The 57,428-nt window shown below is 57.5% G+C and carries 53 protein-coding genes (2 of these 53 cut by a window edge); 13 read left to right on the top strand and 40 right to left on the bottom strand.

Annotated elements, in window-relative coordinates; translation table 11 throughout:
* Both pbpC and ACMWL8_RS18405 read right to left on the bottom strand, forming a co-directional pair.
* Window positions 1-1,868, bottom strand: the 5' portion of a protein-coding gene (gene pbpC, locus ACMWL8_RS18400; protein ID WP_045260185.1) for a peptidoglycan glycosyltransferase PbpC. It extends 460 nt beyond the left edge of the window; the window shows 1,868 of its 2,328 coding nt (coding positions 1-1,868); it begins with the start codon at window positions 1,866-1,868; its stop codon lies beyond the left edge, outside the window.
* A gap of 1 nt (window position 1,869) precedes the next feature.
* Window positions 1,870-6,822: an alpha-2-macroglobulin family protein gene (locus ACMWL8_RS18405; protein ID WP_045260184.1), complete on the bottom strand. Its 4,953-nt coding sequence runs from the start codon at window positions 6,820-6,822 to the stop codon at window positions 1,870-1,872.
* Between the two features lie 287 nt (window positions 6,823-7,109).
* Here ACMWL8_RS18405 and ACMWL8_RS18410 point away from each other — a divergent pair, with 287 nt between their 5' ends.
* The 4 genes from ACMWL8_RS18410 to ACMWL8_RS18425 all read left to right on the top strand — a co-directional run bounded on the left by ACMWL8_RS18410 (window position 7,110) and on the right by ACMWL8_RS18425 (window position 11,740).
* Window positions 7,110-8,654, top strand: coding sequence for a PTS transporter subunit EIIC (locus tag ACMWL8_RS18410; RefSeq protein WP_041908714.1), 1,545 nt, complete (start codon window positions 7,110-7,112; stop codon window positions 8,652-8,654).
* A 12-nt stretch (window positions 8,655-8,666) separates the two neighbouring features.
* Window positions 8,667-10,034 carry a 6-phospho-alpha-glucosidase gene (locus tag ACMWL8_RS18415; RefSeq protein WP_045260183.1) on the top strand — a complete coding sequence of 456 codons (1,368 nt, stop codon included), beginning with the start codon at window positions 8,667-8,669 and terminating at the stop codon, window positions 10,032-10,034.
* A gap of 90 nt (window positions 10,035-10,124) precedes the next feature.
* Window positions 10,125-10,970, top strand: a complete 846-nt coding sequence (sseA, locus tag ACMWL8_RS18420) for a 3-mercaptopyruvate sulfurtransferase (RefSeq protein WP_028014070.1) — start codon at window positions 10,125-10,127, stop codon at window positions 10,968-10,970.
* Window positions 10,970-11,740, top strand: a complete 771-nt coding sequence (locus ACMWL8_RS18425) for a MurR/RpiR family transcriptional regulator (protein ID WP_028014071.1) — start codon at window positions 10,970-10,972, stop codon at window positions 11,738-11,740. Before sseA ends, ACMWL8_RS18425 begins: the two co-directional genes overlap by 1 nt.
* Before the next feature lie 17 nt (window positions 11,741-11,757).
* Here the strand turns inward: ACMWL8_RS18425 and sseB are convergent, their stop codons facing one another.
* The 11 genes from sseB to trmJ form a co-directional block, all read right to left on the bottom strand.
* Window positions 11,758-12,534: an enhanced serine sensitivity protein SseB gene (gene sseB / locus ACMWL8_RS18430; RefSeq protein WP_045260181.1), complete on the bottom strand. Its 777-nt coding sequence runs from the start codon at window positions 12,532-12,534 to the stop codon at window positions 11,758-11,760.
* A 96-nt stretch (window positions 12,535-12,630) separates the two neighbouring features.
* The gene (pepB, locus tag ACMWL8_RS18435) at window positions 12,631-13,917 is read right to left on the bottom strand and encodes an aminopeptidase PepB (RefSeq protein WP_045260180.1); all 1,287 of its coding nucleotides are present in this window, start codon (window positions 13,915-13,917) and stop codon (window positions 12,631-12,633) included.
* 53 nt (window positions 13,918-13,970) lie between these two features.
* A complete protein-coding gene (gene iscX / locus ACMWL8_RS18440; RefSeq protein WP_003860650.1) occupies window positions 13,971-14,171 on the bottom strand; it encodes a Fe-S cluster assembly protein IscX in 201 nt (66 codons plus the stop codon).
* A 1-nt stretch (window position 14,172) separates the two neighbouring features.
* Entirely contained in the window at window positions 14,173-14,508 is a 336-nt protein-coding gene (fdx, locus tag ACMWL8_RS18445) for an ISC system 2Fe-2S type ferredoxin (RefSeq protein ID WP_003860652.1), read from the bottom strand.
* 1 nt (window position 14,509) lies between these two features.
* Window positions 14,510-16,360, bottom strand: coding sequence for a Fe-S protein assembly chaperone HscA (gene hscA / locus ACMWL8_RS18450; protein ID WP_045260179.1), 1,851 nt, complete (start codon window positions 16,358-16,360; stop codon window positions 14,510-14,512).
* Between the two features lie 14 nt (window positions 16,361-16,374).
* Entirely contained in the window at window positions 16,375-16,890 is a 516-nt protein-coding gene (gene hscB / locus ACMWL8_RS18455) for a co-chaperone HscB (protein ID WP_045260178.1), read from the bottom strand.
* A 76-nt stretch (window positions 16,891-16,966) separates the two neighbouring features.
* The gene (gene iscA / locus ACMWL8_RS18460) at window positions 16,967-17,290 is read right to left on the bottom strand and encodes an iron-sulfur cluster assembly protein IscA (protein ID WP_003860659.1); all 324 of its coding nucleotides are present in this window, start codon (window positions 17,288-17,290) and stop codon (window positions 16,967-16,969) included.
* A 13-nt stretch (window positions 17,291-17,303) separates the two neighbouring features.
* Window positions 17,304-17,690: a Fe-S cluster assembly scaffold IscU gene (iscU, locus tag ACMWL8_RS18465; RefSeq protein ID WP_003860661.1), complete on the bottom strand. Its 387-nt coding sequence runs from the start codon at window positions 17,688-17,690 to the stop codon at window positions 17,304-17,306.
* A 24-nt stretch (window positions 17,691-17,714) separates the two neighbouring features.
* A complete protein-coding gene (iscS, locus tag ACMWL8_RS18470) occupies window positions 17,715-18,929 on the bottom strand; it encodes a cysteine desulfurase (protein ID WP_003860663.1) in 1,215 nt (404 codons plus the stop codon).
* A 117-nt stretch (window positions 18,930-19,046) separates the two neighbouring features.
* Entirely contained in the window at window positions 19,047-19,538 is a 492-nt protein-coding gene (iscR, locus tag ACMWL8_RS18475; RefSeq protein ID WP_008502158.1) for a Fe-S cluster assembly transcriptional regulator IscR, read from the bottom strand.
* A 216-nt stretch (window positions 19,539-19,754) separates the two neighbouring features.
* Window positions 19,755-20,480 (bottom strand): tRNA (cytosine(32)/uridine(32)-2'-O)-methyltransferase TrmJ, encoded by a 726-nt coding sequence (gene trmJ / locus ACMWL8_RS18480; RefSeq protein ID WP_028014076.1) that lies wholly within the window; start codon window positions 20,478-20,480, stop codon window positions 19,755-19,757.
* 132 nt (window positions 20,481-20,612) lie between these two features.
* Here trmJ and suhB point away from each other — a divergent pair, with 132 nt between their 5' ends.
* Window positions 20,613-21,416 (top strand): inositol-1-monophosphatase, encoded by an 804-nt coding sequence (gene suhB / locus ACMWL8_RS18485; protein WP_028014077.1) that lies wholly within the window; start codon window positions 20,613-20,615, stop codon window positions 21,414-21,416.
* A gap of 5 nt (window positions 21,417-21,421) precedes the next feature.
* Here suhB and ACMWL8_RS18490 read toward each other — a convergent pair whose 3' ends face one another.
* Window positions 21,422-22,414, bottom strand: a complete 993-nt coding sequence (locus ACMWL8_RS18490; protein ID WP_045260177.1) for a nickel/cobalt transporter — start codon at window positions 22,412-22,414, stop codon at window positions 21,422-21,424.
* The gene (locus ACMWL8_RS18495; RefSeq protein ID WP_045260176.1) at window positions 22,405-23,043 is read right to left on the bottom strand and encodes a DUF1007 family protein; all 639 of its coding nucleotides are present in this window, start codon (window positions 23,041-23,043) and stop codon (window positions 22,405-22,407) included. The genes ACMWL8_RS18490 and ACMWL8_RS18495 overlap by 10 nt, the downstream gene beginning before the upstream one ends.
* Window positions 23,044-23,168: 125 nt before the next feature.
* Here ACMWL8_RS18495 and csiE point away from each other — a divergent pair, with 125 nt between their 5' ends.
* Window positions 23,169-24,446, top strand: coding sequence for a stationary phase inducible protein CsiE (gene csiE, locus ACMWL8_RS18500; protein WP_045260175.1), 1,278 nt, complete (start codon window positions 23,169-23,171; stop codon window positions 24,444-24,446).
* Here csiE and ACMWL8_RS18505 read toward each other — a convergent pair whose 3' ends face one another.
* Window positions 24,447-25,586: a 3-phenylpropionate MFS transporter gene (locus ACMWL8_RS18505; RefSeq protein ID WP_028014081.1), complete on the bottom strand. Its 1,140-nt coding sequence runs from the start codon at window positions 25,584-25,586 to the stop codon at window positions 24,447-24,449. It abuts the gene before it with no gap.
* Window positions 25,587-25,758: 172 nt separating this feature from the next.
* Between ACMWL8_RS18505 and ACMWL8_RS18510 the strand changes: the two genes are divergently transcribed.
* Window positions 25,759-26,181, top strand: coding sequence for a DoxX family protein (locus ACMWL8_RS18510; RefSeq protein WP_028014082.1), 423 nt, complete (start codon window positions 25,759-25,761; stop codon window positions 26,179-26,181).
* Window positions 26,182-26,235: 54 nt separating this feature from the next.
* On the opposite strand, the gene glyA is transcribed toward ACMWL8_RS18510, so the two are convergent.
* Window positions 26,236-27,489 carry a serine hydroxymethyltransferase gene (gene glyA / locus ACMWL8_RS18515; protein ID WP_025757663.1) on the bottom strand — a complete coding sequence of 418 codons (1,254 nt, stop codon included), beginning with the start codon at window positions 27,487-27,489 and terminating at the stop codon, window positions 26,236-26,238.
* Between the two features lie 303 nt (window positions 27,490-27,792).
* Here glyA and hmpA point away from each other — a divergent pair, with 303 nt between their 5' ends.
* The gene (gene hmpA / locus ACMWL8_RS18520; RefSeq protein WP_045260174.1) at window positions 27,793-28,983 is read left to right on the top strand and encodes an NO-inducible flavohemoprotein; all 1,191 of its coding nucleotides are present in this window, start codon (window positions 27,793-27,795) and stop codon (window positions 28,981-28,983) included.
* 51 nt (window positions 28,984-29,034) lie between these two features.
* Here hmpA and glnB read toward each other — a convergent pair whose 3' ends face one another.
* From glnB to purL, 5 genes are all read right to left on the bottom strand, one after another.
* Window positions 29,035-29,373 (bottom strand): nitrogen regulatory protein P-II, encoded by a 339-nt coding sequence (gene glnB / locus ACMWL8_RS18525; protein ID WP_003860685.1) that lies wholly within the window; start codon window positions 29,371-29,373, stop codon window positions 29,035-29,037.
* A 65-nt stretch (window positions 29,374-29,438) separates the two neighbouring features.
* Window positions 29,439-30,776: a two-component system response regulator GlrR gene (gene glrR / locus ACMWL8_RS18530; protein WP_028014084.1), complete on the bottom strand. Its 1,338-nt coding sequence runs from the start codon at window positions 30,774-30,776 to the stop codon at window positions 29,439-29,441.
* Window positions 30,763-31,500 (bottom strand): two-component system QseEF-associated lipoprotein QseG, encoded by a 738-nt coding sequence (gene qseG, locus ACMWL8_RS18535; RefSeq protein WP_028014085.1) that lies wholly within the window; start codon window positions 31,498-31,500, stop codon window positions 30,763-30,765. Before qseG ends, glrR begins: the two co-directional genes overlap by 14 nt.
* A gap of 4 nt (window positions 31,501-31,504) precedes the next feature.
* Window positions 31,505-32,929, bottom strand: coding sequence for a two component system sensor histidine kinase QseE/GlrK (qseE, locus tag ACMWL8_RS18540; protein WP_041908685.1), 1,425 nt, complete (start codon window positions 32,927-32,929; stop codon window positions 31,505-31,507).
* Window positions 32,930-33,462: 533 nt separating this feature from the next.
* Window positions 33,463-37,350 carry a phosphoribosylformylglycinamidine synthase gene (purL, locus tag ACMWL8_RS18545; RefSeq protein WP_241276719.1) on the bottom strand — a complete coding sequence of 1,296 codons (3,888 nt, stop codon included), beginning with the start codon at window positions 37,348-37,350 and terminating at the stop codon, window positions 33,463-33,465.
* A 267-nt stretch (window positions 37,351-37,617) separates the two neighbouring features.
* Here purL and mltF point away from each other — a divergent pair, with 267 nt between their 5' ends.
* Window positions 37,618-39,168, top strand: a complete 1,551-nt coding sequence (gene mltF / locus ACMWL8_RS18550; protein WP_028014088.1) for a membrane-bound lytic murein transglycosylase MltF — start codon at window positions 37,618-37,620, stop codon at window positions 39,166-39,168.
* Here mltF and tadA read toward each other — a convergent pair.
* The 4 genes from tadA to murQ are packed head-to-tail and all read right to left on the bottom strand — an operon-like array spanning window position 39,056 to window position 42,525.
* Window positions 39,056-39,595: a tRNA adenosine(34) deaminase TadA gene (gene tadA / locus ACMWL8_RS18555; RefSeq protein WP_032644904.1), complete on the bottom strand. Its 540-nt coding sequence runs from the start codon at window positions 39,593-39,595 to the stop codon at window positions 39,056-39,058. The two genes, mltF and tadA, sit on opposite strands and share 113 nt — an antisense overlap.
* Window positions 39,596-39,619: 24 nt before the next feature.
* On the bottom strand, window positions 39,620-40,255 hold the full coding sequence (gene yfhb / locus ACMWL8_RS18560) for a phosphatidylglycerophosphatase C (protein WP_045260171.1): 636 nt from the start codon (window positions 40,253-40,255) through the stop codon (window positions 39,620-39,622).
* A 3-nt stretch (window positions 40,256-40,258) separates the two neighbouring features.
* Window positions 40,259-41,620, bottom strand: a complete 1,362-nt coding sequence (locus tag ACMWL8_RS18565) for a PTS transporter subunit EIIC (RefSeq protein ID WP_045260170.1) — start codon at window positions 41,618-41,620, stop codon at window positions 40,259-40,261.
* Between the two features lie 11 nt (window positions 41,621-41,631).
* Window positions 41,632-42,525, bottom strand: coding sequence for an N-acetylmuramic acid 6-phosphate etherase (gene murQ, locus ACMWL8_RS18570; protein WP_041908675.1), 894 nt, complete (start codon window positions 42,523-42,525; stop codon window positions 41,632-41,634).
* Between the two features lie 118 nt (window positions 42,526-42,643).
* Here murQ and ACMWL8_RS18575 point away from each other — a divergent pair, with 118 nt between their 5' ends.
* Both ACMWL8_RS18575 and ACMWL8_RS18580 read left to right on the top strand, forming a co-directional pair.
* The gene (locus ACMWL8_RS18575; RefSeq protein ID WP_028014092.1) at window positions 42,644-43,492 is read left to right on the top strand and encodes a MurR/RpiR family transcriptional regulator; all 849 of its coding nucleotides are present in this window, start codon (window positions 42,644-42,646) and stop codon (window positions 43,490-43,492) included.
* A gap of 46 nt (window positions 43,493-43,538) precedes the next feature.
* The gene (locus ACMWL8_RS18580) at window positions 43,539-43,799 is read left to right on the top strand and encodes a YfhL family 4Fe-4S dicluster ferredoxin (RefSeq protein ID WP_028014093.1); all 261 of its coding nucleotides are present in this window, start codon (window positions 43,539-43,541) and stop codon (window positions 43,797-43,799) included.
* Here the strand turns inward: ACMWL8_RS18580 and acpS are convergent.
* The 12 genes from acpS to rseD all read right to left on the bottom strand — a co-directional run bounded on the left by acpS (window position 43,796) and on the right by rseD (window position 53,211).
* On the bottom strand, window positions 43,796-44,176 hold the full coding sequence (gene acpS / locus ACMWL8_RS18585; protein ID WP_023294331.1) for a holo-ACP synthase: 381 nt from the start codon (window positions 44,174-44,176) through the stop codon (window positions 43,796-43,798). The two genes, ACMWL8_RS18580 and acpS, sit on opposite strands and share 4 nt — an antisense overlap.
* Window positions 44,176-44,907: a pyridoxine 5'-phosphate synthase gene (pdxJ, locus tag ACMWL8_RS18590; protein WP_045260169.1), complete on the bottom strand. Its 732-nt coding sequence runs from the start codon at window positions 44,905-44,907 to the stop codon at window positions 44,176-44,178. The genes acpS and pdxJ overlap by 1 nt, the downstream gene beginning before the upstream one ends.
* A gap of 33 nt (window positions 44,908-44,940) precedes the next feature.
* Entirely contained in the window at window positions 44,941-45,648 is a 708-nt protein-coding gene (recO, locus tag ACMWL8_RS18595; RefSeq protein WP_028014096.1) for a DNA repair protein RecO, read from the bottom strand.
* An 18-nt stretch (window positions 45,649-45,666) separates the two neighbouring features.
* The gene (gene era / locus ACMWL8_RS18600) at window positions 45,667-46,572 is read right to left on the bottom strand and encodes a GTPase Era (RefSeq protein ID WP_028014097.1); all 906 of its coding nucleotides are present in this window, start codon (window positions 46,570-46,572) and stop codon (window positions 45,667-45,669) included.
* On the bottom strand, window positions 46,569-47,249 hold the full coding sequence (gene rnc / locus ACMWL8_RS18605; RefSeq protein WP_003860711.1) for a ribonuclease III: 681 nt from the start codon (window positions 47,247-47,249) through the stop codon (window positions 46,569-46,571). The genes era and rnc overlap by 4 nt, the downstream gene beginning before the upstream one ends.
* Window positions 47,250-47,471: 222 nt before the next feature.
* Window positions 47,472-48,446, bottom strand: coding sequence for a signal peptidase I (gene lepB, locus ACMWL8_RS18610; RefSeq protein WP_045260168.1), 975 nt, complete (start codon window positions 48,444-48,446; stop codon window positions 47,472-47,474).
* Between the two features lie 16 nt (window positions 48,447-48,462).
* Complete coding sequence (lepA, locus tag ACMWL8_RS18615; protein WP_028014099.1) at window positions 48,463-50,262, bottom strand: translation elongation factor 4; 1,800 nt, start codon at window positions 50,260-50,262, stop codon at window positions 48,463-48,465.
* A 185-nt stretch (window positions 50,263-50,447) separates the two neighbouring features.
* Entirely contained in the window at window positions 50,448-50,924 is a 477-nt protein-coding gene (rseC, locus tag ACMWL8_RS18620; RefSeq protein ID WP_045260167.1) for a SoxR-reducing system protein RseC, read from the bottom strand.
* Window positions 50,921-51,874 (bottom strand): sigma-E factor regulatory protein RseB, encoded by a 954-nt coding sequence (gene rseB / locus ACMWL8_RS18625; protein WP_045260166.1) that lies wholly within the window; start codon window positions 51,872-51,874, stop codon window positions 50,921-50,923. Before rseB ends, rseC begins: the two co-directional genes overlap by 4 nt.
* Entirely contained in the window at window positions 51,874-52,524 is a 651-nt protein-coding gene (gene rseA / locus ACMWL8_RS18630) for an anti-sigma-E factor RseA (protein ID WP_014832926.1), read from the bottom strand. The genes rseB and rseA overlap by 1 nt, the downstream gene beginning before the upstream one ends.
* A 31-nt stretch (window positions 52,525-52,555) precedes the next feature.
* Entirely contained in the window at window positions 52,556-53,131 is a 576-nt protein-coding gene (gene rpoE, locus ACMWL8_RS18635) for an RNA polymerase sigma factor RpoE (protein WP_028014102.1), read from the bottom strand.
* Window positions 53,128-53,211: a rpoE leader peptide RseD gene (gene rseD, locus ACMWL8_RS18640; RefSeq protein WP_231940818.1), complete on the bottom strand. Its 84-nt coding sequence runs from the start codon at window positions 53,209-53,211 to the stop codon at window positions 53,128-53,130. Before rseD ends, rpoE begins: the two co-directional genes overlap by 4 nt.
* Before the next feature lie 343 nt (window positions 53,212-53,554).
* Between rseD and nadB the strand changes: the two genes are divergently transcribed.
* Entirely contained in the window at window positions 53,555-55,174 is a 1,620-nt protein-coding gene (nadB, locus tag ACMWL8_RS18645; RefSeq protein ID WP_045260165.1) for an L-aspartate oxidase, read from the top strand.
* Here nadB and trmN read toward each other — a convergent pair.
* Window positions 55,159-55,896 carry a tRNA(1)(Val) (adenine(37)-N(6))-methyltransferase TrmN gene (gene trmN, locus ACMWL8_RS18650; RefSeq protein ID WP_414751608.1) on the bottom strand — a complete coding sequence of 246 codons (738 nt, stop codon included), beginning with the start codon at window positions 55,894-55,896 and terminating at the stop codon, window positions 55,159-55,161. The two genes, nadB and trmN, sit on opposite strands and share 16 nt — an antisense overlap.
* Before the next feature lie 132 nt (window positions 55,897-56,028).
* Between trmN and srmB the strand changes: the two genes are divergently transcribed.
* Window positions 56,029-57,357 carry an ATP-dependent RNA helicase SrmB gene (srmB, locus tag ACMWL8_RS18655; RefSeq protein WP_041908660.1) on the top strand — a complete coding sequence of 443 codons (1,329 nt, stop codon included), beginning with the start codon at window positions 56,029-56,031 and terminating at the stop codon, window positions 57,355-57,357.
* A 53-nt stretch (window positions 57,358-57,410) separates the two neighbouring features.
* On the opposite strand, the gene grcA is transcribed toward srmB, so the two are convergent.
* On the bottom strand, window positions 57,411-57,428 hold the end of the coding sequence (gene grcA / locus ACMWL8_RS18660) for an autonomous glycyl radical cofactor GrcA (protein ID WP_006176733.1). 366 nt of this gene lie beyond the right edge of the window; only the last 18 of its 384 coding nucleotides appear in the window; its start codon lies off the right edge, out of view; it ends in the stop codon at window positions 57,411-57,413.

Here is a 57,428-nt window from a genome sequence, read left to right on the forward strand (position 1 = left end):
AGCAGCAGCGTGGGTGGTTCACTCCCTTCCAGCAGCCAGGTCGAAAGACGACGCCGACAGTTTTCACTGCCTTCCGGCAGCGACTGGCCGCCCGGCCAGCAGATCACACCCCGCCCAACGCTTTCCGGGCGCGGATCGCGCGGCAGGCGGGCCTCGTCTATTGTCGAGCGTGACTGAAGCAGGTTATTCACCTGGTTTAATAGCGGAACCGCGCTGGCAAAACCAAACTGCCCCGCTACCGGCGTGCCGTCAGGTCGTCCGGTCCATATGCCGATGACGTAACGGGCATTCAGACCGATGGCCCAGGCATCGCGGTAGCCATAGCTGGTGCCCGTTTTCCACGCCAGCGGCGCAATTTGAGGCAGCGCACTGTCCGGCAGCGGCTGCGCTTCATTCGCCAGAATACGGCGAATAATCCACGCCGAACCTGGCGATAACAGCGGGCGTTCAGTTAGCGGGTCGCCCGGCTGTAAGCGCAGCCGGCCCGCCTTGCCATGCCTTGCAAAGGCGCTGTACGCGGCGGCGATATCCGCCAGCCTCGCGCCTGCGCCACCCAGGATCAGCGACAGATTCGGCTGCGCTCCGGCAGGCAGGATCAGCGGCAGGCCTGCGTTACTCAGCATCCCGGCAAACCGTTTGGGACCGTAGGCTTCCAGCACCTGGACGGCTGGCAGGTTGAGCGAGCGCACCAGCGCTTCACTCATGCTGACCGGCCCGTGGAACCCGCTGTCAAAATTTCCTGGGCGATAATCACCGGTTTTTCTGGGCACGTCCTGAAGCAGCGAGGCGGGATGGATCAGGCCATCGTCCAGCGCCATACCGTAAATAAAGGGTTTTAACACCGATCCCGGCGATCGGATCGCGTTGACCATATCCACGTGGCTAAAACGACTGTCATCGTTGATATCCACCGATCCCACCCAGCCGCGCACCTTCATGTCGGTATGATCGACCACGATCATCGCCAGCGAACTGCGTGCCGGCAGGCGGGATTTCCAGTTCATCGCCAGCTCTTCCAGCTGCCGTTGCAGTCCGGCATCCAGCGTAGTGACAATTTTTGTGTCGCGGCTTTTGCCGAGCATCATGCGTGCAAAGAGCGGCGCCAGCTGCGGCATCTGCCGGGGAGCCAGCCATACCGGCTCTTCACGGGACTCTTTCACCTGCTTTGCTGACCAGACGCCCTGAATCATCATGCGATCGAGCACTTTGTTGCGTGCCGCTTCGGCCCGCTCGGGCCAGCGATCCGGGCGCAGACGGCTGGGTGCCTGCGGCAGTACCGCCAGCAACGCCGCGTCGGAGTAGCTCAGCTGCGACGGGGGTTTCCCAAGGTAGGTCCAGCTTGCTGCTCCCACGCCCTGCAGCGTGCCGCCAAACGGAGCACGATTGAGATAGAGCGTAAGAATGTCACGCTTAGAGAGGTGCCATTCCAGCTGCATCGCCCGCCAGAGCTGGCGAATTTTGCCGCCAAAGGTGCGCGGATGCGGATCCAGCAGGCGTGCCACCTGCATGGTAAGCGTGCTTCCTCCCGAAACCACTCTTCCGGAACTGAGATCCTGCCAGGCGGCGCGCAGGACAGAGAGCGGGTTTACGCCCGGATGCTCCCAGAACCAGCGATCTTCGTACTGGATCAGAGCCTCAAGATAACGGGGAGAAACCTCTTCAATGGTCACCGGGTAGCGCCAGATGCCTTCGCTGTCGGCAAAACGCCAGAGCGGCGCGCCCTTCTCGTCCACCACAACTCGTGCGGGGTTAACCTCTTTCAGAGGCAGCGGCCACAGGCGGTCGGCGGCGACAATCAGCCCCCCTAAAACGAGAAGCGCTCCCGCCAGCCAAAGCCAGCGGGAGCGTGTCAGACGCGCTATCAACATATTACGGAACAACAATCAGCGGGCCGCTGGCCGCACCCGTTGCCCGCCACTGCGGAACGTACATAGACTCCACCATCGGAACCGGCACCTGGTAGGTGCCCGGCGTTACGGCACGGGCCAGATAAACCAGCGTAACCGGCTGACCTTCGTTTACCGGCACGGCGGCCACAAAGCGGTCGTCGCGGAACTCCATGTGCTGAATGTCCGCCTGCTGCATCTGGCTGAGCAGGTTCTGCACTTCGCTGCCGCTGTCCTGCAGGCTTGCGCTGCTGCTCGCCAGGTTCTGGTTTTCCAGCTCCAGACCAGCCGGGAGGAGATCCACAACCAGCGCATCTGGCACGTTCTGGCTGGCTTTCACTTCAAGCCAGACCAGCACCAGCTCACCGCTTTTCAGCGAAGAGAGCGATTTGCTGCTGCCATCGGTTGCCAGGATATGACGTTCAACCTGCAGCACGTTGGAACTCGGCTGAGGCGCATATTCCGGATAGCCGGTGCTGTCCAGACGTACCCACAGCGGTGCCGTGCCGGTATTGGTTACCTGAAGCGCACCAAGCTTGTCGCCGCTTACGTTTTGTACCTGCGCCTTATCGCCGCCTGATGCGGTATCAGACAACGTGGTTTTCGCCTGCCATGCGCCTGACAGGGTTTGCAGCGAACGTCCGGCCAGGAACAGCGCATTGCTCTCCTGGGTGGATAGCCAGCGCTGGCTGAATGCCTGTTCAGAAAGAGCATTCAGCAGCGTATTTTGCGCATCCGGCAGCAATTTATACTCCTCCAGAAGGGAGAGCATCAGCGCGTTATCGCGAAGCGGGCTGCCGTAATCGGCCATCCATGTATTTCTGTCGTTACGCGGCGTTTTGAGCGCCAGATCCAGCGCCTGCTGGCTGCGCGGCGCATCGCCCATCAGTTTGAGCGCCATGCCCAGCTGCATCAGCGGCAGCCCGGAAGCCGCCTGCCCGTGGCGCTCCCAGATTTCACGCAGCGCGCCCAGCGGGGCTTTTTGCTGACGCGCCAGCACCAGCGAGGCATACGCCTGCACGGCAAATTTGCTGGCCTTGGCGTCGTCGCTGTAGCGGATAGACATCATGCCCGGATCCTGCAGGTAGCGCAGCAGACGGTTGTTGGCGTTGTTCACCGCATCGGCAGGTACGCTATAACCCTGCTCGCCCGCGCGCACCAGGAAGTCAGTCACATAGGCGGTCAGCCAGTACTCTTCAGGGCCATTTTTATCCCACAAGGCAAAACCGCCATCATCACGCTGCATCTGCAGCAGACGGGAGATCCCAATATCAATGGCAGCACGGCGCTGGTCATCGGTATCTCCTTTTATACCCAGCGCGGTAAGCTGCGCGGCGTTGGTATAGAGTGACGGGAACAGGCCGCTGGTGGTCTGCTCCAGGCAGCCATACGGATACGCCTGCAGTTCACGAATATAGCGCGCCAGGTTGAGCGGTGGTTTGCCGCTCAGCAGCAGTTGCCCCTGCAGGGTGGCAGGAGAGAAACCGTTGCTGTGCTGCGCCGGTGCGGTCCAGGACTCGCCGGGGTTCAGCATGGCACCGGTATTGACCGTCTGCGCCGGGAATGCCGGACGTACGCCAATTTTCCAGCTCTTCTGCTGCGGGGCAAAGGTTTCGCCCGGAAGCTCCAGGCCGGTAACCAGCGCCGTCACCTCACCGTCGCCATAACCCTCCAGCGCACGCACCGGAATAAACAGGGTACTGCGCGCGCCCGGCGGCAACTGAACCGGCTGCGGCTGTGCACGTTCCATTGACAGTTTGCCTGTCGCGCTCAGGGCGACGTTCAGCGATTGCGGTTTGTCGGTCAGGTTAGTGAGATCCAGCGTCAGCCGTGAGGTATCTCCACTTGCCAGGAAGCGCGGAGTATTAAGCTCGGTAATAACCGGCGCGGCCACCACAACCTTGCTTTCGCTGCTGCCGAAATCATCTTCCGTCCACGCCTGCGCCATCAGACGCAGTTCGCCGTTGAAATCACCAATCGGCAGCGTAACGGTGCCTTCTCCATTGGCATCCAGCGTAACCGGCTGAGCCTGCTGGGCAATAATGGTGACGTGGTTCACCGGCGGTTTACCGCCGCGCTTGAGTTCATCGCCGTCACCACCGAAACGCAGCGCGGCCATGCGGCCCTGCCCTTCAATGACCTGGCCGTAGATATCATAGATATCGGCGCCGTAACGCTTCTGGCCGAAGAAGGCCTGCCATGGATCTGGCGTAACGTAATCGGTAATGTTCAGCACGCCGCTGTCCACCGCCGACACCAGCACGTTCACTTTCTGCGGAACCGCCCCCTCTTTTACGCTGGCTTTCACTTTCACAGAGAGCGTCTGGTTTGGACGCATTTTCTGCGGGTTATCCAGCGCTATGTTCAGGCGGCGATTTTCGTCGCCCATCGGCAGATGCAGCAGACCAACCGCGCGCTTCGGCGTGGCGGATTTGGATTTATCGCCAGGACGCACCACCAGCGTACTGAGATAGAGATCGTGACGTTTCCAGGCTTTATCCACCGGAATGGAAAGATCGAGCCCGTTTGCCGGTACGTCGATCTCTTTCCACCACAGCGGCCCTTCGCTGGACTCGATCATCGCATAGCCCTTGCCTGCGGCTGGCGCTGCAATGTGCAGCTGGATGGTATCGCCTGGCTGATAGGCCGGTTTATCCAGTTTCAGGGTCACGCGGTCAGGGCGCACCGCACCCGTGCCGTCGCTGTTATCCTGCCAGCTGTAACCTGCCCAGAAGCGCACGCTGCTGACCACATCATCAGGCGCTTTCACTTCCAGACGGTATGAGCCCCACTCCACCGGGAAGGTGACTTTGCCGGTTTCATCGGCCTTAAGGCTAAGCTCCTGCTCGCCCTCAATCAGATCTTTTTGATCAAACTGAGACTGCCAGCCTTCGCTCTCGGACCAGTTCCAGAAATAGTCACGGCGTTCACGGATCAGGCGTACCTGTAAGCCGGATACCGCTTTTTTCGCGCCGCTGGCATCGGCATAGACGATGTCAAAGCTGGCGTTGCCGTTCTCGTCGACAATCGGTTGGTTGACGGTGGTATCGGTACGGTAGTCGTAGACCGCCTTACTGGCGAACTGCGGACGGATACCGGGAAGTTGCGCCGCCGGCCAGATAGCCTGCTCCGCGCGGCGCGTCACCGGACGACCGCCTGATTCCAGAAGGCTCGCCTGCAGGATCAGCTGCAGAGGAGAGTGTACCTCTTTCCACTGGCTTTCGATGGTGACCTGCCCGTGCCCCTGCTCATCCAGCGTAAGCTGCACTTCATCCAGACTGCGGCTCAGGTTTTCTTCCGCAATATCACCAAACTGGAAGCCGGGCAGCGCAGCAACGGCCTCACGCAGCGGACGCAGGAAAAGCTGGCCCTGAAGAGAATTGCCGTTGGCCGGAGCGCCATACAGGTAATAGCCCACGATGTTGAAGTCCACCTCATCCTGTGGGGAAACCGGTGCTTTTTGTCCCGTCAGATTGAGCGCCATACGCTCGGGCATAAAATCTTCGACGTGGAAATCCCACAGGCGCTGCTGGTTATCACCGATATTCGCGCGAATATGCCACATGCCGGTCTGCGCGCCGCTATCCAGCGGGTAGTTGAAGCGGTAGAGGCCGTTCTCAGGCTGAACAACGATCGTGCGTGCCACCTGGCCGTCCGGGCGCAGCACGTCAAGCTTCACGGGCTGATCGGGAAGCGGTTTTCCGTCGCTGTCGCGCAGCAGGCCGTTAAGGATCACCGTTTCACCCGGACGATAGAGATCGCGTGGGCCAAACATAAAGAATTGCTTGCTGAAGCCGGGGCTACCGGCGATGTCGAACTCTGCCAGGTCGAGCGCTGGGAGCTTGAGATCGAGCAGCGTAGTCTGGCCGTCTTTGCTGGCGAGGATCAGCGCGGCTTCTTTGTCTGTTTCAAGCTTCGCATGGCCGTCGGCGTCGCTGCTGGCTTCGGCGAGCGTCTGACCTTTGTCATTGAGCAGCGTGACGGTGACGCCGGACTGCGCCGCACCGTTTTCCAGGCTCTGGGTGAAAATGTCCAGCCGGTTATGATAGCGGTGAGCAGACAAACCGATATCGCTCAGGGTGAAGAGCGTTGCGGCATTGCTGTAGTTGTAGTGCCCTGCCTGGTTCATGACGGCGATATAAACGCCGGACTGCTGAAGCGGCTTGATATCTTTAAGCGGCAGGAGCAGTTTTTCACGCGTGTTGCGCGCCGGGTTGAGGTCAAAACGACCGGTATAGACCAGTTCCGCCATCTTCAGCAGATTGTCAGATTCCCAGTTGGTCAGCGAGTTGCGGTACTCCCACTGGCTGACAAACGAGGCCAGCGATTCCGGCTTCACGCGGTAGAAATTGACGTCCACATTGTTGACGTTAAGCGCCATCACCGGCAGCCCTTCCACCACTTTGCCCGGCAGCAGCGAGCCGCGGCTGGCGAAACCGACCGACGGCTCTATATCTCGCGTGGTCAGGGCTTTTTCATAATCAATGCCAAAGGTCGCTTTGTTCAGCGCCACCAGGCCACGATCCACAGTGATAACCAGATTACGGTTTGGCTCCAGATGGCGCAGGCGAAGCTCTTTCAGGTTAGGCGCAAGTTCCCACGCCCCGTCAACTTTGCCGCTTTTCTTATCCACGACGTGAACCGTCTTCGCGAAATCCTGTTCCGGATCCAGCGGGACAGAGAAGGTCAGCACCAGCGTAGCGGCGCCGTCCAGTTGCACTTCAGACGCATCAAGCAGAGTCAGCGCTTTTCCCTGACTCTGGGCGGCCATTTTAGCCAGCTTTTCAGCGTCGGGCTTTTCCGCGGCTTTCGGTGTTGATGCGGTGGATGCTGCGGGAGCCGCAGCCTGAGGTTTATCGTCGCTGTTATCACAGCCGACAAGCGTAAAGGTGGTGAGCAGCGCGAGAGAGATCGCGGCTAAGCGAAACGGTTTCATCCTGTGTCCCTGGCCTGAGGGGGCCTGTTGGTCGTCGTCCGGATAAGTATTATCCGCAAGTTTCGTTAATACAAAAAGTCCAATTTAAGAATCTGGAAAGCGCCTCGCAGAATGGCATCACGCCGCTACACCGGGATGGAACCGCGATCACAGCGCATAACGTCATATGTTACCTTTTACGTCATTTGTTTTTAAAACAAGAAGATAGCTGGATATGTTCGCTCAGAGCCTGCTAGTTTTATGACCATGACGCACCCCGAGTGCGCGGTTCAAAAAGAGAGAAAGCCATGAAACGAGCCGTGAACGCCCTACAAAATTTCGGAAAATCATTATACGGACCGGTACTTATCTTACCGATTGTCGGTCTGTTTATCGCCTTTGGCAATGTGCTGGGCAACGGTAACCTGGCCGAATACCTGCCGTTCCTTGGCCATCCGCTTATCCAGAGTATCGGCCAGCTGATCGCCAAATCTGCCGTGTCGGTGCTGGTCAACCTGGCGCTGGTGTTTGCCGTCGGGATCCCGATTGGTCTGGCGACGCGCGATAAAGGCTACGCGGCGCTGATTGGTCTGGTGACTTTCGTGGTGTTTATCAACGCCATGAACGTGACGCTGCAGCTGCAGGGCGAGCTGGCCCCTGCTGAGCAGATGAAAGCCGCCGGACAAAGCATGGTGCTGGGCGTTCAGGTGCTGGAGATGGGCGTTTTCGCCGGGATCCTGACCGGGGCGCTCTCCGGTTACCTGTATAACAAATACTCCGGCGTACAGTTTAACGGCGCGATGGCAATTTACTCCGGCCACTGTTTTGTGGCGATTGTCATGTTGCCCGTCTCTATGCTGCTCGGCGTGGTAATGAGCGAACTCTGGCCGTTTGCCCAGCATGGGATTAGCGCGCTGGCGCTGGCAATTAAAGGCTCTGGCCCGTTCGGGGTGGCTATCTACGGTTTCCTTGAGCGCATTCTGGTGCCGACCGGCCTGCACCATCTGGTTTATACGCCGTTCCTGTATACCGAACTGGGGGGCACGCAGGAGGTGTGCGGCACGGCTTACCAGGGGGCGCGCAATATCTACTTCGCCGAGATGGCCTGCCCGGACGTGAAGCAGCTCAGCAGCACGGTAGTGTGGGACGCGCGCGGCATCAGCAAGATGTTCGGCCTGCCCGCCGCCGCGCTGGCGATGTACATGACTGCGAAGCCGGAGCGTAAAGCCGTTGCGAAAGCCATTTTGATCCCGGCGGCGCTGACCTCGCTGCTGGTCGGCGTAACCGAACCGATTGAATTCTCCTTCCTGTTCGTCGCCCCGCTACTGTTCGTGGTGCATGCGGTCCTGACCGGTATTGGCATGATGCTGTTCTCGCTGCTGGGCGTTCATGCCATCGGCGCCAACGGGATTATCGATTTCATTCTCTACAACCTGCCGCTCGGCACCGAGAAATCCAACTGGCCGATGTACATCGTGGTTGGGCTGATCATGTTTGCCCTCTACTTCGTGGTGTTCCGCTTCCTGATCCTGCGTTTCAACATGAAAACGCCGGGCCGTGAGGATGAAGATCAGGAGACACGCCTCTACAGCAAGCAGGAGTACCAGGCGAAAGGCAATAACGACGGGCTGGGCGAGTCCATCGTGGTGGGCTTGGGCGGCCGGGAAAATATTGAGGTTGTGGATAACTGCTACACCCGCTTACGCGTCACGGTGAAGGATGTTGCCATCATCGACGAGCCGCGCCTGAAGGCGACCGGCGCGAAAGGGGTTATCAAACAAGGTAACAACGTTCAGGTGGTCTACGGGCTGCACGTCAAAAAAATGCGAGAAGCCGTTGAGACGTTTCTCTGAAAGGAGCTAAAGATGTTTACACCCCCATTCATTCTGTCGATTGCCGGCGGCGGCAGCACTTACACGCCGGGTATTGTGAAAAGCCTGATGGTGCGCCTGCAGGATTTCCCGCTGGCCGAAATCCGCCTCTATGACATCGACGAGGCGCGTCAGAACACCATTGCGCCGGTGGTTGAGAAAGTGATTCGCGACCACAGCCAGAGCATCAAATTTACCGTCACCAGTGACCCGGAAGTGGCCTTCAGCGGCGCGCATTTCGTTTTCGCCCAGATGCGCGTCGGCCAGTACAAAATGCGTGAGCAGGATGAGAAGATCCCGCTGCGTCACGGCGTGGTTGGCCAGGAGACCTGCGGCCCCGGCGGGCTGGCCTACGGACTGCGCACGATCCTGCCGATGGTCGAGCTTATCGATCTGGTGGATCGCTACGCGCATGAGAAAGCCTGGATCGTGAACTACTCCAACCCGGCGGCGATCGTCGCGGAGGGCGTGCGACGCCTGCGACCAAATGCTCGCGTGCTGAACATCTGCGATATGCCGGTCGCGGCGATGCGTAATATGGGGGCCATTCTGGGTGTCGATCGTCGCAAACTGGAGGTGGACTACTTTGGCCTGAACCACTTCGGCTGGTTTACCCGCGTGCTGGTGGACGGCGAGGACAAATTACCGGAGCTGCGTAAACATATCGCGAAGTTTGGCCTGCTGACGGAAGATGCGGCCAAAACCGATCCGCAGCACTCGGATCCTTCGTGGGTTAAAACCTGGCGCAACATCAAGCCGATTATGGATAACTTCCCGGAGTTCCTGCCGAACCCGTACCTGCAGTACTACCTGATGCCGAACCAGATTGTGGAGCATCAGAACCCGGACTATACCCGCGCCAACGAAGTGATGAACGGGCGTGAGAAAAAGCTGTTCGCCGCCGCCGAAGAGTACAAGCACACCGGGATTTTACCGGATGCCTTCCACGTGGGCGTTCACGGCGAGTTTATCGTCGATGTCGCCTGCTCGCTGGCCTTTAACCTGCGCCAACGCCATCTGGTAATGGTGGAGAACCGCGGGGCGATTACCAACCTGCCTTATGATGCGGTGGTGGAAGTACCCGCCTATATCACCTCCGAAGGGCCGGAGCCTGTGCGCGTGGGGCTGGTACCGCTGTTCCACCAGACCCTGCTGCAACAGCAGCTGGCGTCTGAACAGCTGCTGGTAGAGGCGACCATCGAAGGCAGCTATGAGAAAGCGCTTCAGGCGTTCACCCTCAACCGCACCGTGCCCACTATGGAGCACGCAAAAGCGATTCTGGATGAGATGATAGAAGCCAACCGCGACTACTGGCCTGCGCTGCAAAAAGCCTGGCAGGACAGCGAAACGGTGAAAAAATAGGGGCTTGCTCGCGAGTTGAACGTGGTTTGCTTGTCGGTGTCAGAAAAAACACCGACAATCCTTTTTTACGGAAAAGAATGGAGGCAACCCATGTCCACCTCATATTTTGTCGCCGCCGACTGGCTGATTGAGCACGGCGACGATCCGGAAGTCCAGATTATTGACGCGCGTATGGCCCCGCCGGGCCAGGAACATCGTGACGTTCCCGGTGAATACCGCGCCGGGCATCTGCCTGGCGCGGTATTTTTTGATATCGAAGCCCTCTCCGATCATACCTCTCCCCTGCCGCACATGCTGCCGCGCCCGGAAGCGTTTTCCGTGGCGATGCGCGAGCTGGGCGTCAGCAAAGACAAACATCTTGTTGTTTACGATGAAGGCAATCTGTTCTCCGCGCCGCGCGCATGGTGGATGCTGAAACAGTTTGGCGTGGAAAAAGTCTCGATTCTGGCGGGCGGTCTGGCGGGCTGGAAGCGTGACGAGCTGCCGCTCCAGCAGGGCGACGTGACGCTGCCGGAAGGCGAGTTCGACGCGACGTTCGACGCTAACGTGGTGAAGCGCCTGACCGACGTACTGGTTGCGAGCCATGAAAAGACGGCGCAAATCGTCGATGCGCGCCCTGCACCACGCTTTAACGCTGAAGCGGATGAACCACGTCCAGGGCTGAGACGAGGCCATATTCCAGGTGCGCTGAACGTGCCGTGGGGCGACCTGGTGTTTGAGGGCGAGCTGAAAACTACCGACGAGCTGCGTGCCATTTTTGACCGCGCGGGCGTGGATTTACATCGCCCGATTATTGCCAGCTGCGGCTCCGGCGTGACGGCCTGCGTGGTGATCCTGGCACTCGCCACCCTCGGCGTCAACGACGTTACGCTCTACGACGGCGCCTGGAGCGAATGGGGGGCGCGTGACGATCTGCCAGTTGAACCGGCGAAATAATGGATAACCGCCTGGCCACGCTGTTAACGCGCGGGGCGTCGCTGACCCGCGCGGAGTATCGCGTCCTCGCCCACCTGACGGAGCATCCGCTGCTGGTGGGCAACATCACGGTGCGCGAGCTGGCGCAGGCGACGTTTGTTTCTACCGCCACCATCATGCGGCTGTGTCAGAAGCTGGGGTTTAGCGGCTTTAGCGAGTTTATCTGGCACTGCAAGCAGCTGCTCTCCGACACGCCGCATATTGCCGCTCAGGCGCAATCCCTTCCTGAGCTCCCGGCGCTGTTTAATCAGTTTATCGCTAACTATCAGCACACCTTCCAGTGGATCACGCAGGAGAAGCGCCAGCAGTTCGCCGACCTGCTGCGGCAGAAAGAGAGCTTTTTTCTCTACGGGGCCGGGTTTTCCTATCTCTTTGCCGAATACCTGACCAAGAAGCTGCAGGTGTTGGGCAAAACGGCGTTCATCTCCGGGCCGGGGGACAGCCGAAACATTTTTCTCAGCAACGCTGCGCGTTATCAGGTATTTATTGCCGTCTCCCGCAGCGGCGAAACGGAACAGGTGCTGGATAAGGCGCGGATTGCCAAAAACGTCGGCATGACGGTCGTCGCCTTTACCCGCGCCTCGGCCAATACGCTGGCGGGTATGGCGGACGTGCACTTTGCGCTGTATGACGAAGCGGTGCACTTCGCCGCCGAAGCCGCGGGCGTGACGTCGTTTGAGTCGAATCTGGTGCTGCTGATGGATTTACTGCTGCTGGAGGCAACGGGGTGACATTCACCCCGCCGTAATCAGATGATGCGGTTGGTCTTGAGATCGCGCAGGAAGCCGCCCCAGCGACGCTCATAGAACGGCGTGATGTGCTCGGTAATAAAATGGCTGATGCCCTTCTCACCGTTTTTCACCTGACAGATATCGATCGGCTCATCGCCCGGCAGCGTGTCGGTGGCCACGCTTCCCGCCGCCTGAATGATGTCGTCGATATCGCCGTCGGCTTCAATCCCAATCAGCAGAACAGGCTTTTCGTCAGCGCTCTCTTTGATAGAGCAGAGGAACGCGCGTCTTACCGGTTTCAGAGTTTTGAACAGCGTGGTCAGCGAATCGATCATCTGCGCAGGCGGCTCGGCCACCTCAGACAGCAGCAGCGTTTCGCCCCCTTCCAGCACCTCCTGGGTGCTAAGCGGGTTACCCTCTTCACCAATCAGGTGGCTGATCTCGCGCGGGGTAAACTCTTTCCCGGTTGGCAGCTTAGCGTTAAGGAACAGCGTCTGGCCCAGCGTCATTTCGAACAGCGTGCGCACCGGCATCACCACGAACGCCTGTTCATCTTCTACCGCTTCCTGCAACGCTTCCAATGAAGTAAAGAACGGGATAACCGACGTGCCGTCATCTTTCTCCCAATGCAGCAGATCCAGCGCGCTGTCTTCGACAACCTGCTCACCTTCCGCCGCGGTGCCCGGCACCCAGACGGTGGATTCCAGCAGCGTGCGGAAAAATGCCGGACGATGGGCTGGCTCGGTCGCCGCCTGTTCCAGCAGGGTTTCTAATTCGTTTTTGGTATCTGACATAGTTTGGCTACTTCAATAAACGCCGGGTGGCGCTTTGCTTACCCGGCCTACAAAACCACAGGCCCGTGCAAGCGCAGCGCCGCCGGGCAAAAAAGATCACTCAGCCGTCAGCAGGTTCGCCACGGTACGCACGCCCAGACCGGTCGCACCCGCGGACCACTGCTCAACTGCCGCCTTACGGTAGGTTGCGGAGCAGTCGATGTGCAGCCAGCCTTCATGATAGTTCTCAACGAAGTGCGACAGGAAGCCTGCTGCGGTACTTGCCCCCGCCGGGTACGCCGCGCTCGCGGTGTTATTCAGCTCGGCAAAGTTAGACGGCAGCTGGCTGCGGTGGAACTCGGCCAGCGGCAGACGCCAGAACGGTTCGTTTTCCGCAGCCGCGCTTGCCAGCAGGCGAGCGGCCAGCTTGTCGTCAAAGCTGAACAGCGCGTGGTAGTCGTTGCCCAGGGCGGTTTTCGCCGCGCCGGTCAGGGTCGCCATGTCGATAATCAGCTCTGGCTTCTGGGCAGAGGCGTCGATCAGGCCATCGGCCAGCACCAGACGGCCTTCGGCATCGGTGTTCATCACTTCGACATTTTTACCGTTGCGGTAGCGAATGATGTCGCCCAGCTTGAAGGCGTTGCCGCTCACCATGTTATCCGCGCAGCACAGGTAGAGCTTCACGCGCTTGTTCAGACCGCGGGTGATGGCGAACGCCAGCGCGCCGGTGATGGTTGCCGCGCCGCCCATGTCGGACTTCATGGAATCCATGAACGCGCTCTGCTTCAGGCTGTAGCCGCCGGTGTCGAAGGTGATACCTTTACCGACCAGGCAGGCAAAGACAGGCGCTTCTTTATCGCCGGTTGGGTTGTAATCCAGCGCCAGCAGGACCGGAGGACGTTCGGAGCCGCGGCCCACGGTGTGGATGCCCATGTAGTTCTGCTCGCGCAGATCTTCACCTTTGGTGATGCGGTAGGACATGTTATCCCCCGCCACGCCGCACAGCAGGTCAACCGCACGCTGCGCCAGTTGCTCAGGGCCTAACTCCTCCGCCGGGGCGTTAATGGTGTCGCGCACCCAGTCGATAATTTGCAGGCGGCTTTCCAGCTCTTTTTGACCGGCTTCGTCGAGGTTCGCCCACTCAATTTTACGGGTGCCTTTCGGGCCTTTGTAGCCCGCCCAGAATGCCCAGCTGCGGTCGGTATCCCAACCTTCGCCTTCCAGCGAGACATGCTTAATGCCCAGGCCGTCAATTTTACGCGCGGCGCGCTGGATCAGACCTAAATCATCTTTGCCCGTCAGGTGCAGGGTGATACCGTCGTTGTTGATGCTGTAGCTGGCTTTCTCGCCCCAGCGCGCGTCGGCGGGCTGCGTAGAGAGCGTAATTTTCATCGCTTCGGTCATTTTATTTATCCTTATTAGCAAACGGGCCGCCTGAAGGCAGCCCGTTAAGTGATTTACTCTGCTTCATCTAACCAGACTAACAGAATCGCCTCCAGAATTTTTTCATTGGATGCGTTTGGATCGTCGTCGAAATCCTCTAAATCGCAGATCCACTGGTGCATGTCGGTGAATCGTACGGTTTTGGGATCGAGATCCGGGTTCGCGTCGTAGAGCGCTTCGCCGATTTCACGGCTGTCTGTCCACTTCAGTCCCATATTAATGCTCGCGTGCGTGGTTGATGGTGTAGCGTGGGAATTCCACGACCAGATCTTCATCGGTCACCGCGGCCTGGCAGCTCAGGCGGCTGTCTGGCTCCAGACCCCATGCTTTATCCAGCATGTCGTCTTCGTCTTCGGTGCTCTCGGCGAGAGAGTCAAAACCTTCACGCACGATGCAGTGGCAGGTGGTGCAGGCACAGGATTTTTCACAGGCGTGTTCCACTTCGATACCTGCACGCAGGGCAACATCGAGAATGGTTTCACCGGTCTTCGCTTCCAGAACAGCGCCATCCGGACAGAGGTCCGCATGAGGCAAAATAACAATCTTTGGCATATTAAACCTCGTCCACGGACTGGCCTTTCAGCGCGACGCGGACAGATTTGTCCATGCGGCGAGCAGCGAAGTCCTGGGTTTGTTTATCAACGTTTTTAATGGCTTCTTCTATTGCGTCAGCGTCATTGCCTTCGGCGACTGCGCGTAAGCGCGCGGCAGCCTCGTCAATCACCTGACGCTCGGCGGCGCTTAACAGCGCGGCATCGGCAGCGAGCGCCCCGTTCAGACTTTCCAGCACACGTGCGGCTTCAACTTTCTGTTCAGCCAGCATACGCGCCTTCACATCCTGCTCGGCGTAGCTCATTGAATCCTGGATCATGGAGGCGATTTCGCCATCGGTCAGGCCGTAGGACGGCTTCACCTGGATGGACGACTCCACGCCGGTCGATTTTTCCATCGCCGTGACGCTCAGCAGGCCGTCCGCATCAACCTGGAAGGTCACGCGAATATGCGCCCCGCCAGCTGGCAGCGCCGGGATGCCGCGCAGCGCAAAGCGCGCCAGAGAGCGGCAGTCCTGCACCAGTTCGCGCTCGCCCTGCATCACGTGGATGGACATCGCGGTCTGGCCGTCCTTGAAGGTGGTGAACTCCTGCGCACGCGCCACCGGAATGGTGGTGTTACGCGGGATCACTTTCTCCACCAGGCCGCCCATGGTTTCTAAACCGAGAGACAGCGGGATGACGTCCAGCAGCAGCATTTCGCTGTCCGGCTTGTTGCCAACCAGAATATCGGCCTGGATAGCGGCGCCGACGGCAACCACTTTGTCCGGGTCGATGGAGGTCAGCGGCGTGCGGCCAAAGAATTCGCCCACGCGCTCGCGCACCAGCGGCACGCGCGTTGAGCCGCCCACCATGACCACCTCCAGCACCTCGTCAGCCTCCACGCCCGCATCTTTCAATGCGCGACGGCAGGCCAGCAGGGTGCGTTTAACCAGAGGCGCAATCAGCTCGCTGAACTGGTCGCGGGTGATTTCACCCTGCCAGCCTGCGACATTAACGCTGACCGACTGCGCATCGCTCAGCGCAATCTTGGCGTCGATGGCCGCATCCAGCAGTTCGCGCTGAACGCGCGCATCGCTGCGGTCGCTGATGCCAGCCTGATCGCGGATGTAGTCCGCCAGCAGATGGTCGAAATCATCGCCGCCGAGCGCGGAATCCCCGCCGGTCGCCAGCACTTCAAACACGCCGCGGCTCAGGCGCAGGATAGAAATATCAAAGGTACCGCCGCCGAGGTCGTAAACCGCAATCACCCCTTCCTGACCGGAGTCGAGGCCGTAGGCAATCGCCGCCGCCGTCGGTTCGTTCAGCAGGCGCAGCACGTGCAGGCCCGCCAGACGCGCGGCGTCTTTGGTGCCCTGACGCTGTGCGTCGTCAAAATAGGCCGGAACGGTGATCACTACGCCGTCCAGATCGCCGCCGAGCGTCGCCGTCGCGCGCGCCGCCAGCGCTTTGAGGATGTCAGCAGACACGCGAATTGGGTTCAGTAAACCGGCCGCCGTGGCAATCATCGGCAGACCGTTTTCACTGGCCTGAAGCTGATACGGCAGGTGCGGGTAGCGGGTCTGGATATCGGCCAGCGAGCGGCCCATCATGCGCTTTACGGAGCTGATGGTGTTGGCCGGATCGCGCGCGGCGTTGGCGCGGGCGTCATAGCCGACCGCGTGACCCTGCTGCTGGTAGTGGACCACGGAAGGCAGCAGATGGCGGCCCTGCTCGTCGGCCAGCGTTTCCGCCTGGCCGCTGCGCACGGTCGCCACGAGGGAATTGGTGGTGCCCAGGTCAATACCGACCGCCAGACGACGCTGGTGCGGTGCGGCGCTTAAGCCAGGCTCACTAATTTGTAATAAGGCCATAATTGCTTCCGAAATTAAAAATCGAGCAGCTTTTCTTCGAGTTGTTCAGCGCTGCTTCGCAGTTTATCGAGAAAACGGAGTTTGCGCACAGTGTCTGCCGCCACGTCCCAGGTCTCGTTGTTCAGTTGCTCCACCATCTGCTGATGGCGGGTATCGAACATGCCCTTCACGCGCGTGATAAAACGTTCCAGACGCGCTTCGTCTTTGGCCTGTTCAATCTCATCCAGCTCTTCGCGCAGCTCCAGCTGTTCCATCAGAAACGCGGTGTCGCGCACAGTGTGCTGTTCGCTCGCCAGATCAAAGCCGTGGAGCGAGAGCAGATATTCTGCACGCGCCAGCGGATGGCGCAGCGTCTGCCAGGCCTGATTGATGGTCGCGGAGTGCGATACCGCAGCCAGTTGCTCTGCCTGCGTCCCGCTGGCGAATTTATCCGGATGATACTGACGCTGCAGATCCTGAAAACGGACCGTCAGTGCCTGAAGATCGATCGGGTATTGAGCGGGTAGTCCGAAGAGAGTGAAGTAATCCATAACAATCTCAGGGGTAGCCTGTTAGAACAAACCCCACGCGCAGCAAAGCCACGGTGGGGTTTCGGATGACGCGCGGTTAAACGTGGAAGCTTTCGCCGCAACCACACTCGTCTTTGACGTTCGGGTTCGTGAATTTGAAACCTTCGTTCAGGCCTTCTTTTACGAAGTCCAGCTGAGTGCCGTTGAGAAATTGCAGGCTTTTGCCATCGACCACCACCTTCACGCCCTTGTCTTCAAACACGGTATCATCAGACGCCGGCTCGTCAACAAACTCCAGTACGTAAGCCATACCAGAACAGCCGGAGGTACGTACGCCCAGTCGCAGGCCAAAGCCTTTACCACGGTTCGCCAGAAAAGAGCTTACTCGCGCGGCAGCGCTGTCGCTAAGGGTAATCGACATACTCAAACCTCAATTATTTTGCTTCACGTTTGCTTTTGTAATCCGCAATGGCGGCTTTGATCGCGTCTTCTGCCAGAATTGAACAGTGAATTTTCACCGGCGGCAGTTCGAGTTCTTCAGCAATATCCGTGTTCTTAATTGCCTGTGCTTCGTCCAGAGACTTGCCCTTCACCCACTCGGTGACCAGGGAGCTGGACGCAATTGCAGAACCGCAGCCGTAGGTCTTGAAGCGCGCGTCTTCAATGATACCTTCATTGTTGACTTTAATCTGCAACTTCATCACGTCGCCACACGCCGGCGCACCAACCATGCCGCTACCGACAGATTCATCGCTGTTGTCAAAAGAGCCAACGTTGCGCGGGTTCTCGTAATGATCGATAACTTTTTCGCTGTATGCCATGATTGAATTCTCCTTATATACCGATTAGTGATGTGACCATTCAATGCTGTTCAGATCCACGCCCTGCTTGAACATTTCCCACAGTGGAGAAAGGTCGCGCAGACGGCCAATGGAGTTACGAACCAGCTTGATGGTGTAGTCAATCTCTTCTTCGGTAGTGAAACGACCTAAAGAGAAACGGATAGAGCTGTGTGCCAGCTCGTCAGTCATACCCAGCGCGCGCAGCACGTAGGATGGCTCCAGGCTTGCAGACGTACAGGCAGAACCGGAAGAAACGGCCAGGTCTTTCAGCGCCATGATCAGCGATTCGCCTTCAACATAGTTGAAGCTGACGTTGAGGATATTCGGCGCGCCCTGCTCGAGATCGCCGTTCAGATACACTTCTTCCATATCTTTCACGCCGTCCCACAGACGGTTACGCAGCGTGCGCAGGCGCGCCATCTCGGTTTCCATCTCTTCTTTCGCAATGCGGTACGCTTCGCCCATGCCCACGATCTGGTGAACAGGCAGCGTACCGGAACGCATGCCGCGCTCGTGACCGCCGCCGTGCATCTGTGCTTCGATGCGGATACGTGGCTTACGACGAACGTACAGTGCGCCGATCCCTTTCGGGCCATAGATTTTGTGGCCGGAGAAGGACATCAGATCTACTTTCAACTGGCTCAGGTCGATAGGCAGTTTGCCCACGCTCTGGGTCGCGTCCACGTGGTAGATGATACCACGCGCGCGGCACATTTCGCCGATGGTGGCGATGTCCTGAACGACGCCGATTTCGTTGTTAACGTGCATGATGGAGACCAGGATGGTGTCGTCACGCATCGCCGCTTCGAGCTCTTTCAGGTCAATAATACCGTTGCTCTGCGGAGCCAGATAGGTCACTTCGAACCCTTCACGCTCCAGCTGGCGGCAGGTGTCCAGCACGGCTTTGTGTTCGGTTTTGCTGGTGATGATGTGCTTGCCTTTTTTCTGATAAAAGTTGGCTGCACCTTTGATCGCCAGGTTGTCGGATTCGGTCGCACCGGAGGTGAAAACAATCTCACGCGGGTCGGCACCCACCAGGTCAGCAATCTGATTACGGGCGATATCCACCGCCTCTTCAGCATGCCAGCCAAAACGGTGTGAACGGGAAGCTGGGTTACCAAAGTTTCCGTCCAGGGTCAGACACTGCATCATTTTCTCGGCAACACGCGGGTCCACCGGCGTGGTTGCGGAGTAGTCGAGATAAATCGGTAATTTCATTGCTCTATAAACTCCGTACATCGCTTCAATGCAAGGAATCAGGCAACCGGCTGGATGTACGACCGAGTACGCGGGGTGTGACCACCCCGGCCTGATTCTGAAATACTTATCGTTTTATTACGCGCGTAATTTGACGTCGATAGCGTCCTGCGCGCGGGTGCTGCGTTGTGAATCATGGCTGTGCTGACGACCTGATACGTCCAGAACTTCCTGGTTATTGACCAGTTCACCGAGGGTGATGTTGTTCAGGAAGCCGGTCAGACGGTCGCTCAGATCGCGCCACAGCGCGTGGGTCAGGCACTTATCGCCGCCCTGGCAGCCGCCTTTACCCTGGCAACGGGTTGCGTCAACGGATTCATCCACCGCGCTAATCACTTCACCAACCGCAATACTGCCCGCGTCTTTACCCAGCAGATAACCGCCGCCCGGGCCACGAACGCTGGACACCAGTCCATTTTTACGCAGTCTGGAGAACAGCTGTTCCAGGTAAGAGAGGGAGATCCCTTGTCGTTCAGAAATATCAGCCAACGGAACCGGGCCCGCTTCGGAGTTGAGCGCAACGTCCAGCATCGCGGTCACGGCATAACGCCCTTTAGATGTCAGTCTCATGTCTTACTTAACCTCAAACTCGCCCCTGCCCGGGGTTTTTTATTGTAAAATGGGGGTATTGCATAGCAGGGCCAAGTCTGACATTCCTGACTAAAATGGTCAACTATTTACTTGACTGTTTTAGTCAGGTATTTAACCTTTTGTGCCTTCATAATATAGGTGCGGCCTGATGCCCTCACCCCAACCCTCTCCCACGGGGAGAGGGGGAAATCGGCACTACTCTTTATTCTTCTGCTCAATCGACGCCAGAATTCCGCGCAGGATGTTCAGCTCCTGGCTTTCCGGACGCGCGCGGGTAAACATGCGGCGCAGCTTATTCATCACCTGGCCAGGGTGGCCTTCACGGATGAAGCCGGTAGCGAGCAGCGTCTGCTCCAGGTGACCGTAGAAACGCTCAAGGTCGTCCACCAGCGGGTAGGCCGTCTCTTCTTTCGGTTCTGCCTGCTTCTCCTGCGTCGCCAGCCATGCCATGCGCACTTCGTAGGCGATTACCTGCACCGCCATTGCCAGGTTCAGCGAGCTGTATTCTGGGTTGGCGGCAATCGCTACGTGGTAGTGGCACTTCTGCAGTTCGTCGTTGGTCAGGCCAACGCGCTCGCGGCCAAACACCAGCGCAACCGGTGCCTGCTCTGCTTCTGAGACGCTTTTCAGGCCGCATTCACGCGGATCCAGCATCGGCCACGGCAGCGTGCGTGAGCGCGCGCTGGTGCCGACAACGAGGCTGCAGCCGGCCAGCGCTTCGTCGAGGGTATCAACGATCTGCGCATTACCGATCACGTCGCTGGCCCCGGCCGCCAGGGCAATAGCCTGAGAGTCTGGTTTCACCAGCGGATTAACCAGCCACAGGTTCGTTAAGCCCATGGTTTTCATAGCGCGGGCAACGGAGCCCATGTTGCCGGTGTGCGATGTTTCGACCAGCACGATTCGAATGTTTTGCAGCATAATTTTTAGATGTCTGGATTCAGTGTCTGAAGAATATTCGGGCATATTATCATAAACGGGAGACATAATCCGATCCCGCTGCTATACTCTGCGCCGATTTTCCTGTTCTTTAACATCCAGTGAGAGAGACCGATGCATCCGATGCTGACCATCGCCGTGCGCGCAGCGCGCAAGGCGGGTAATGTAATTGCCAAACACTACGAAACGCCAGACTCCGTAGAAACCAGCCAGAAAGGCAGCAATGATTTCGTGACTAACGTCGATAAAGCCGCAGAAGCGATTATTATCGAAACGATCCGCAAATCTTACCCGCAGCACACCATCATCACCGAAGAAAGCGGTGAACATGAAGGTACCGATCAGGATGTTCAATGGGTTATCGATCCGCTGGATGGCACCACCAACTTCGTTAAACGCCTGCCACACTTCTCTGTGTCAATCGCAGTTCGCATTAAAGGCCGTACTGAAGTCGCCGTTGTTTACGATCCAATGCGTAACGAACTGTTCACCGCGACCCGCGGTCAGGGCGCACAGCTGAACGGCTACCGTCTGCGCTGCAGCAACGCACGCGACCTGGACGGCACCATCCTGGCGACCGGCTTCCCGTTCAAGGCGAAGCAGCACGCAACCACCTATATGAATATCCTGGGCAAGCTGTTCACCGAATGCGCGGACTTCCGTCGCACCGGCTCTGCTGCGCTGGATCTGGCCTACGTGGCAACCGGCCGCGTTGACGGTTACTTCGAACTGTCACTGAAGCCGTGGGACTTCGCTGCGGGCGAGCTGATCGCACGTGAAGCAGGCGCGATTGTTTGCGACTTCACCGGCGGCCACAACTACATGACCACCGGCAACATCGTTGCGGGTAACCCACGCGTTGTTAAAGCCATGCTGGCCAACATGCGTGACGAGCTGAGCGATGCGCTGAAGCGTTAATCTCCTCATCTCAGCCCTCTCCCCATAGGGGAGAGGGTGTTAAACGGCGCCGCGCTCATCCACATCGTTACCGCCGCCACCAGCAGAATCACTCCCCCCGCCAGCGCGAGCGTTGTCCATCCTACCTGTCGCCACAGTACTGGCGTTTTATTGCCACTGAGTTTTACCGCAAGCTGACGGAAGCTGTGAACCAGCAACGCCAAAGACGAAATGGTGAGAGAGGTTCCTGCCGCCATTGCCAGCGCCGAGAGCATGCCCCAGCCGAACACGCCAATCACTTTACTGAACAGCAGCACCATGATTGCCCCCGAGCACGGGCGCATCCCCATAGAGAGAACTATCATCAGCCGCGCGCGCCAGTCGTCACCGCTCTGTAATTGTTCCTGCGTCGGCAGATGCTGATGCCCGCAGCCGCAGTGTTCATCATGAACGTGGTGCGGCGTAAAGGTTTTGAATTTGGGCTTTTGCAGCAGCGCGCGCAGCTTTTTCAGCGCCCGCCAGCAGAGGATCAGCCCCAGCACACCGACCAGCGCATAGCTGCTCTTCTCCAGCCAGAAGCTGCTCAGGTGCAGCTGGCGCGCGGGAAGCTGTAATAGCGAAAGCACAACCACCACCAGCGCAATCGCCACGCCCCCCTGAAGCAGCGAAGAGGCCAGCGTCAGGCCAATGCTTGATTTCAGCTTCGACGGATGGGTGGCAAGCCAGGTGGTGATGACGATTTTGCCGTGCCCCGGCCCCAGCGCGTGCAGCACGCCATAGATAAAGCTGAACGCCAGCAGGGAACCGCCCGCTTTGGTCGGGTTCTCCGCCACCGCCTTCAGCAGTCCGCTCATCTGCTGGTTGACCTCACGCTGCCAGATGATGCTTTTCATCATCACCTGCGGCCAGGCCTGCCACAGCCAGAGCGAACCGCAAACGGCGAGCAGTAGAAAAAGCGCCAGCGGCCAGAGGTGCAGCCAGCGGCGCGGCTTTCGTACCGGAGAGGAGATCACTGACATTGTAACGTTACCTTCTGCGCAAACTGTTTACCCAGTTCCATGTCCTCCGGTGGGGCATCCTCTTTATCAAGAGAGACAGCAAAATTCAGCGTCTCTTCGCTGGGCTTCGGGGTGTAAACCGTAATGTTGCAGGTTTTTTGCAACGACGCAGGAAGCTGCACGTCGCTGTCCTCGGCGTAGCTCATATCGACGTAGTACGTTGGGTCAAAGGTGGAAAACGTATAGGTTTGTCCTGCCAGCGACTGCGGGTGCGCCAGTGGGAGCACGAACGTCAGCACCGCCTGATGTCCGTCGCGGGACATGCCGTATTCTGTCGGGCGATTGAGGAACTTCACCTTTTGTCCGTTATGCCAAAACTCGGTGAAGTAGTGCTGCCCGAGCACGTTGGCCATCACTTCTGCCGCCAGCTTTTTCCAGATTTCGTCGCCGGGCTTCGCGTTACCCGCATCATAAAGCAGATCCGCCGAGGTGATTTCATCCATCGTCCAGCGCATTTTCAGGCCGCTCAGCTGCGTGCCGTCGGTGACCAGCTCGGTTTTCAGGCTGATAAAACTGTGAGGATGTGCGCTGGCGGTAAAGGTGATAACCGCCAAAAATAACGCCATCGCATTTTGTTTAACTGTCTGCATCAATTCCTCACGTCAAAAATTCTGTGATGTTCCCCAGCAATCCTGAGTGAAAGGCCTGCCGGCGCGCTTTTCAGCGCCCATCCTTTAGCTATTCTTATCAAACATTCACACTGGATACCCGACAGATGATGACGACGCTTGAAATTCCATCTGTGCTTTCCAGTTCGCAGCGCCGCTGCCAGGTGCTTTTGATGCTTTACCTGCCCGATGCTGCCGTCACCGCACAGAGCATAATCGCTGCCAACGGCGTGGACGAGGTCATGGCACGGCAAGATATAGCCGAGACGCGCGATGAAATCCAGCGCTATCACCGGCTGGATATCGTCACGCACCATGACGGTAGCTACCGAATTGAAGGCACTGCCCTGAATCAGCGTTTATGTCTGCTGCACTGGCTGCGCAGGGCGCTCCGCCTTTGTCCGCAGTTTGTCTCGCACCAGTTTACCCCAGCCTTAAAAACCGCGCTTAAACAGCACGGCATCGCGCGGCCGCTCTACGACGATGCTAACCTGCGGGCGCTGATCGGCTTCTGCTCACGCAAGCTGCAGCGTCAGTTTGAATGCCGGGACGTCCAGTTCTTACAGCTCTACTTGCAATACTGCCTCATCCAGCACCACTTAGGGAATACGCCGCAGTTTTCCCATGCGCAGCGCAGCTGGACCCAGTCGCGGGGAGAGTATTTTACGGCGCAGGAGATTGTTCGTCACTGGAAGCGGCGCGTGCCGCAGGGCGCGCACGTGGACGAGCAGCTGTTTCTGGCGCTGCTGTTTATGATGCTCCGCACGCCCGATCCGGTGCTTGATAAACACCAGCAGGATCAGCGCCTGCGCCGCGCCATTGTGCGCATGGTGGCCCGTTTCCGCTCGCAAACCGGGATGAACTTCAGCGATGAGCAGGGGCTGACCGATCAGTTGTATATCCATCTGGCTCAGGCGCTGGACCGCTCGCTGTTTGAGATCGGCATCGACAATAGCCTGCCCGAGGAAATTCACCGTCTCTATCCCCGGCTGTTACGCACCACCAAAGAGGCACTCTTTGAGCTGGAAGCCGAATTTGGGCTGCGGTTCTCCGATGAAGAGATGGCGCTGGTAGCGGTTATTTTCGGCGCCTGGCTGATGCAGGAGACCGATCTGCATGAAAAACAGGTAGTGCTGCTGACCGGGGAGGATAAATCCTGTGAGGAGGTGATTGAACAGCAGCTGCGCGAATTAACCCTGCTGCCGCTCAACATTCGCTATCTGACGCTGCAGGCGTTCCAGAAAGAGGGGGCACCGCGCGAAGCCGCGCTGGTTATCACCCCCTATCCTACCGTGCTGCCGCTGTTCTCGCCGCCGCTGATCCACGCGGTTGAATCACTTAACACGCAGCAGCAGGAACATATTCGCGCCATGCTGGAATCGTAGCTACGCCCGTGCGGCCACTTTCGGTCGAACAAACATCGCCGGGAGCGCCACCAGCGCCATGACCCAGAACACGCCGTGTCCCAGATGCTGATACAGAAAGCCCGCAAAGACCGTCATCACCGCAATGCTGCCGCCCATCGCCACCGCAGAGTAGACCGCCTGCAGACGGATCACGTCCCCGCCCTCGCGCGCCGCGATATAGCGCATCGCCGCCAGGTGGCACACGGTGAAGGTGCCGCAGTGAAGGATCTGCGCCATGATCAGCCACGGCAGTTCGGTCGTCCAGCCCATAATCCCCCAGCGCGCCACGCCGCAGACCGCGGAAAGCAGCAGCAGATCGCGCGCGCCGAAGCGGCGGAACAGCTTTTTGCTCAGGGCGAAAATAATGACTTCTGCCACCACCCCCAGCGACCACAGGTAACCGACAGCAGAGGCCGAGTAGCCCGCCCCCTGCCAGTAGATGGCGCTGAAGCCATAGTACGCCGCATGCGCCCCCTGAAGCAGACAGACGCACGCCAGAAAACGCCAGCTCTGGGCCACCAGGCTCCGCCAGGCGGGCCAGCCGGCGCTCTCCTGATGGCGACTCTCCCCTTGCGGCATCACCGACGGGCGCAGCAGCATGCCCAGCAGCATCGAGGCAATACCGATACTCAGCAGCGCCAGAATCGCGCGGTAGTCGTAAAGGCTGACCAGTTTCCCCACCAGCGCAGAGCCGATCACGAAGGCAATCGATCCCCAGAGGCGCACGCGACCATAGTCCATGGTGATCTGCTTTTGCCAGGTGTTCGCCAGCGCATCCGTCAGGGGTACCAGCGGGGAGAAGAACAGATTAAAGCCAACCATCACCACCATCAGCCAGGCAAACTGGTGGCTGACCCAGAAGCAGGCCGCGAAGACCAGCGTCAGCAGGGCCAGAATGCGCACCGCTTTAATCAGTAAGGAGGGATCGCTGACGCGGGGGGCAATCAGCAAGCTTCCGAGGAAACGCGCCACCAGCCCCGCGCCCAGCAGAATGCCGATGGTTTCTGGCGTCAAACCAATTCCCTTGAGCCAGACGCTCCAGAAAGGCAGAAAAATACCGTAGCTAAAGAAGTAGGTGAAGTAGCTGAGCGCCAGCCAGCGCGTGGAATGCAAGACCATGAATCCCTCCCGAAATGGAGGCGATAGTCTGGCGTTTATCCTGCACTTTAGCAAGTCGTTAGCGCGCTATAAATTAACGATAAATTAACGTCCTGGACAGCCGGTCGGCGTATGGCGTGAGCGGCAAAATTGTATTACGTTTAAAAGACATCGCCTGAAGAGGTCGTTTGCCATGAACAGCTTACGTTATTTCGATTTCGGCTCCTCACGCTCCTTCCTGCTATTGATTGCCCGTATTGCCATCGTTGTCCTGTTTATTATTTTTGGCTATCCCAAGCTGACGGGGTTTAGCGGCACCGTTCAGTATATGACGTCGCTCGGCGCCCCCATGCCGATGCTGGCGGCCATTATCGCCGTAGTAATGGAGGTTCCCGCCGCTATCCTGATCGTGCTCGGCTTTTTCACCCGCCCCCTCGCGGTGCTCTTTGTCTTCTATACGCTGGGCACGGCGATTATCGGTCACCACTACTGGGATATGACCGGAGATGCGGTTGTGCCGAATATGATTAATTTCTACAAGAACGTCAGTATTGCTGGCGCGTTTATTTTGCTGGCGATTGTGGGACCGGGGGCCATTTCCCTGGACCGGCGTTAAGCCATAAAAAAAGGCCGCAAGCGCGGCCTTTTTTATTTCTGCAAAGCAGAGGAATTATGCGTATACCGGGAAGCGTGCGCAGATATCCAGAACTTTACCTTTGACGCGCTCGATAACCGCTTCGTCATTGATGTTGTCCAGAACGTCACACATCCAGCCAGCCAGCTCTTTCACTTCCGCTTCTTTAAAGCCGCGACGCGTCACGGCCGGAGAACCGATACGGATACCGGAGGTCACGAACGGGCTCTTCGGATCGTTTGGCACGCTGTTTTTGTTCACGGTGATGTTGGCGCGGCCCAGGGCAGCGTCAGCTTCTTTACCGGTCAGGTTCTTATCAACCAGGTCCAGCAGGAACAGGTGGTTTTCAGTCCCGCCGGATACCACTTTGTAGCCACGGTTCAGGAACACTTCCACCATCGCTTTGGCGTTCTTAGCAACCTGCTGCTGATACACCTTGAACTCTGGCTCCATCGCTTCTTTCAGCGCGACCGCTTTTGCGGCGATAACGTGCATCAGCGGGCCGCCCTGCGCGCTTGGGAACACGGCAGAGTTCAGTTTTTTGTACAGCTCTTCGTCACCGCCTTTCGCCAGGATCAGGCCACCGCGTGGACCCGCCAGGGTTTTGTGAGTAGTGGTGGTCACAACGTGAGCGTGAGGAACCGGGTTCGGGTAAACGCCTGCGGCGATAAGGCCCGCAACGTGCGCCATGTCAACGAACAGGTACGCGCCGATGCTGTCTGCGATTTCACGCATTTTTGCCCAGTCAACGATACCGGAGTAAGCAGAGAAGCCACCGATGATCATCTTCGGCTTGTGCTCTTTAGCCTGCTTCGCCATGTCTTCGTAGTCAATTTTACCGGACTCATCAATACCGTAAGGAATGATGTTGTACAGTTTGCCGGAGAAGTTAACCGGGGAGCCGTGAGTCAGGTGGCCGCCCTGCGCCAGGTTCATACCCAGAACGGTATCGCCCGGCTGCAGCAGCGCGGTGTAAACAGCGAAGTTAGCCTGAGAGCCGGAGTGCGGCTGGACGTTCGCGTAGTCAGCGCCGAAGAGTGCTTTCGCACGGTCGATAGCCAGCTGCTCAACGATATCAACGTATTCGCAACCGCCATAGTAGCGCTTGCCCGGGTAACCTTCAGCGTATTTGTTGGTCAGCTGAGAGCCCTGCGCCTGCATTACGCGCGGGCTGGTGTAGTTTTCGGAGGCGATCAGTTCGATGTGCTCTTCCTGACGTACTTTTTCCTGCTCCATAGCCTGCCACAGTTCGGCATCATAATCGGCAATGTTCATTTCACGCTTTAACATCCGCATCTCCTGACTCAGCTAACAAGTAAATTTTGGCCTGAAAAGGCAGTCCTGTTGGACGACGGGCAACAGTATAACTGAATAGTTCTGTGATAACAGGTCTTGACAAACGATTTTACGCAAACGTTTTCCTTCACGCCACGCAAGGGTTTGAGGAATAAAGATCTCACTATTTCCAGCGGATTTCTTTTCAGGTTTGTGATGCGTATTTTTCATCTTGCAAAGAACCATTTACAAAGCATGGGTATTTTTTATAAGATGCATTTAAAATACATCATTAAGTAATACCAGAAGGAAGCTGCCATGCTTGACGCTCAAACCATCGCTACCGTTAAATCCACCATTCCCCTGCTGGTGGAAACCGGCCCTAAACTTACCGCCCATTTCTACGATCGCATGTTCACGCACAATCCGGAGCTCAAAGAGATTTTCAATATGAGCAACCAGCGTAACGGCGATCAGCGTGAAGCGCTTTTCAACGCCATCGCGGCCTACGCCAGTAATATCGAAAACCTGGCGGCGTTGCTGCCTGCGGTGGAAAAAATCGCGCAGAAGCACACCAGCTTCCAGATCCAACCCGAGCAGTACAACATCGTCGGCACTCACCTGCTGGCAACGCTGGACGAAATGTTCAGCCCGGGCCAGGAGGTGCTGGACGCCTGGGGTAAAGCCTACGGCGTGCTGGCAAACGTGTTTATCAACCGTGAAGCGCAGATCTACAGCGAAAACGCCAGCAAGAACGGCGGCTGGGAAGGAACGCGCGCCTTCCGTATCGTCGAGAAAACGCCGCGCAGCGCGCTTATCACCAGTTTTGAATTTGAGCCGGTTGACGGCCAGCCGGTGGCCGATTACCAGCCGGGCCAGTATCTGGGCGTATGGCTGAAGCCTGAAGGCTTCCCGCACCAGGAGATCCGCCAGTACTCTCTGACCCGCAAACCAAACGGCAAAGGCTACCGCATTGCGGTGAAGCGCGAGGACGGCGGTCAGGTATCCAACTGGCTGCATAACGAAGCGAGCGTGGGCGACGTGGTCCATCTGGCCGCGCCGGCGGGCGACTTCTTTATGGCCATTGAAACCAATACCCCGGTCACGCTGATCTCCGCGGGCGTGGGCCAAACGCCAATGCTGGCGATGCTGGATACGCTGGCGAAAGCAAACCACAGCGCGCAGATTAACTGGTTCCACGCAGCGGAGAACGGCGACGTGCACGCCTTTGCGGATGAAGTGAAAGCGCTGGGAGCGACCCTGCCGCGTTTCACCGCGCATACCTGGTATCGCCTGCCGACGGAGGCAGACCGCACTGCCGCACGCTTTGACAGCGAAGGACTGATGAATTTAAGCCAGATGGAAGGGACGTTTAGCGCGCCGGAAATGCAGTTCTACGTCTGTGGACCCGTGGCGTTTATGCAGTATGCCGCGAAGCAGCTGGTTGAGCTGGGCGTGAATAAAGACAACATTCATTACGAATGTTTCGGGCCGCATAAGGTGCTGTAACGCAAAAAGCCCCTCGTTCGAGGGGCTTTTTTTGCGCCGGGTGGCGAATGGTTAAATCGCGGCGTCGTCTTCTTCGCCGGTACGGATACGGATCACGCGCGCCACGTCAAAGACGAAGATTTTACCGTCGCCAATTTTGCCCGTCTGCGCCGTGCGGATAATGGTATCCACGCAGGTATCGACGATATCGTCGCTGACCACGATTTCAATTTTCACTTTCGGCAGAAAGTCGACCATGTACTCTGCGCCACGATAGAGCTCGGTGTGGCCCTTCTGACGACCAAAACCTTTCACTTCCGTCACGGTCATTCCGGTGATGCCTACTTCCGCCAGCGCTTCACGTACATCATCCAGTTTGAAAGGTTTAATAATCGCATCAATCTTTTTCATGGTGGGTCCTTAAACTCTTGCCTGTAAGCTGCCTCGTAATCGATTGCTCACAGTACCATACGGCATTACTCTTTAAAATCGTTTGCTTCCAGCTCGTGGCGTGAGAGCAGCTTATAGAACTCGGTGCGGTTGCGTCCGGCCATCCGCGCCGCGTGGGTCACGTTGCCTTTGGTTATCTGCAGCAGCTTGCGCAGATAGTTCAGCTCGAACTGGTTACGCGCTTCCGCAAACGTCGGCAAGGCCGTGTTCTCTCCTTCCAGCGCCTGTTCCACCAGCGCGTCGCTGATAACGGGCGAGGACGTTAGCGCCACGCACTGCTCAATCACGTTCACCAGCTGGCGCACGTTACCCGGCCAGCTGGCGGCCATCAGCCGTTTCATCGCATCAGTCGAAAAGGCGCGCACGAACGGTTTATGCCGATCGGCCGCCTGGCGCAGGAGGTGATTCGCCAGCAGCGGAATATCTTCCGCACGCTCCGCCAGCGCCGGGATCTTCAGGTTCACCACGTTCAGACGGTAGTAGAGATCTTCACGGAACTCGTTGCGGGCCATCACTTTGGGCAAGTCGCGGTGGGTAGCGGAAATGATTCGCACGTTAATATCAATATCGCGGTTGCTGCCCAACGGGCGCACTTTGCGCTCCTGAAGTACGCGCAACAGTTTGACCTGCAGCGGCGCAGGCATGTCGCCAATCTCGTCGAGGAACAGCGTGCCGCCTTCCGCGGCCTGGAACAGCCCTTCCCGGCTGCTTACCGCGCCGGTAAATGCGCCGCGGGCATGGCCAAAAAGTTCAGACTCAAGAAGCTGCTCTGGGAGGGCACCGCAGTTAATGGCGATAAAAGCATTTTTACTGCGCGGGCTGGCGTTGTGGATCGCCTGCGCCAGGATCTCTTTCCCGGTTCCGCTCTGGCCGTTAATCAACACGCTGACGTCTGACTGTGCGACCATTCGCGCCTGCTCAAGCAGACGCAGCATTATCGGGCTGCGGGTGACGATAGATTCACGCCATGCGTCGTCTCCGGAGGGCGCGGCGTGCTCCAGCGCGCTGTCGATAGCTTTGTAGAGCGCGTCTTTATCTACCGGCTTGGTGAGGAAGCTGAACACGCCCTGCTGGGTTGCGGCGACGGCATCCGGGATTGACCCGTGCGCCGTCAGGATAATGACCGGCATGCCAGGCTGCTGCTTCTGGATTTCGGCGAACAGCTGCATGCCATCCATTTCGTCCATCCGCAGGTCGCTGATCACCAGGTCAATCTTTTCGCGGCTGAGGACTTTAAGCCCCTCCTGCCCGCTTTCCGCGGTCACCACGGTGTAGCCTTCACTCACCAGACGCATCCCCAGCAGCTTTAACAGGCCTGGATCGTCATCCACCAGTAAAAGATGGGCTGGTTTACGGCTCGTCATGCTTCACATCCTCTTGTTTCGGCATATCGCTGTCCGGTGCAGCAGATGAACTACCGGGCTGATATTTACGCGACGAGAGCTGTCTTTCGATATCGGTCAGGTTTTCCAGCTTTCGCGTCGTGGTATCCAGCTGAGTACGTAAATGCTGTTGCTGTTGGCGCAGCGTATCCAGCTCGCTGTCGGTTGACTGCTGTAGCTTGCTGTAGCGGGAGCGCTCTTCAGACAGCTGCAGCTGTAACGTCTGCCCATCCCGCCAGAGCTGGTATACCGGGCGCACCTGTGCGGGAAGATTGATCACAAACGTGTCCAGACGGGTCACGTTGGCCCGACGTTCAACGGGGGTAATTTTCGCATCGGCCAGTAAAATCCCACGCTTGAAAGCGTCCTGCCAGGTGTCTTCATCCAGCATCGCCGCCTTCATGCGGGCGTCTACCGGCGCAAGCCGCTGGGCGCAATCTATTCCGCGCAGCCAGAACAGCGGGTTATTTTCGACATCATGCCCTGACAGATTCCAGATATCCTCACAGCGGGTAGAGAGGAAATCCGCCAGCTGGTTATCGGGCCATTTGTCTTCCTGTTTACCGCTTATCGCACTTTGCGGCGCATGGGAAACGCACCCCGCCAGAACTAAACAGGGCAGACTCAGGCGACCCGCTTTGCTGGAAAACACCGCGCGTATGGCGCGGAAAAAGACGTGTGACATACTCACCAGATATAGATTCATTTTATTAATTTTTCCGGCTCAGGGGCAGTTCAATACGGAAGCAAACATCTGAACGTTCGTCCGTGGCAATGTTTAGCTCACCCTGCATGCGTCGTATGCAGTCCCGGGCAATGCTTAATCCCAGACCGCTTCCTTTTACCGCGCCTTTCCGCTGATGACTCCCCTGGAAAAAGGGTTCGAAGATCATGGTTTTTTCGTCATCGGGGATCGGGGTGCCGGTGTTTGCGACGTCAATAAACACCCGGGAGCCCTTCGTATAACTTCGGATATAAATGTTACCGGATTCAGTACCATAGTGCACCGCATTGGAGTAAAGATTATCCAGAACGCTCATTAATAGCATGGGTTCAGCCAGGCAGGTCGGCGCATTCAGCTCCACCCCGGTATGCATCATTTTAGCTCTTGCCGGCAAGCTATGGGCGGAGATCACCATATCCACCAGTGGCTCAATCTCCACCTCTTCAAGTACCACCGTCCCGTCAGCCAGCTTGCGGTTGTAATCCAGAAGCTGCTCGATCAGCTTTTGCAAATTGCGGCTGCTGGCGTCCAGAATTTCGACAATCTCTTTCTGCTCCGGCGTAAGCGGCCCTGCCACCTCGTCCGCCAGCAGTTCCGTTCCTTCACGCATGCTGGCCAGCGGGGTTTTCAGCTCATGGGAAATATGGCGCAGGAACTGATGACGCTGGGATTCCAGCCATGCCAGGCGCTCGGATAGCCAGATAATGCGCTGACCGACGGATCGCAGCTCGCGCGGGCCTTTAAAGGCAACCGTATCCCCGAGCGATTTCCCCTCCCCCAGGCGGTTGATCATACGCTGAATACCCTTCACCGGGCCGATGATCATGCGGGTAAAGAGCAGCACCAGCCCGAGGCTCACCAGGAACAGCACCAGCGCCTGCCAGCCAAAGAACTGGCCGCGCTCGGCAATCTCCTGCTGCAGCTGCTGGCCGCGAGAGAAAATGACCGTGCGCGTTGACTGCACCATTTCGGTATTGGCGGCGGCGAATGCCTCAAGGCGCGCGGCGGCAGCCGCATCCGGGCCGCTGTTCTGGCACTGCAGCTGCGCGAGATCGTTCAGATCCTGACGTAACGCCTGATACAGCCTGTCGTCCGGCAGCACGCCCGCGTGGGCATCCAGCATTTCGCTGTAGCGCTTGCGCTGGCTCTGGTACACCTTCTCCAGCGTCCGATCGTCGAGCACGCAGTACTGACGATAGCTACGCTCCATCTCCAGCGCGGCGTTGGTCATCGCTTCACTGCGTCTGGCATCGATAAGCGTGGTGCGGTTCGTCAGCGCCGCCTGGGCACTCAGCGCGTTGAGGCTCTGCCATGCCTGCCAGGCAAGGATCAGCAGCGGCAGCAGGATCAGCAGAAAGGCCATCATCACGAGCTGTCGCAGGGAGCGGGGAAAAACGGGCCAGCGTTTCAACGCATTACTCTCTTCATGGGGGTTTACGGAGAGCGTAACTGAGTCTGCCCTTCAGATACAACAAAGCCGGGTAAAAACCCGGCTTTGTTATGGAATAAGGCGGTGCCTAACTCGACGTTTCGCCCTGGCCTGATAAAGCATCGCTATGATCAGTAGTTGGACGGCAGGCACCTTTTTGTGCGTCATTCGAAGTTTATGTAGCACGTCCCGAAGGGGCTGACATAAGAAGGTGAATGAGCCACTGGTTAATATTATGCAACACCCATGCCAGAATGCAAAACAAAATATTAACACATTGAAATATATATCTTTTATTGGTTTAATCTATTTGTTGTGCGCTGAATGATTTCCAGGCTAAGTGTCGCTATTAAGCAACACCTTAACGGGAACCTGTCCTGCCATATATAAATCAATGCGTTAAGTGTCTCCATTTGGAGACATCCCTATACCATCTTTGTCGCAATTTTGCGACACGCATAAAAAAACCCGGTGGAGCTACGCTCACCGGGCCTACAAAGTACCTGCTTTACGTCTTAACCCAGCTGTTTACGCGCGTTGCGGAAGATACGCATCCACGGGCTATCCTCGCCCCAGTTTTCCGGGTGCCAGGAGTTGCTCACGGTACGGAACACGCGTTCAGGGTGCGGCATCATGATGGTCGCGCGACCGCTTTCGCTGGTCACCGCCGTAATACCGTTGACGGAGCCGTTCGGGTTCGCCGGATAGGTTTCCGTGACCTTGCCGAAGTTATCGACAAAGCGCAGCGCCACCAGGCCTTTGCTCTCGAGCTGCGCCAGATGGGCCGCATCGCGCACTTCTACCTGACCTTCGCCGTGGGAAACGGCGATTGGCATCTGAGAGCCAACCATCCCCTGCAGCAGCAGAGATGGGCTCTGAGTCACTTCTACCAGACTGAAGCGCGCTTCGAAGCGGTCGGACTGGTTGCGCACAAAGCGTGGCCAGGCTTCGCTGCCCGGGATCAGCTCGCGCAGGTTAGACATCATCTGGCAGCCGTTGCACACGCCCAGCGCCAGGGTTTGCGGACGATGGAAGAAGGTCTCGAACTCGTCGCGCACGCGGCTGTTAAACAGAATGGACTTTGCCCAACCTTCGCCCGCGCCCAGCACGTCGCCGTAGGAGAAACCGCCGCACGCCACCAGCGCGTGGAAATCTTCCAGGCCGGTACGCCCGGCCAGCAGGTCGCTCATGTGGACGTCGATAGCGTCAAAGCCCGCGCGGTGGAAGGCCGCAGCCATCTCAACGTGGGAGTTAACGCCCTGCTCGCGCAGCACGGCCACTTTAGGACGCGCGCCGGTCGCAATGTACGGCGCAGCGATGTCTTCGTTGATATCGAAGGAAAGCTTCACGTTCAGGCCAGGATCCTGGTCATTCGCTTTCGCGTTATGCTCCTGATCGGCGCATTCCGGGTTATCGCGCAGACGCTGCATCTGCCAGGTGGTTTCTGCCCACCACATGCGCAGCGTGGTGCGGCTTTCGCTGAACACGGCGTGACCGTCGGCCTCAATGACGAAACGGTCGCCCTGAACGGCTTTCCCCAGATAATGGACGCAGTCTGCCAGACCGTGCTTCGCCAGAATCGCTTCCACCGCCTCGCGGTCTGCGGCGCGAACCTGAATCACTGCACCCAGCTCTTCGTTAAACAGCGCCGCCAGGCGGTCTTCGCCAAGCGTTGCAATGTTCGCTTCCACGCCGCAGTGGCCGGTGAAGGCCATCTCTGCCAGGGTCACCAGCAGGCCGCCGTCGGAACGGTCGTGGTAGGCCAGCAGCTTGCGCTGTGCCACCAGCGCCTGAATTGCGTCGTAGAAGCCTTTTAGCTGCGCCACATCGCGCACGTCGGCTGGCTTGTCGCCAAGTTGACGGTAAACCTGCGCCAGTGCGGTGGCGCCCAGCGCGTTGTGGCCTTTACCCAGGTCAATCAACAGCAGGGCGTTATCTTCGGTCGCCAGCTGCGGCGTAACGGTATGGCGCACGTCTTCCACGCGGGCAAACGCGGTGATCACCAGCGACAACGGAGACGTCATCTCGCGCTGCTCGTTACCCTCCTGCCAGCGGGTTTTCATCGACATGGAGTCTTTACCCACCGGAATGGTCAGGCCGAGGGCTGGGCACAGTTCCTCACCCACCGCTTTCACGGCTTCATACAGGCCAGCGTCTTCACCAGGGTGACCGGCTGCCGCCATCCAGTTCGCGGAAAGTTTGATACGTTTGATGTCGCCAATCTGCGTCGCCGCGATGTTGGTCAGCGCTTCACCAACCGCCAGTCGTGCAGAGGCGGCGAAGTCCAGCAGCGCCACCGGGGTGCGTTCGCCCAGCGCCATCGCTTCACCGTAGTAGCTGTCGAGGCTCGCGGTGGTCACGGCGCAGTTCGCCACCGGGATCTGCCACGGGCCAACCATCTGATCGCGCGACACCATACCGGTCACGGTGCGGTCGCCGATGGTCACCAGGAAGGTTTTCTCTGCCACAGCAGGCAGGTGCAGCACGCGGTTGACCGCTTCCGCCACGGTAATGCCCTGGCGATCCAGCGCTTTGCCCGCCGCTTTACGGGTTGTTACGTCGCGGGTCATCTTCGGCGTTTTACCGAGCAGCACGTCCAGCGGCAGATCGATAGGCTGGTTGTCGAAATGGGTGTCGCTCAGAGTCAGGTGCTGCTCTTCGGTCGCTTCACCGATGACGGCATACGGCGCGCGCTCGCGGCGGCACAGCTCGTCAAACAGCGGCAGCTGGTCGGCCGCAACCGCCAGCACATAGCGCTCCTGGGATTCGTTACACCAGATTTCCAGCGGGCTCATGCCCGGCTCATCGCTCAGGATATCGCGCAGGTTGAAACGACCACCGCGACCGCCGTCGCTCACCAGCTCCGGCATAGCGTTGGACAGACCGCCCGCGCCCACGTCGTGGATGAACAGAATCGGGTTAGCATCGCCCAGCTGCCAGCAGCGGTCGATCACTTCCTGGCAGCGACGCTCCATCTCAGGGTTGTCACGCTGCACGGAGGCGAAATCGAGATCCGCATCAGACTGGCCGGAGGCCATAGAGGAGGCCGCGCCGCCGCCCAGACCGATGTTCATCGCCGGGCCGCCCAGCACGATCAGCTTCGCGCCGACGACGATCTCGCCTTTCTGCACGTGATCGGCACGGATGTTGCCGATCCCGCCTGCCAGCATGATCGGTTTGTGGTAGCCGCGCAGCTCTTCGCCGTTGTGGCTGTCCACCTTCTCTTCGTAGGTACGGAAGTAACCGTTCAGCGCCGGACGGCCAAATTCGTTGTTAAACGCCGCGCCGCCCAGCGGACCTTCGGTCATGATATCCAGCGCGGTCACGATGCGCTCTGGCTTGCCGAAATCTTCTTCCCACGGCTGTTCAAAGCCTGGGATGCGCAGGTTGGAGACGGAGAAACCGACCAGACCCGCTTTTGGTTTCGCCCCACGACCGGTCGCCCCTTCGTCACGGATTTCGCCGCCGGAGCCGGTCGCCGCACCCGGCCACGGAGAAATGGCCGTCGGGTGGTTGTGGGTTTCCACTTTCATCAGAATATGCGCAGGCTCCTGATGGAAGTCATAGCGCCCTGCTTCGCGATCGGCGAAGAAGCGGCCCACCTCGGAACCTTCCATCACCGCGGCGTTGTCTTTATAGGCAGACAGCACGTGGTCAGGGGTTTGTTCCATGGTGTTTTTGATCATTTTGAACAGCGACTTCGGCTGCTGTTCGCCGTCGATAATCCAGTCGGCGTTGAAAATCTTATGGCGGCAGTGCTCAGAGTTGGCCTGCGCGAACATGTAGAGTTCGATGTCGTTCGGGTTGCGGTTGAGCTTAACGAACGCGTCCTGCAGGTAGTCAATTTCGTCTTCTGCCAGCGCCAGGCCGAGACGCAGGTTGGCGTCAATCAGCGCCTGGCGGCCCTGCCCCAGCAGGTCCACGCTCTGTACCGGTGCAGGCTGATGATGGGAGAAAAGCTTCCGTGCGTCATCAAGAGAGGCAAACACGCTCTCCATCATGCGGTCGTGCAATTCAGCCGCAACCGCCTGCCACTGCGCGTCGCTCAGGGTAGAGGCTTCCACGTAGTACGCCACGCCGCGTTCCAGACGGTTAATCTGGCTCAGACCGCAGTTGTGGGCGATGTCGGTGGCTTTGGAAGACCAGGGGGAGATGGTGCCCGGACGCGGCGTCGCAAGGATCAGTTTGCCGGTTGGCGTATGGCTGCTCAGATTTGGGCCATACTTGAGCAGGCGTTCCAGCTGTACGCGCTCCTCTGCATTCAGGGGGGCATTCAGGTCAGCAAAATGGACATACTCAGCGTAAATATTGCTTACCGGAAGGTCGGCCGCCTGAAAACGTGCCAGCAGTTTGGTAATACGGAAGGCAGACAGTGCAGGCGAACCACGCAGAATTTCCATCATAAGTCTCTCGTCTTCGAAGCGCCGGGGCGCTTACAGTGTGCGCAAGGGGGGAAAACGGGCGTCATTATAGAGAATCCTGAGCGCCGACGAAACCGTTTGCGTCGAAATAAAATCGACTTCTGCGTTTAACAATAGATGTGACCTGTCTCTCTAATTGGTTGCCAAGTGGCGCAAGTTTACGCAAAATGCCGCTCATTCAATGACAAACCTTATGATTAACATGGCTACAGCAGACTGAGGCAACCGGCGTCGCAGAGAATTAACTAATTGAAAAAATTAAAGATTAATTATCTGCTCATCGGCATTGTAACGTTGCTGCTGGCAGTGGCCCTCTGGCCTTCCATCCCCTGGTTCGGCAAAGCCGAAAATCGTATCGCCGCCATTCAGGAGCGGGGGGAACTGCGCGTCAGTACCCTCAACTCTCCGCTGATTTACAGCGACATCAACGGCAAAATTATTGGTCTGGATTATGAGCTGGCGCAGCAGTTTGCCGATTATCTGGGCGTGAAGCTTAAAATTACCGTCCGCCAGAACATCAACCAGCTCTTTGACGACCTGGACAACAACAACGCCGATATCCTCGCTGCCGGGCTGGTCTATAACAGCGAGCGCAGCAAGAACTACCAGCCGGGCCCGACCTACTACTCCGTTTCCCAGCAGCTGGTTTATCGCGTCGGGAGCCTGCGCCCGCGTACGCTTGCCTCGATCAACGCGCAACAGCTGACGATTGCTCCCGGCCACGTAGTGATTGACGACCTGCGTGAGTTAAAAGAGAAAAAATACCCGGATCTGAGCTGGACGGTTGACCCTAAACTCGGCACGACGGAGCTGCTGGAGCAGGTCAAAGATCAGAAACTGCCCTACACCATCGCCGATTCGGTGGCGATCAGCCTGTTCCAGCGGGTGCATCCTGAAATCGCCGTGGCGCTGGACGTGACGGACGAACAGCCGGTGACCTGGTTTACCCATCTGGATGATGACCAGACCCTCTCGGCGGCCATGCTGGATTTTTATAACACCATCAATGAAGACGGCACGCTGGCGCGACTTGAGGAGAAGTACCTCGGCCACGGGGATGACTTTGACTACGTTGACACCCGCAGCTTCCTGCGCGCGGTTGACAGCGTCCTGCCTGACCTGCAGCCGCTTTTCGAAAAATATGCCCAGGAGATTGACTGGAAACTGCTGGCGGCTATCTCGTACCAGGAGTCCCACTGGGACACCCAGGCCACGTCGCCAACGGGCGTACGCGGACTGATGATGTTAACCAAAAATACCGCGCTGAGCCTGGGCGTTAACGACCGTACCGATGCGGAACAGAGCATCAGCGGCGGGGCGCGCTACCTGCAGGATATGATGGCTAAAGTCCCGGAAACCGTGCCGGAAGAGGAGCGGATCTGGTTTGCGCTGGCGGCCTACAACATGGGCTACGCGCACATGCTTGACGCGCGGGCTCTGACGGCGAAAACGAAGGGAAACCCGGACAGCTGGTCAGACGTAAAACAGCGCCTGCCGCTGCTGAGCCAGAAGCCATGGTACAACAAGCTGACGTATGGCTACGCGCGCGGACATGAAGCCTACGCCTACGTGGAAAATATACGTAAGTATCAGATTAGCCTGGTCGGCTATCTGCTGGAGAAAGAGAAAGAGGCAACAGAGGCAAAACAGCTGGCGGAAAGTTATCCGGTTGTGGCACCGGACGAGCTTAATCATCCGACAACTTCAATTCTGCCTTTTGTTGCTTTTTCTGCTGACGGCGCATTCGAAAGAAATCGCTTAATAGCCCCGAACACTCTGGTGCAAGTACCCCACCGATAGTCTGCACCTGATGATTCATTCCTGGATGACCCAGCACGTCCATCAGTGAACCGGCCGCACCGGTTTTTTCATCTCGCGCTCCAAACACCAGGGTACCGATTCGGCTGTGCACCATCGCCCCGGAGCACATCACGCAGGGTTCAAGGGTGACGTACAGGGTGGTATCGAGCAGACGATAGTTTTGCAGCACCAGGCCGCCCTGACGAAGCGCCATAATTTCGGCGTGCGCTGTAGGATCGTGGCGGCCAATAGGACGGTTCCACCCTTCCCCAATCACCCGGTTGTTATGAACCAGCACCGCGCCCACGGGCACTTCGCCCTCGTCCCAGGCCCGTTGAGCCAGCGCCAGCGCGTGGCGCATCCAGTATTCATGATTGTGTTCTGAGGTGGACAAGGATTGATACTCCAGTCGAAAAGCGGGCGGCATTATACACAGCCCTTACAGATAAGACTATTCGAGTTGCTGAAGTTCACCGAGGGGAGTAACGCGCCAGCGGTGCTGGCAAAAATAGAGCAGCGGGTTGTCCTGCTTGCTGTCGCTGTAGCCGCTGTAAAGGCGCAGCGGCGTGCCGATGCGTTTTTCCAGCTGGACCACTTTTTCATGCCCCAGACAGCGCATCGTCAGGACCCAGCCGCCGTAGCCGCGGGAAATTTGCGTGGCGATAAGATTTACGCGCGGCAGCCAGGGGGTATCAAAGTAGACCAGCTCCACCAGCGTCTGCGGGGAGCCGGTAATCAGCCAGATATCGGCATCGTTGGCGTCAAGATAGCTGGTCAGGCGCGCCTGCACCACGGGAAACGCGGCAACGTGGCCGCGGAACCAGAGAGCGAACTCCTTTTCGAGCTGTTTGAGCCGCGCTTCGCTGTGGCCAAACGTACATCCCCACAGCAGCAGGCTCATTGGCCAGCGCGCCGCCCGGCCTTTTACCAGCAGCGCGATGCCAATGAGGGGTAAGAGCGGTAAGACGAGCAGCGCGTTCAGAGGCTGACGCCGCAGCAGGTAGCGCATAAACGTACCAAACATATCCTGCTGATGCAGCGTTCCATCCAGATCGAAAAAGACAACGCGACGCTCGTGATTGGCCAAACCTTACTCCTCTGGGTCGTTGAATCCTAACAGCCAGGTAAACAGGAACCCGGCGATCACCGCTACTAAATAGCCTAACAGATAGAGCATGACTTTTCCGGTCACGATGGTTAATGCCAGCGGTAAACCGGAGAGACCAAAGGTGATAACGGTGGCGACTTTCCAGTAGCTAATGAGTGCCCCGCCTACAGCGCCCCCCAGACAGGCCGCAAGGAACGGTTTACCCAGCGGCAGCGTGACGCCGAATATCAGCGGCTCGCCAATGCCGAGCAGCCCGACCGGCAGCGCCCCTTTAATCACTTTTTTCAGGCGCGCGTTGCGGGTTTTCATCAGGACGGCAATCGCTGCCCCCACCTGCCCGACGCCCGCCATCGAGAGAATAGGCAGCAGCGCGTTATAACCGTGCGCCTGCACCAGCTCGACGTGGATCGGCACCAGCCCCTGATGCAGGCCGGTCAGCACCAGCGGCAGGAAGGTACCTGACAGCACCGCCCCCACCAGCAGGCCGCCGCGGTCGATAGCCAGAGACGCGCCGTGGGCGATGGCGTCAGAGATCCACCCGCCTAGTGGCTGAAGGACCACAATCGCGACGCTACCGGTAATTAACGTGGTCAGCAGCGGGTTGAGGATCAGCTCAATCGAGCCGGGCAGAACCGCGCGCAGCCGCTTCTCGATCCAACACATCAGGATGACCACCAGCAGCACCGCGATCACCCCGCCGCGGCCAGGCTGGAGCGCCTCACCAAACAGCGTGATCTGCGCCAGCTGCGGGCTGGAGAGAATGCCCGCCATCACCCCGCCCATCGCCAGCGAGCCGCCAAACACCTTCGCGGTATTGACCCCGACCAGGATGTTCATAATGGCAAACACCGCGCTGCCGAAGATCCCGAGAATGCCCAGCAGGTTCGGATACTGCGTGGCAAAATCCCCGACAATATCTGGCCGCTTGAGGATGTTGATGATCCCGGTGATCAAGCCGGAAGCTATAAACGCCGGGATCAGCGGGATAAAGACGTTTGCCAGCTGTCGCAGCGCATCGCTCATGGGAGCTTTGTATTTGGCCTTCGCCTGCGCTTTGGTGCGTTCAGCGTCGTCAACCGTCACGCTTGCACCGCCGACCATCAGCGCGCGCATGGCGTCGACAACCTGCGCCGCCTTGCCCGGCCCGACGATCAGCTGGTGTTGCTGCCCCTGTTTAACGTAGCCACTGACGCCGGACAGCTTCTTCAGGCCCGGCACGTCAAGCTGGTCGTCGTTATGCACCTCGACGCGCACGCGCGTCATGCAGTTTTCCAGACGCTGAATATTTTGTTCCCCGCCTATCCCCTGCAGGATATCGCTGGCGAGCGCTGCTGTTTTGTCCATAAACGCCTCTGCTAGTTTTCTAATGCCGCCCGTAAGAAGCCGTTATGCGCATCAAGTCTGGCTCGCGCAGCCGCCGCGTCCAGCCCGCTTAAGATCATCAAAATGGCCGGTTTTACGTCGTGATCGGTCTGCCTGAGCACCGCTTCTGCCTCTTCACGGCCCGCGCCTGTCGCCTCCATCACCATGCGGCAGGCTCTGTCCACCAGCTTGACGTTGGTGGCCTGCATATCGACCATCAGGTTCTGGTAGACCTTGCCGAACTTCACCATCGCACCGGTGGAGATCATATTGAGCACCAGCTTTTGCGCGGTCCCGGATTTCAGGCGCGTGGAGCCGGTGAGCGCTTCCGGCCCAACGACCGGAGAGATGGCGATAGCGGCCACCTGCGCAATCGGGGAACCGGGGTTGCAGGAGATGGCGACCGTCGTGCAGCCGGTCCGGTTGGCGTATTCCAGGCCGCCAATGACGTACGGCGTGCGCCCGGATGCCGCCAGGCCGACCACCAGATCGTTCGCCGTCAGGTTCAGATCCTTCAGGTCATCCTCACCCAGCTGTTTGTTGTCCTCCGCCCCTTCAACGGCCTTCAGCAGCGCGCCGGGACCACCTGCAATCAGGCCAACCACCAGGCCGTGCGGAACGCCAAAGGTGGGCGGACATTCCGAGGCATCCAGCACCCCGAGACGCCCGCTGGTACCGGCCCCCATATAGATAATGCGACCACCGGCCTTAAGAGCTTCCGCCGCCGCATCGACCGCTTTCGCCACCTCTGGCAATGTCTCTTTCACTGCCTGCGCGACCAGCGTATCCTGTTGATTAAAGCGGTTAACCAGCTCCAGGGTGGAGAGCGCATCCAGATCCATGGTTTGCGGGTTACGCGTTTCAGAAACAAGTGAGCCAAGATTCATTTTTTGTACCTCAAGAATTTTTAATTCATAATAATCACACTATAATGGAATATAAAATTCATTCAGGCGAGCAGAATTCGTTTTTGCGCAGACAATCACATTTCCGCCGGGAGTACTCATGAACTGTTTAATTCGCATTCGCCAGCGCTACGCCGGCTTTGCTCAAAGCGACAAAAAGCTGGCGGATTTTCTGCTTTCTCAGCCCGATCGCGCCCGCCACCTCAGCTCACAGCAGCTGGCAAGCGAAGCTGGAGTGAGCCAGTCAAGCGTGGTGAAATTTGCCCAGAAGATCGGGTTTAAGGGTTTTCCCGCTCTTAAGCTGGCAATCAGCGAAGCGCTGGTGAGTAACCCGAATCCGCAGTCCATGCCGGTGCATAACCAGATCCGCGGCGATGACCCGATGCGTCTGGTTGGGGAAAAGCTAATCAAGGAGAACGTGGCGGCCATGCACGCCACGCTGGACGTGAATACCGAAGAGAAATTACTGGAAAGCGTGGCGATGCTGCGGGCGGCGCGGCGAATTATTTTAACCGGTATTGGCGCGTCCGGTCTGGTGGCCCGTAATTTTGGCTGGAAGCTGACTAAAATCGGTTTTAACGCCATCGTCGAGCAGGATATGCACGCCCTGCTGGCGACCGTGCAGGCGATGGATCCTGACGATCTGCTGCTGGCCATCTCCTACTCCGGCGAGCGCCGCGAGATCAACATGGCGACCGACGAAGCCCTGCGCGTCGGCGGCAAAATTCTGGCGATCACCGGCTTTACGCCAAATGCGCTGCAGCAGCGGGCAACGCGCTGTTTGTATACCATTGCCGAAGAGCAGGCCACGCGCAGCGCGGCAATTTCGTCCACCAGCGCACAAATGATGCTGACGGACCTGCTGTTTATGGCGCTGGTACAGCAGGATCTGGAGCGCGCGCCTGAGCGCATTCGTCACAGCGAAGAACTGGTAAAGAAACTGGTTTGACGCGTATAATGCCCGCCCAGTTTGTGTTGTTTCTGAGAATTTCCTGATGGCGCTGTTAATTACCAAAAAATGCATCAATTGCGATATGTGCGAACCCGAATGCCCGAACCAGGCGATTTCGATGGGCGACAGCATTTACGAGATTAACAGCGACCGCTGCACGGAATGCGTCGGCCACTATGAGACGCCGACCTGCCAGAAGGTGTGCCCGATCCCCAACACTATTCTGAAGGATCCGACACACGTCGAGAGCGAAGAGCAGCTGTGGGATAAATTTGTCCTGATGCACCACGCGGACAAAATTTAGCTTTCGATAATCACCGTCGCGCTGGCATAGTGGCGTTCATCTGCGATCGTCACGTGCATATGATTCACCCCCAGCTTCTCCGCCAGCTTTTGCGCTTCACCCCACAGACGCAGGCTCGGTTTGCCCAGCTCATCATTAAAAACTTCGAACTGGTTAAATGCCAGGCCGTTACGAATGCCGGTCCCGAAGGCTTTGGCTGCCGCCTCTTTTACCGCAAAGCGCTTTGCCAGAAAACGCACCGGCTGCTGGTGCGCTTCCCAGATGGCCCATTCGTTATCGCTCAGCACGCGCCTTGCGAGGCGATCGCCGCTCCGGGCAATCACCGCTTCAATGCGAGCTATTTCGACGATATCGGTGCCTAAGCCCAGAATGGCCATTACTGACGCGCTTCCAGCATCAGGCGTTTCATCTCTGAAACCGCTTCTTTCAGGCCGCTCATCACCGCGCGGCCAATAATGGCGTGGCCGATGTTCAGCTCATGCATTTCCGGCAGAGCAGCAATGGCCTTCACGTTGTGGTAGGTCAGGCCGTGACCGGCATTAACCTTCAGTCCCAGGCTCGCGGCGTAGGTGGCTGCTTTGGCGATACGCTCCAGCTCTTTGACCTGCTCGGCATCGTTTTTAGCATCGGCATAGCAGCCGGTGTGAATTTCGATATACGGCGCGCCCACGTCGGCTGCAGCTTTAATCTGCGCGAAATCGGCGTCGATAAACAGAGAAACCAGGATACCGGCATCCGCCAGGCGCTTGCAGGCATCGCGCATTTTGTCCTGCTGCCCCGCCACGTCCAGCCCGCCTTCGGTGGTCACTTCCTGACGTTTTTCCGGCACCAGGCAGCAGAAGTGCGGTTTGGTCTCGCAGGCAATGGTCAGCATCTCTTCGGTGACCGCCATCTCCAGATTCATACGGGTGTCCAGCGTCTGACGAAGAATGCGCACGTCGCGGTCGGTAATGTGGCGGCGGTCTTCACGCAGGTGAACGGTAATGCCGTCGGCACCAGCCTGTTCAGCGATAAACGCCGCCTGAACCGGATCGGGATACGCCGTGCCGCGCGCGTTACGCAGGGTGGCGATGTGGTCGATGTTGACGCCTAACAGTAATTCAGCCATGACAATCCTCGGTTTTCTTTCTGATGCTGTGGTCTAACGTTTGGGCATAAACTGCCTGAATAATTCGCGGCTCTTTAAGGGCTTGCCGCCAAGATACGGCTTGAGGGCAATCCGGGTAAAGCGTTTTGCTGCGCGCAGGGTATCGGCGTCCGGAAACTCGCGTTCATAAAGCGCTCTGAGCTGGCGTCCGGTAAAAGTACTGTTATCAACGACGACGCTGGCAATAAAGCCTTTTTCTTCGCGGTAGCGGTAGGTCATGGTGTCTTCCACCTCATCACCGCTGCCTGCGCAGTGCAGAAAATCCACGCCGTACCCGAGGTGGCCCAGCAGCGCCAGTTCGAAACGACGCAGGGCGGGTTCGGGCGTGCCGGTCGCACCCGCCAGTGCCTGGATACAGTGCAGATAATCGAAGAAAAGTTCCGAGAAGCGAGTCTCATGTTCAAGGACGCGGGAGATGAGCTCGTTGACATACAGACCGCTGTAGAGCGTGATGCCAGAAAGGGGAAGCGCCAGAGAGACGGCTTCAGCGCTGCGCAAGGTTTTGACTTCCCCTCGCCCGCCAAAGCGAACCAGCAGCGGCGTAAAAGGCTGTAGGGCACCCTTCAGATTAGAACGTTTGGAACGTGCGCCTTTCGCAACAAGGCGCACGCGGCCCGACTCTTCCGTGAAGACGTCCAGCATCAGGCTGGTTTCGCTCCAGGGACGACTATGGAGAACGAAGGCGCGCTGCCAACCTTCCATTATACTCGTCGTCTTGAGTTACTGATCTTCGCCGTAACCGAGGCTGCGCAGAGCACGCTCATCATCGGCCCAGCCAGATTTCACCTTCACCCACAGTTCCAGATGAACTGGCGCTTCGAACATCTCCTGCATGTCCTTACGGGCTTCGATACCGATGGTTTTGATCTTGGCGCCTTTGTTGCCGATCACCATCTTCTTCTGCCCTTCACGCTCGACGAGGATCAGGCCGTTAATGTCGTAGCCACCGCGCTCGTTGCTCTGGAAACGCTCGATCTCCACCGTCACAGAGTACGGCAGCTCGGCACCCAGGAAACGCATCAGCTTTTCACGGATGATTTCAGACGCCATAAAGCGCTGAGAGCGATCGGTGATGTAATCTTCCGGGAAGTGGTGAATCGCTTCCGGCAAGTGCTTACGTACGATGCCCGCGATGGTATCGACGTTCAGGCCGGTCTCAGCAGACAGCGGAACGATATCCAGGAAGTTCATCTGGCTGCCCAGCCACTGCAGGTGCGGCAGCAGGTCAGCTTTTTCCTGCACGTTGTCAACTTTGTTGACCGCGAGGATCACCGGCGTTTTGCCGTCACGCAGCTTGTTCAGTACCATTTCGTCGTCCGGCGTCCAGCGGGTGCCTTCCACTACGAAAATCACCAGCTCTACGTCGCCGATGGAACTGCTCGCCGCCTTGTTCATCAGACGGTTAATGGCGCGCTTCTCTTCCATGTGCAGGCCAGGGGTATCGACGTAGATTGCCTGATACGCGCCTTCAGTATGGATGCCGACGATGCGGTGACGCGTGGTCTGCGCCTTACGCGAGGTGATGGAAATCTTCTGCCCAAGCAGATTATTCAGCAGGGTGGATTTGCCGACGTTCGGACGTCCGACGATGGCAATAAATCCGCAATAGGTTTTTTCTTCGCTCATTCCAGCTCCAGCATTTTTAACGCCTGTTCGGCGGCAGCCTGTTCAGCCTTACGGCGGCTTGAACCTGTGCCCACCACCGGTTCACTCAGGCCACTGACCTGGCAATGGATGGTAAATTCCTGATCGTGCGCTTCGCCACGAACCTGCACCACCAGATAGGATGGCAGCGGCAGATGACGGCCCTGCAAATATTCCTGCAGGCGCGTTTTCGGATCTTTTTGTTTATCGCCCGGGCTAATTTCGTCCAGGCGGGTCTGATACCAGTTAAGGATCAGCTTTTCTACGGTCTGGATATCGCTGTCCAGGAACACGCCACCAATTAATGCTTCGACCGTATCGGCAAGAATAGATTCACGACGGAAGCCGCCGCTTTTCAGTTCACCCGGCCCAAGACGCAGACATTCGCCCAGTTCAAATTCGCGCGCGATTTCAGCGAGGGTGTTGCCGCGCACCAGCGTGGCGCGCATGCGGCTCATATCACCTTCGTCCACGCGCGGGAAACGATGATAAAGCGCATTCGCAATCACGAAACTTAAAATAGAGTCACCCAGAAACTCGAGACGCTCATTATGTTTGCTGCTGGCACTGCGATGGGTTAATGCCTGTTGCAACAACTCCTGATGATGAAAAGTGTAGCCCAGCTTCCGTTGAAGCCGATTAATTACGATGGGGTTCATGCGATACCAATAAATGAATGCGTCAAAAATGCAGCACACGAAACCGACCTGAGAAAACCAACGCGGTTTCGTGTGCCGTGGCACCCTTACAGGGCCAACCTTAAACTTCGGGGGAATATTCTATACACAACGACAGGGGATGTCGTTAGTTCAAAGAGATTTATCGAGGAAATAATTCACGTAGCCGCGAAATAACGCGGCTACGTGTTCTTTTCCTGAGAATTAATGGATTCCGCCAATACGATTCAGGCGCACGCCGGTCGGCCACTCGCCTTCCTGCTTCTCAAAACTCATCCAGATCGCGGTTGCTTTACCCACCAGATTCGCTTCCGGCACAAAGCCCCAGTAACGGCTGTCCGCGGAGTTATCGCGGTTATCGCCCATCATGAAGTAGTGTCCCGGCGGTACGATCCAGCTGGCCAGCTGCTGACCCGGCTGTTTGTAATACATCCCCACCTGGTCCTGCGCGATTGGCACGGTCAGAATGCGGTGAGTGACATCTCCCAGCGCCTCTTTGCGCTCAACCAGACGAATGCCGTTCTCTTTGGTTTCGCCTTTTGGCACCTGGAAGAACCCGCTGGTCGCTTCACCGCCGTTACGACGGGCAAAAGTCTGCACGAAATCACTTGGCTCAACGTTTGAGTAGGTGATTGGCAGCGCGTTTTCACACGCGGTACCGGAGCTGCAGCCCGGCTGAACGGTGACTTCCTTCGCAACCGGATCGTAGGTCACTTTATCACCCGGCAGACCCACCGCGCGCTTAATGTAATCCAGACGCGGATCGTCCGGATATTTAAACACCACGATGTCGCCACGTTTCGGATGCCCCGTTTCGATCAGCGTTTTCTGGTAAATCGGATCTTTAATGCCGTAGGCAAACTTCTCAACCAGAATAAAATCACCGATCAGCAGCGTTGGCATCATTGATCCCGATGGGATCTGGAACGGCTCATAAATAAACGAACGTACCACCAGCACAATCGCCAGCACCGGGAACACCGACGCGCCCGTTTCCAGCCAGCCCGGTTTCGGGCCAACTTTCTTCAGGGTTTTCGCGTCAAGCGCATCGCCAGTCGCTGCCTGCGCGGCAGCCTGACGTTCACGGCGTTTTGGGGCGAAGATAAACTTATCCAGGCACCACAGCAGGCCTGTCACCAGCGTAGCGATGACCAGGATCAGGGCAAACATGTTCGCCATGCCAACTCCTTAAAGGTTATTTGCCGTCTTTACCGACATGAAGAATGGCAAGGAATGCTTCCTGCGGCAGCTCAACGTTACCGACCTGCTTCATACGCTTCTTACCTTCTTTCTGCTTCTGCAGCAGCTTTTTCTTACGGCTGACGTCACCACCATAGCACTTCGCCAGAACGTTTTTACGTAGCTGCTTCACGGTTGAGCGGGCAATGATGTGGTTACCGATGGCCGCCTGAATCGCAATGTCAAACTGCTGACGCGGGATCAGATCTTTCATCTTCTCAACCAGCTCGCGGCCACGGTACGGCGCATTGTCGTTGTGGGTGATCAGCGCCAGCGCATCCACACGCTCGCCGTTGATCAGCACGTCCACGCGCACCATGTTGGAAGCCTGGAAACGCTTGAAGTTGTAATCCAGTGACGCATAGCCACGGGAGGTAGACTTCAGACGGTCGAAGAAGTCGAGTACCACTTCCGCCATAGGGATTTCATAGGTCAGCGCCACCTGGTTACCGTGGTAAACCATGTTGGTCTGCACGCCACGCTTCTCAATACAGAGCGTAATAACGTTCCCCAGGAACTCCTGCGGCAGCAGCATGTGACATTCTGCAATAGGCTCGCGCAGCTCGTGAATGTTGTTCAGCGGCGGCAGCTTGGACGGGCTGTCGACGTAGATCACTTCTTTCGAGGTGGTTTCTACTTCGTAGACTACCGTTGGTGCGGTGGTGATCAGATCCAGATCGTATTCACGCTCCAGACGCTCCTGAATGATCTCCATGTGCAGCAGGCCGAGGAAGCCGCAGCGGAAGCCGAAGCCCAGCGCCGTTGAGCTTTCTGGCTCGTAGAACAGGGAAGCATCGTTCAGGCTCAGCTTGCCGAGCGCATCGCGGAAGTTTTCGTAGTCGTCAGAGCTGACCGGGAACAGACCCGCGTAAACCTGCGGTTTCACCTTTTTGAAGCCTGGCAGCGCTTTGTCTGCCGGGTTACGCGCGCCGGTCAGGGTATCGCCCACTGGCGCGCCGAGGATGTCTTTAATCGCGCAGACCAGCCAGCCTACCTCGCCGCATTTCAGCTCGGTACGGTCAACCTGTTTTGGCGTGAAGATACCCAGACGGTCTGCGTTGTAGACCTGTCCGGTACTCATAACCTTGATTTTGTCGCCTTTACGCATGGTGCCGTTTTTGATACGCACCAGTGAGACCACGCCCAGGTAGTTATCGAACCAGGAGTCGATGATCAGCGCCTGCAATGGACCATCCGGGTCGCCTTCCGGGGCCGGAATATCACGTACCAGGCGTTCCAGCACGTCGGTCACACCCACACCGGTTTTCGCGGAGCAGCGTACGGCGTCGGTCGCGTCAATGCCGACAATGTCTTCAATCTCTTCCGCCACGCGCTCAGGATCGGCGGCAGGCAGGTCGATTTTGTTCAGAACCGGCACAACCTCGAGATCCATTTCCATCGCGGTGTAGCAGTTCGCCAGGGTCTGGGCTTCAACGCCCTGCCCGGCATCGACCACCAGCAGCGCACCTTCACAGGCCGCCAGCGAGCGTGATACTTCATAGGAGAAGTCAACGTGGCCCGGGGTGTCGATAAAGTTCAGTTGATAGGTTTCGCCATCAGAAGCTTTATAGTCGAGCGTCACGCTCTGCGCTTTGATGGTGATACCGCGTTCGCGTTCCAGGTCCATGGAGTCCAGTACCTGGGCTGCCATTTCACGATCAGACAGGCCACCGCAAATCTGGATAATACGGTCAGACAGCGTCGACTTACCGTGGTCAATGTGAGCAATGATCGAAAAGTTACGTATGTTCTTCATATAGTTAAATAATTATGCCTTACGAATTCCTGGAGGCCGCTGTTCTTAGCCTGACGTTTTTCAGTGCGAAAACGCAGCATTCTACACTACATACCCGCAACCTGGAAATGCACTTAGAGCCAAGCATAGCGCGAAGAAATGGCGTTTTCTTTTTTGAGATGTAAATAATGATAAAGCCCGGTGGATCACCGGGCCTCAGAAGAGAGCGTCTCGACGCGAAGTTGGTCAGGCGCCAGCGCAACGCTCAGAATAACGGGCTGCCACTCATCGCGCGCGGCGAGCTTAGGTGAGATGCCTTTGGCAAGCCAGAATCCCCCTACGCCACCCAAAGCTGCACCGCACATGGCGGCCACGTCGGTACCAAACAGCATCTGAAAAAGGCCGCCCATGACAAACAGCCCCACCAGCGGCGAGAGATAGACCAGCATCGCGGAACTCAGCAGACTGCCTTCCGTAATGCCCAGTTCCACCTTCTGACCCGCCACCAGCGGCTGTTCGCTCGGCACGGAGATCGTATGCGATGTCTGTGGCCCTAACTTATTCAGCACGCGACTGCCACAACCGGCTCGGGATGCGCAGCTATTGCATGAGGCTTTAACATCACAGCTGACCAGCGCAATACCATTCTGCCACGAGACGACGGTCGCCCACTCTTTAATCATTGTGTGGCCCTGAATTTAATGCTGTCTGAAATGCGCTTCGCCGTCTGCGGAGGTAATTCCCCCACAATCGTGATTTCTGCGTTATCGCGAACCATGGTACTGACCGTACGACGCCCGGTACGAAGCATTTGTTCAGCGCTGTTTGCCGTTGCGCGGTTGATATTCACCGAGAAGCTGAACAAGCCATCGGAATAGAGGCGTGATTCAACCGGCGTATCAATGGTGGGCAACTGACGACGGCTGCTGGACACTTCGCTAAAGCCTTGCGGTATCCAGGAAGGAACCCAGTTGAAATTAGCGGAGTCCCCTGCAGGAACAGAAAGCAGCGGCGGCAGGCTGGCCTTCGCCAGATTCTGCATGCTGTTGCCAACCTGATTGTTCACGCTGAAGGAGATAACGCGGAACTGTTCAAGCGTCTCGCCGTCGCGGTCGAGCAGGTCCACGCGCATCGGCAGCTTGGTTTCCGCATCAATCCAGACGATATAGCTGTAGCGCGTGCCATCGCGCGCAACCACGCGGATCACTTCACACAGCCTGTCTGCAATACGGGTACGCCCTACCGAAATAAAATCATAGTAAGGGGCAAGTCGTTTGAAGTCGGTATAGATAAGCGACGGCAGAGAATCAACGATATAGTCGCCATTCAGCGTGAAAGGCTCCAGACCGGGCTCGAAATAGCTGATTTCGTTGCCACGCTGGACAACTTCCCGACGCGGGCCATCCATCTGTAAAAGCTGGGCGAGCGGCTGGTTATCAAGACGGGCATGGCGATAGCGTAACGACTCGACGCCCTGCTTGTTGATGCTGATAAATGCCAACTCGTAATTGAGTGACTGGCTGGCCAGATTCATTTGCTGCAACAACGCCCCGGATGAAACATCAGCCGAGGCGTTAGCAGAGAAGAACAGGCTACCCGCCATCAGAGACATGGCGAACCAAAGTTGCTTCATTACTGCGATTGCGTTCCTAAAGTTTGGTTTCCGGGCACCTGCACAGCAGCTTGCTGAGTTTGGGCCTGCTCAAACTGAAGCTGTTCAGAGTGCAGACGACGCTGCAACTCATAATCCTGCAACATCGCATTAATGCGACGGCGCTGCTCCTGAACCTGCTGTTGCTGACCGCCGCTGGCGGAGGCATCAGCCGGTACGCCCAGACTTACCGGGCTGGCTTTGCCCATCATCGGCAGTGTGTTAAACACTGGCGCTTCTGGCTGCTGATTAGTTTCAGACTGAGTATTATAGTGCTGGACGCCAACGATAACTGCAAGCGATACGCATGCAGCCACCCCCATTTGGGTGAGCTGGCTGGCCCACGGACGCACTTTTTGCCAGAACGGCATTTTTTGCCACTGGTGCGGTGCGGGTTGCGCTTCAGGAATCAGCGGAGTGGTCTGATGAACAGGCTCATTCTCGATGGCCGCCATCACGCGGGCTGAGATATCGAAATGGAGAACCTCTCCGGTATCACCGCGCAGCGTGTCACGGATGAGATGGTAACTCTCCCAGGTCTCTTGCATTTCGGGAGAATGAGACAGCTCGTTGAGCAGCTCACTATCCAGCGTCTCACCATCCATTAAAGCGGAAAGTTTTTCTTTCTGCATGCCTAATACCTTTTCCAGTATCCCGCTATCGTCAACGCCTGATAAGCGGTTGAACTTTATTATCAATAGCTTCTCGCGCACGGAAAATTCGTGAACGAACCGTGCCGACCGGACAATCCATGATAGCGGCTATCTCTTCATAGCTCAGACCATCAAGCTCCCGTAACGTAATTGCCATACGTAAATCTTCCGGGAGTGACTCGATCGTGCGAAAAACAATTTGTCTCAGTTCTTCTGACAACATTAAGTTCTCAGGGTTCGAAATTTCTTTCAGCGCACCGCCACTTTCGAAGTTTTCGGCGTCGATAGCGTCTACATCACTGGACGGCGGACGACGACCCTGAGCAACCAGGTAATTCTTTGCCGTATTGACAGCAATACGGTACAGCCAGGTATAAAAAGCACTATCTCCCCGGAAAGATTCCAGCGCGCGATAGGCCTTAATAAAAGACTCTTGCACCACATCAGGTACATCACCTGACGGTACATAGCGGGAAACCAGACTCGCCACCTTATGCTGGTAGCGCACCACCAGTAGGTTAAAGGCTTTCTGATCTCCCTTCTGGACCCGTTCAACCAGGACCTGGTCCGTTAACTGCTCGCTCATCCGAGGTAATGTCTCCCCAAACCTAAATTCCACGCGTTATCGAAACGCCACTCTATAACTACCGCACTTTGAGCAAGCACCAGCTTAGAGTGTCTGATCTTCAATAAGTTCCGTAACGCCTTTGTTTTTGTTCATCGCGCCGCAGACCGTTCATTTTCTCTCATTATAAGTCTGTTCACGATACGCACCACTTTCTGACAAGAAACATCTTTTTCCCGCCAGAAGAGTAACGCAACACAGGCTTTATTTCACCACAAAATCTGACGCTAACGATCTGCTTCGCAAAATAATTTCATTTATTTACCCTTCGTTTACCCCTGCCAGTCCGTTTAGTCATTGCAACTTCCATTAAAAAAAACGTGCGATATCTCGCATTCAGGTGCTATTCTGCCCCAACACTGTTTAGTAAATTAAACAATAATCATGAACACAACACCTGAACTTCATTGTGATGTACTGATCATCGGCAGCGGCGCTGCCGGTCTCTCTCTGGCGCTGCGTCTGGCTGAACATCAGAACGTTATCGTTCTGAGCAAAGGCCCGATAAGTGAAGGCTCCACATTTTATGCTCAGGGCGGCATTGCCGCAGTATTTGACGAGACGGACAGCATTGCGTCACATGTGGAAGATACGCTGATTGCCGGGGCCGGGATCGTGGATGCGCACGCGGCAGAGTTTGTCGCCAGCAATGCCCGCCATTGCGTTCAGTGGCTTATCGATCAGGGTGTTTTATTCGATACTCAGGTTCAGCCCAACGGTGAAGAGAGCTACCACTTAACGCGTGAAGGCGGCCATAGCCACCGCCGCATCCTGCACGCCGCGGATGCTACCGGAAAAGAAGTGGAAACCACGCTGGTCAGCAAAGCGCTGAACCATCCTAACATCCGGGTCCTTGAGCGGAGCAACGCGGTTGATCTGATCATTTCCGACAAGATAGGCCTGCCCGGTACGCGTCGCGTGGTGGGAGCGTGGGTCTGGAACCGTAATAAAGAGAAGGTGGAAACCTGTCAGGCGAAGGCTGTGGTGTTGGCTACAGGTGGCGCCTCTAAGGTGTATCAGTACACCACGAATCCGGATATCGCTTCCGGGGACGGTATCGCTATGGCCTGGCGCGCCGGCTGCCGCGTGGCGAATCTCGAATTTAATCAGTTTCACCCCACCGCCCTGTTCCACCCTCAGGCGCGAAATTTCCTGCTGACGGAAGCCCTGCGCGGCGAAGGGGCTTATCTAAAACGCCCTGACGGTACCCGCTTTATGCCGGACTTTGACGCCCGCGGTGAACTGGCGCCGCGAGATATTGTTGCCCGCGCCATCGACCACGAAATGAAGCGCCTTGGCGTGGACTGCATGTATCTCGATATCAGCCATAAGCCGGCAGAATTCATTCGCCAGCACTTCCCGATGATTTACGAAAAGCTGCTCAATCTAGGCATTGATTTAACACGCGATCCGGTGCCCATTGTCCCGGCCGCCCACTATACCTGCGGCGGCGTGATGGTTGACGATCACGGACGCACTGATGTAGACGGTCTGTATGCTATTGGTGAGGTCAGCTATACCGGGCTACACGGCGCGAACCGTATGGCGTCTAACTCGCTGCTTGAATGTCTGGTGTACGGCTGGTCAGCGGCGGAGGACATCGCGAAGCGCATGCCTTACGCCCGTGAAACAGAGCGTTTACCGGCCTGGGATGAAAGCCGCGTGGAGAACCCGGACGAGCTGGTGGTGATCCAGCACAACTGGCACGAGCTGCGGCTGTTTATGTGGGACTACGTTGGGATTGTGCGCACCACGAAACGTCTGGAACGCGCGTTGCGCCGCATTACGATGCTGCAGCAGGAAATTGATGAATATTATGCCCATTTCCGCGTCTCCAATAATCTGCTGGAGCTGCGCAATCTGGTGCAGGTTGCCGAGCTGATTGTTCGCTGCGCGATGATGCGTAAAGAGAGCCGCGGTTTGCACTACACACTCGACTACCCGGATCGGCTTGCTGAGTCCGGCCCGTCGATACTCGCCCCGCAGGTTTACATAAACAAATAACACGCCTGGGTCAGAGCCGTGTAATCTTCGGAATAACGCTGGTCTGGCCCACGGATCACCATACGGTCATTAAAACACTCACCCTCTTTTGGCGAAAGCGCCAGCAGCACGCGGTGCGGCAATCGGCCTTCCGTATCAGAGATGTCAGTTCGCAAACGTAACGTCCAGCCGATCTCCTGCGCGGTAGCGATAAACGTGTTGCCCGTACTTTCTGGCAGCACCACGCAGAAAAAGCCCTCTTCTGAGATAAGTTCAGCCGCGTTGACGAGCAGCGCTTTGTGATCGAGTGAACCGGTATAGCGCGCCTGTTCACGCTCCGGTGTACCACACTCCACGCCGGGCTCGTAGTAAGGGGGGTTGCTGACAATCAGATCGTAACGCGCCGTCTGCTCTGGCGCCCAGGCCAGCACGTCCGCGCACGTAACGGTTATCCGGTCAGCCCAGGGGGACTCGGCCGCGTTTTCACCCGCCTGCCCTGCGGCCTGCGCATCCAGCTCAACGGCATCAATAGTGACATGCTCTTCAGTACGCTGCGCCAGCATCAAGGCCACCAGCCCGCTGCCGGTACCGATATCAAGAATACGCTTAACACCTGCGACAGGTGCCCATGCTCCCAGTAAAATGCCGTCTGTACCGACTTTCATGGCACAGCGATCGTGAGCGACAAAAAATTGTTTAAACGTAAAACCATCGCGGCGCAGCTGCGCTTTGAGTTGAGACATGTCAGGGCAACCTTCTAAGTGAAACTGGAGTAGCATAGGGGAAAGCGAAGTGGCCGCAAAGCGATATCCATACAAACAGATGAAGATTACAGCCGTAACGTCTATAATCAGCGCCCCACACAGAGGTAGAACATGACTGTAACGACTTTTTCCGAACTTGAACTCGATGAAAGCCTGCTCAATGCTCTTGAGAGCAAAGGCTTTACACGCCCGACCGCCATTCAGGCAGCGGCCATTCCGCCTGCGCTTGAGGGCCGCGATGTGCTCGGTTCTGCGCCAACCGGCACGGGGAAGACAGCAGCCTATTTGCTGCCTGTGTTGCAGCACCTGCTCGACTTTCCACGTAAAAAATCTGGCCCGCCGCGTATTTTGATCCTGACGCCTACGCGCGAGCTGGCCATGCAGGTTGCCGATCACGCGCGTGAACTCGCAGCGAATACGCATCTGGATATCGCCACCATCACCGGCGGCGTTGCGTATATGAACCACGCCGAAGTGTTCAGCGAAAACCAGGACATCGTCGTCGCGACGACGGGCCGCCTGCTGCAGTATATTAAAGAAGAAAACTTCGACTGCCGCGCGGTAGAAACGCTGATCCTCGACGAAGCGGACCGCATGCTGGACATGGGCTTTGCGCAGGATATCGAGCATATTGCAGGTGAAACGCGCTGGCGTAACCAGACGATGCTGTTCTCTGCCACCCTTGAAGGGGATGCGATTAAAGACTTCGCAGAGCGTCTGCTGGAAGATCCGGTGGAAGTCTCTGCGACGCCATCTACGCGAGAGCGTAAAAAGATCCACCAGTGGTATTACCGTGCGGACAACCTTGAGCATAAGGTTGAGCTGCTCAAGCACCTGCTGAAGCAGGAAGACGCCACCCGCACTATCGTGTTTGTGCGTAAGCGCGAGCGCGTGCACGAGCTGGCTGAAATGCTGCGCAACGCCGGGATCAACAACTGCTATCTTGAAGGTGAGATGGCGCAGATCAAGCGTACCGAAGGCATTAAGCGCCTGACCGATGGCCGCGTTAACGTGCTGGTCGCAACAGACGTTGCCGCCCGCGGGATCGACATCCCTGACGTGAGCCACGTCATTAACTTCGATATGCCGCGCAGCGGAGATACCTACCTGCACCGCATTGGCCGTACCGGTCGCGCGGGTCGCAAAGGGATTGCAATTTCACTGGTTGAAGCGCATGACTACCTGCTGCTGCAGAAAATTGGCCGCTATGTTGACGAGCCGCTGAAAGCGCGCGTTATTGATGGCTTGCGCCCAACCACACGTGCGCCGAGTGAAAAAATGACGGGTAAACCGTCCAAGAAAGCGCTCGCGAAACGTGCTGAGAGAAAAGAGAAAGAAAAAGAGAAGCCGCGCGTGAAGCAGCGCCACCGCGATACCAAAAACATTGGTAAGCGTCGTAAGCCAAGCGCTGCCGCGCAGGAAACGAAGACTGAAGAGTAAGAAAAAGCCGGGGTAATCCCCGGCTTTTTTGTTCCCCCCCCGTGGCTGAAGCCTTACAGGCTTTCAGTAAA

This window comes from Enterobacter sp. 04-C-12-SI-ECC, assembly GCF_047530715.1.
Taxonomy (GTDB): Bacteria; Pseudomonadota; Gammaproteobacteria; order Enterobacterales; family Enterobacteriaceae; genus Enterobacter; species Enterobacter bugandensis.

Coding starts and splice junctions, on each gene's coding strand:
- trmN (WP_414751608.1), bottom strand. CDS start 55,896: ATGTCTCAACTCAAAGCGCAGCTGCGCCGCGATGGTTTTACGTTTAAA.
- ACMWL8_RS18490 (WP_045260177.1), bottom strand. CDS start 22,414: ATGTCAGTGATCTCCTCTCCGGTACGAAAGCCGCGCCGCTGGCTGCAC.
- rseA (WP_014832926.1), bottom strand. CDS start 52,524: ATGCAGAAAGAAAAACTTTCCGCTTTAATGGATGGTGAGACGCTGGAT.
- rseB (WP_045260166.1), bottom strand. CDS start 51,874: ATGAAGCAACTTTGGTTCGCCATGTCTCTGATGGCGGGTAGCCTGTTC.
- sseB (WP_045260181.1), bottom strand. CDS start 12,534: ATGTCAGATACCAAAAACGAATTAGAAACCCTGCTGGAACAGGCGGCG.
- iscU (WP_003860661.1), bottom strand. CDS start 17,690: ATGGCATACAGCGAAAAAGTTATCGATCATTACGAGAACCCGCGCAAC.
- ACMWL8_RS18425 (WP_028014071.1), top strand. CDS start 10,970: ATGGATAACCGCCTGGCCACGCTGTTAACGCGCGGGGCGTCGCTGACC.
- ACMWL8_RS18505 (WP_028014081.1), bottom strand. CDS start 25,586: ATGGTCTTGCATTCCACGCGCTGGCTGGCGCTCAGCTACTTCACCTAC.
- purL (WP_241276719.1), bottom strand. CDS start 37,350: ATGATGGAAATTCTGCGTGGTTCGCCTGCACTGTCTGCCTTCCGTATT.
- ACMWL8_RS18580 (WP_028014093.1), top strand. CDS start 43,539: ATGGCGCTGTTAATTACCAAAAAATGCATCAATTGCGATATGTGCGAA.
- rpoE (WP_028014102.1), bottom strand. CDS start 53,131: ATGAGCGAGCAGTTAACGGACCAGGTCCTGGTTGAACGGGTCCAGAAG.
- ACMWL8_RS18575 (WP_028014092.1), top strand. CDS start 42,644: ATGAACTGTTTAATTCGCATTCGCCAGCGCTACGCCGGCTTTGCTCAA.
- murQ (WP_041908675.1), bottom strand. CDS start 42,525: ATGAATCTTGGCTCACTTGTTTCTGAAACGCGTAACCCGCAAACCATG.
- hmpA (WP_045260174.1), top strand. CDS start 27,793: ATGCTTGACGCTCAAACCATCGCTACCGTTAAATCCACCATTCCCCTG.
- lepA (WP_028014099.1), bottom strand. CDS start 50,262: ATGAAGAACATACGTAACTTTTCGATCATTGCTCACATTGACCACGGT.
- lepB (WP_045260168.1), bottom strand. CDS start 48,446: ATGGCGAACATGTTTGCCCTGATCCTGGTCATCGCTACGCTGGTGACA.
- ACMWL8_RS18495 (WP_045260176.1), bottom strand. CDS start 23,043: ATGCAGACAGTTAAACAAAATGCGATGGCGTTATTTTTGGCGGTTATC.
- ACMWL8_RS18510 (WP_028014082.1), top strand. CDS start 25,759: ATGAACAGCTTACGTTATTTCGATTTCGGCTCCTCACGCTCCTTCCTG.
- rseC (WP_045260167.1), bottom strand. CDS start 50,924: ATGATTAAAGAGTGGGCGACCGTCGTCTCGTGGCAGAATGGTATTGCG.
- qseG (WP_028014085.1), bottom strand. CDS start 31,500: ATGAATCTATATCTGGTGAGTATGTCACACGTCTTTTTCCGCGCCATA.
- glyA (WP_025757663.1), bottom strand. CDS start 27,489: ATGTTAAAGCGTGAAATGAACATTGCCGATTATGATGCCGAACTGTGG.
- pepB (WP_045260180.1), bottom strand. CDS start 13,917: ATGACCGAAGCGATGAAAATTACGCTCTCTACGCAGCCCGCCGACGCG.
- pdxJ (WP_045260169.1), bottom strand. CDS start 44,907: ATGGCTGAATTACTGTTAGGCGTCAACATCGACCACATCGCCACCCTG.
- iscR (WP_008502158.1), bottom strand. CDS start 19,538: ATGAGACTGACATCTAAAGGGCGTTATGCCGTGACCGCGATGCTGGAC.
- suhB (WP_028014077.1), top strand. CDS start 20,613: ATGCATCCGATGCTGACCATCGCCGTGCGCGCAGCGCGCAAGGCGGGT.
- iscX (WP_003860650.1), bottom strand. CDS start 14,171: ATGGGACTGAAGTGGACAGACAGCCGTGAAATCGGCGAAGCGCTCTAC.
- rnc (WP_003860711.1), bottom strand. CDS start 47,249: ATGAACCCCATCGTAATTAATCGGCTTCAACGGAAGCTGGGCTACACT.
- ACMWL8_RS18565 (WP_045260170.1), bottom strand. CDS start 41,620: ATGGACAAAACAGCAGCGCTCGCCAGCGATATCCTGCAGGGGATAGGC.
- glrR (WP_028014084.1), bottom strand. CDS start 30,776: ATGACGAGCCGTAAACCAGCCCATCTTTTACTGGTGGATGACGATCCA.
- iscA (WP_003860659.1), bottom strand. CDS start 17,290: ATGTCGATTACCCTTAGCGACAGCGCTGCCGCGCGAGTAAGCTCTTTT.
- fdx (WP_003860652.1), bottom strand. CDS start 14,508: ATGCCAAAGATTGTTATTTTGCCTCATGCGGACCTCTGTCCGGATGGC.
- sseA (WP_028014070.1), top strand. CDS start 10,125: ATGTCCACCTCATATTTTGTCGCCGCCGACTGGCTGATTGAGCACGGC.
- ACMWL8_RS18415 (WP_045260183.1), top strand. CDS start 8,667: ATGTTTACACCCCCATTCATTCTGTCGATTGCCGGCGGCGGCAGCACT.
- hscA (WP_045260179.1), bottom strand. CDS start 16,360: ATGGCCTTATTACAAATTAGTGAGCCTGGCTTAAGCGCCGCACCGCAC.
- tadA (WP_032644904.1), bottom strand. CDS start 39,595: ATGCCGCCCGCTTTTCGACTGGAGTATCAATCCTTGTCCACCTCAGAA.
- csiE (WP_045260175.1), top strand. CDS start 23,169: ATGATGACGACGCTTGAAATTCCATCTGTGCTTTCCAGTTCGCAGCGC.
- hscB (WP_045260178.1), bottom strand. CDS start 16,890: ATGGATTACTTCACTCTCTTCGGACTACCCGCTCAATACCCGATCGAT.
- srmB (WP_041908660.1), top strand. CDS start 56,029: ATGACTGTAACGACTTTTTCCGAACTTGAACTCGATGAAAGCCTGCTC.
- ACMWL8_RS18405 (WP_045260184.1), bottom strand. CDS start 6,822: ATGAAACCGTTTCGCTTAGCCGCGATCTCTCTCGCGCTGCTCACCACC.
- recO (WP_028014096.1), bottom strand. CDS start 45,648: ATGGAAGGTTGGCAGCGCGCCTTCGTTCTCCATAGTCGTCCCTGGAGC.
- ACMWL8_RS18410 (WP_041908714.1), top strand. CDS start 7,110: ATGAAACGAGCCGTGAACGCCCTACAAAATTTCGGAAAATCATTATAC.
- glnB (WP_003860685.1), bottom strand. CDS start 29,373: ATGAAAAAGATTGATGCGATTATTAAACCTTTCAAACTGGATGATGTA.
- iscS (WP_003860663.1), bottom strand. CDS start 18,929: ATGAAATTACCGATTTATCTCGACTACTCCGCAACCACGCCGGTGGAC.
- era (WP_028014097.1), bottom strand. CDS start 46,572: ATGAGCGAAGAAAAAACCTATTGCGGATTTATTGCCATCGTCGGACGT.
- trmJ (WP_028014076.1), bottom strand. CDS start 20,480: ATGCTGCAAAACATTCGAATCGTGCTGGTCGAAACATCGCACACCGGC.
- nadB (WP_045260165.1), top strand. CDS start 53,555: ATGAACACAACACCTGAACTTCATTGTGATGTACTGATCATCGGCAGC.
- acpS (WP_023294331.1), bottom strand. CDS start 44,176: ATGGCCATTCTGGGCTTAGGCACCGATATCGTCGAAATAGCTCGCATT.